The 54718-nt window shown below is 67.6% G+C and carries 54 protein-coding genes and 2 tRNA genes (2 of these 56 only partly in view); 40 read left to right on the top strand and 16 right to left on the bottom strand.

The features are described from left to right. Window positions 1-942: the 5' portion of a cyclopropane fatty acyl phospholipid synthase gene (gene cfa / locus MKP05_RS10230; RefSeq protein WP_240568192.1), read on the bottom strand. Its footprint begins 213 nt before the window's first position; only the first 942 of its 1155 coding nucleotides appear in the window; its start codon is at window positions 940-942; the stop codon falls past the left edge of the window. A 173-nt stretch (window positions 943-1115) separates the two neighbouring features. On the opposite strand from cfa, the gene MKP05_RS10235 reads away from it, so the two are divergent. Next, complete coding sequence (locus MKP05_RS10235; protein ID WP_240568193.1) at window positions 1116-1436, top strand: MTH1187 family thiamine-binding protein; 321 nt, start codon at window positions 1116-1118, stop codon at window positions 1434-1436. Between the two features lie 117 nt (window positions 1437-1553). Here the strand turns inward: MKP05_RS10235 and MKP05_RS10240 are convergent, their stop codons facing one another. Next, the gene (locus tag MKP05_RS10240) at window positions 1554-2447 is read right to left on the bottom strand and encodes a LysR family transcriptional regulator ArgP (RefSeq protein WP_240568194.1); all 894 of its coding nucleotides are present in this window, start codon (window positions 2445-2447) and stop codon (window positions 1554-1556) included. 94 nt (window positions 2448-2541) lie between these two features. Here MKP05_RS10240 and MKP05_RS10245 point away from each other — a divergent pair, with 94 nt between their 5' ends. The 5 genes from MKP05_RS10245 to MKP05_RS10265 all read left to right on the top strand — a co-directional run bounded on the left by MKP05_RS10245 (window position 2542) and on the right by MKP05_RS10265 (window position 7626). Next, the gene (locus tag MKP05_RS10245) at window positions 2542-3150 is read left to right on the top strand and encodes a LysE family transporter (RefSeq protein ID WP_181422054.1); all 609 of its coding nucleotides are present in this window, start codon (window positions 2542-2544) and stop codon (window positions 3148-3150) included. 243 nt (window positions 3151-3393) lie between these two features. Further along, window positions 3394-4494, top strand: a complete 1101-nt coding sequence (gene hppD, locus MKP05_RS10250) for a 4-hydroxyphenylpyruvate dioxygenase (protein ID WP_110283882.1) — start codon at window positions 3394-3396, stop codon at window positions 4492-4494. A 175-nt stretch (window positions 4495-4669) separates the two neighbouring features. Further along, complete coding sequence (locus tag MKP05_RS10255) at window positions 4670-6130, top strand: sodium-dependent transporter (RefSeq protein WP_240568195.1); 1461 nt, start codon at window positions 4670-4672, stop codon at window positions 6128-6130. Between the two features lie 131 nt (window positions 6131-6261). Further along, window positions 6262-7092 carry a uroporphyrinogen-III C-methyltransferase gene (gene cobA / locus MKP05_RS10260; protein WP_240568196.1) on the top strand — a complete coding sequence of 277 codons (831 nt, stop codon included), beginning with the start codon at window positions 6262-6264 and terminating at the stop codon, window positions 7090-7092. Between the two features lie 60 nt (window positions 7093-7152). After that, entirely contained in the window at window positions 7153-7626 is a 474-nt protein-coding gene (locus MKP05_RS10265) for a septal ring lytic transglycosylase RlpA family protein (protein WP_439108978.1), read from the top strand. A gap of 36 nt (window positions 7627-7662) precedes the next feature. Here MKP05_RS10265 and MKP05_RS10270 read toward each other — a convergent pair whose 3' ends face one another. The 4 genes from MKP05_RS10270 to MKP05_RS10285 are packed head-to-tail and all read right to left on the bottom strand — an operon-like array spanning window position 7663 to window position 11394. Further along, window positions 7663-8754, bottom strand: a complete 1092-nt coding sequence (locus MKP05_RS10270) for an ABC transporter substrate-binding protein (protein ID WP_240568197.1) — start codon at window positions 8752-8754, stop codon at window positions 7663-7665. Further along, window positions 8751-10124 carry a sensor histidine kinase gene (locus MKP05_RS10275; protein ID WP_240568198.1) on the bottom strand — a complete coding sequence of 458 codons (1374 nt, stop codon included), beginning with the start codon at window positions 10122-10124 and terminating at the stop codon, window positions 8751-8753. Before MKP05_RS10275 ends, MKP05_RS10270 begins: the two co-directional genes overlap by 4 nt. Beyond that, on the bottom strand, window positions 10121-10783 hold the full coding sequence (locus MKP05_RS10280) for a response regulator (protein ID WP_240568199.1): 663 nt from the start codon (window positions 10781-10783) through the stop codon (window positions 10121-10123). Before MKP05_RS10280 ends, MKP05_RS10275 begins: the two co-directional genes overlap by 4 nt. Further along, window positions 10780-11394: a helix-turn-helix domain-containing protein gene (locus MKP05_RS10285; RefSeq protein ID WP_240568200.1), complete on the bottom strand. Its 615-nt coding sequence runs from the start codon at window positions 11392-11394 to the stop codon at window positions 10780-10782. The genes MKP05_RS10280 and MKP05_RS10285 overlap by 4 nt, the downstream gene beginning before the upstream one ends. Before the next feature lie 205 nt (window positions 11395-11599). Between MKP05_RS10285 and MKP05_RS10290 the strand changes: the two genes are divergently transcribed. From MKP05_RS10290 to MKP05_RS10385, 20 genes are all read left to right on the top strand, one after another. Then, the gene (locus tag MKP05_RS10290) at window positions 11600-12586 is read left to right on the top strand and encodes a Bug family tripartite tricarboxylate transporter substrate binding protein (protein WP_240568201.1); all 987 of its coding nucleotides are present in this window, start codon (window positions 11600-11602) and stop codon (window positions 12584-12586) included. Further along, a complete protein-coding gene (locus MKP05_RS10295; protein ID WP_240568202.1) occupies window positions 12586-13038 on the top strand; it encodes a tripartite tricarboxylate transporter TctB family protein in 453 nt (150 codons plus the stop codon). The genes MKP05_RS10290 and MKP05_RS10295 overlap by 1 nt, the downstream gene beginning before the upstream one ends. Further along, complete coding sequence (locus MKP05_RS10300) at window positions 13038-14564, top strand: tripartite tricarboxylate transporter permease (RefSeq protein ID WP_240568203.1); 1527 nt, start codon at window positions 13038-13040, stop codon at window positions 14562-14564. The genes MKP05_RS10295 and MKP05_RS10300 overlap by 1 nt, the downstream gene beginning before the upstream one ends. Window positions 14565-14891: 327 nt before the next feature. Next, the gene (locus MKP05_RS10305) at window positions 14892-16172 is read left to right on the top strand and encodes an ATP citrate lyase citrate-binding domain-containing protein (RefSeq protein ID WP_240568204.1); all 1281 of its coding nucleotides are present in this window, start codon (window positions 14892-14894) and stop codon (window positions 16170-16172) included. A 13-nt stretch (window positions 16173-16185) separates the two neighbouring features. Then, window positions 16186-18897 (top strand): hypothetical protein, encoded by a 2712-nt coding sequence (locus MKP05_RS10310; RefSeq protein WP_240568205.1) that lies wholly within the window; start codon window positions 16186-16188, stop codon window positions 18895-18897. 370 nt (window positions 18898-19267) lie between these two features. Further along, window positions 19268-20566 (top strand): urea ABC transporter substrate-binding protein, encoded by a 1299-nt coding sequence (gene urtA, locus MKP05_RS10315; protein WP_439108980.1) that lies wholly within the window; start codon window positions 19268-19270, stop codon window positions 20564-20566. A gap of 346 nt (window positions 20567-20912) precedes the next feature. Further along, the gene (gene urtB / locus MKP05_RS10320) at window positions 20913-22514 is read left to right on the top strand and encodes an urea ABC transporter permease subunit UrtB (RefSeq protein ID WP_240568207.1); all 1602 of its coding nucleotides are present in this window, start codon (window positions 20913-20915) and stop codon (window positions 22512-22514) included. Between the two features lie 6 nt (window positions 22515-22520). Continuing rightward, a complete protein-coding gene (urtC, locus tag MKP05_RS10325) occupies window positions 22521-23669 on the top strand; it encodes an urea ABC transporter permease subunit UrtC (protein WP_240568208.1) in 1149 nt (382 codons plus the stop codon). Continuing rightward, on the top strand, window positions 23666-24511 hold the full coding sequence (gene urtD, locus MKP05_RS10330; protein ID WP_240568209.1) for an urea ABC transporter ATP-binding protein UrtD: 846 nt from the start codon (window positions 23666-23668) through the stop codon (window positions 24509-24511). The genes urtC and urtD overlap by 4 nt, the downstream gene beginning before the upstream one ends. Then, window positions 24511-25209 (top strand): urea ABC transporter ATP-binding subunit UrtE, encoded by a 699-nt coding sequence (gene urtE / locus MKP05_RS10335; protein WP_110283896.1) that lies wholly within the window; start codon window positions 24511-24513, stop codon window positions 25207-25209. Before urtD ends, urtE begins: the two co-directional genes overlap by 1 nt. Then, window positions 25206-26093 carry an urease accessory protein UreD gene (locus tag MKP05_RS10340; protein ID WP_240568210.1) on the top strand — a complete coding sequence of 296 codons (888 nt, stop codon included), beginning with the start codon at window positions 25206-25208 and terminating at the stop codon, window positions 26091-26093. Before urtE ends, MKP05_RS10340 begins: the two co-directional genes overlap by 4 nt. A 326-nt stretch (window positions 26094-26419) precedes the next feature. After that, complete coding sequence (locus MKP05_RS10345; protein WP_110283898.1) at window positions 26420-26722, top strand: urease subunit gamma; 303 nt, start codon at window positions 26420-26422, stop codon at window positions 26720-26722. 31 nt (window positions 26723-26753) lie between these two features. Beyond that, a complete protein-coding gene (locus MKP05_RS10350; protein ID WP_240568211.1) occupies window positions 26754-27086 on the top strand; it encodes an urease subunit beta in 333 nt (110 codons plus the stop codon). After that, complete coding sequence (ureC, locus tag MKP05_RS10355; protein ID WP_240568212.1) at window positions 27083-28786, top strand: urease subunit alpha; 1704 nt, start codon at window positions 27083-27085, stop codon at window positions 28784-28786. The genes MKP05_RS10350 and ureC overlap by 4 nt, the downstream gene beginning before the upstream one ends. A 65-nt stretch (window positions 28787-28851) precedes the next feature. Then, window positions 28852-29373 (top strand): urease accessory protein UreE, encoded by a 522-nt coding sequence (gene ureE, locus MKP05_RS10360; RefSeq protein ID WP_110283901.1) that lies wholly within the window; start codon window positions 28852-28854, stop codon window positions 29371-29373. Continuing rightward, window positions 29363-30067 carry an urease accessory protein UreF gene (locus MKP05_RS10365; protein WP_110284036.1) on the top strand — a complete coding sequence of 235 codons (705 nt, stop codon included), beginning with the start codon at window positions 29363-29365 and terminating at the stop codon, window positions 30065-30067. The genes ureE and MKP05_RS10365 overlap by 11 nt, the downstream gene beginning before the upstream one ends. 522 nt (window positions 30068-30589) lie before the next feature. Further along, a complete protein-coding gene (ureG, locus tag MKP05_RS10370; RefSeq protein ID WP_110283902.1) occupies window positions 30590-31228 on the top strand; it encodes an urease accessory protein UreG in 639 nt (212 codons plus the stop codon). 44 nt (window positions 31229-31272) lie between these two features. Beyond that, window positions 31273-31506, top strand: coding sequence for a hypothetical protein (locus MKP05_RS10375; RefSeq protein WP_240568213.1), 234 nt, complete (start codon window positions 31273-31275; stop codon window positions 31504-31506). Between the two features lie 180 nt (window positions 31507-31686). Beyond that, on the top strand, window positions 31687-33111 hold the full coding sequence (locus MKP05_RS10380) for a phospholipase D-like domain-containing protein (RefSeq protein WP_240568214.1): 1425 nt from the start codon (window positions 31687-31689) through the stop codon (window positions 33109-33111). Between the two features lie 69 nt (window positions 33112-33180). Continuing rightward, window positions 33181-33408: a lipopolysaccharide assembly protein LapA domain-containing protein gene (locus MKP05_RS10385; RefSeq protein ID WP_240568215.1), complete on the top strand. Its 228-nt coding sequence runs from the start codon at window positions 33181-33183 to the stop codon at window positions 33406-33408. 9 nt (window positions 33409-33417) lie between these two features. Here MKP05_RS10385 and MKP05_RS10390 read toward each other — a convergent pair whose 3' ends face one another. After that, on the bottom strand, window positions 33418-34353 hold the full coding sequence (locus MKP05_RS10390; RefSeq protein ID WP_240568216.1) for a YihY/virulence factor BrkB family protein: 936 nt from the start codon (window positions 34351-34353) through the stop codon (window positions 33418-33420). Between the two features lie 202 nt (window positions 34354-34555). Here MKP05_RS10390 and MKP05_RS10395 point away from each other — a divergent pair, with 202 nt between their 5' ends. From MKP05_RS10395 to dcd, 6 genes are all read left to right on the top strand, one after another. Next, window positions 34556-35230, top strand: a complete 675-nt coding sequence (locus MKP05_RS10395) for a spermidine synthase (protein ID WP_240568217.1) — start codon at window positions 34556-34558, stop codon at window positions 35228-35230. Window position 35231: 1 nt separating this feature from the next. Then, window positions 35232-35837: a hypothetical protein gene (locus MKP05_RS10400; RefSeq protein WP_240568218.1), complete on the top strand. Its 606-nt coding sequence runs from the start codon at window positions 35232-35234 to the stop codon at window positions 35835-35837. 54 nt (window positions 35838-35891) lie between these two features. Continuing rightward, window positions 35892-36653 (top strand): RNA pseudouridine synthase, encoded by a 762-nt coding sequence (locus MKP05_RS10405; RefSeq protein ID WP_240568219.1) that lies wholly within the window; start codon window positions 35892-35894, stop codon window positions 36651-36653. A 122-nt stretch (window positions 36654-36775) separates the two neighbouring features. Beyond that, the gene (locus MKP05_RS10410; protein ID WP_240568220.1) at window positions 36776-37774 is read left to right on the top strand and encodes a coiled-coil domain-containing protein; all 999 of its coding nucleotides are present in this window, start codon (window positions 36776-36778) and stop codon (window positions 37772-37774) included. Window positions 37775-37907: 133 nt separating this feature from the next. Then, window positions 37908-38729, top strand: coding sequence for an iron-sulfur cluster carrier protein ApbC (gene apbC, locus MKP05_RS10415; protein WP_338072352.1), 822 nt, complete (start codon window positions 37908-37910; stop codon window positions 38727-38729). A gap of 349 nt (window positions 38730-39078) precedes the next feature. Next, window positions 39079-39645, top strand: a complete 567-nt coding sequence (gene dcd, locus MKP05_RS10420) for a dCTP deaminase (RefSeq protein ID WP_240568221.1) — start codon at window positions 39079-39081, stop codon at window positions 39643-39645. A gap of 27 nt (window positions 39646-39672) precedes the next feature. Here dcd and purN read toward each other — a convergent pair whose 3' ends face one another. Next, on the bottom strand, window positions 39673-40413 hold the full coding sequence (gene purN / locus MKP05_RS10425; protein ID WP_240568222.1) for a phosphoribosylglycinamide formyltransferase: 741 nt from the start codon (window positions 40411-40413) through the stop codon (window positions 39673-39675). After that, window positions 40410-41474 (bottom strand): phosphoribosylformylglycinamidine cyclo-ligase, encoded by a 1065-nt coding sequence (gene purM / locus MKP05_RS10430; RefSeq protein ID WP_240568223.1) that lies wholly within the window; start codon window positions 41472-41474, stop codon window positions 40410-40412. The genes purN and purM overlap by 4 nt, the downstream gene beginning before the upstream one ends. 178 nt (window positions 41475-41652) lie before the next feature. Here purM and MKP05_RS10435 point away from each other — a divergent pair, with 178 nt between their 5' ends. Both MKP05_RS10435 and hda read left to right on the top strand, forming a co-directional pair. After that, entirely contained in the window at window positions 41653-42732 is a 1080-nt protein-coding gene (locus MKP05_RS10435; protein WP_240568224.1) for an AI-2E family transporter, read from the top strand. Then, window positions 42729-43430, top strand: a complete 702-nt coding sequence (gene hda / locus MKP05_RS10440; RefSeq protein ID WP_240568225.1) for a DnaA regulatory inactivator Hda — start codon at window positions 42729-42731, stop codon at window positions 43428-43430. Before MKP05_RS10435 ends, hda begins: the two co-directional genes overlap by 4 nt. Before the next feature lie 52 nt (window positions 43431-43482). Here hda and ehuB read toward each other — a convergent pair whose 3' ends face one another. The 4 genes from ehuB to MKP05_RS10460 all read right to left on the bottom strand — a co-directional run bounded on the left by ehuB (window position 43483) and on the right by MKP05_RS10460 (window position 46642). Continuing rightward, window positions 43483-44358: an ectoine/hydroxyectoine ABC transporter substrate-binding protein EhuB gene (ehuB, locus tag MKP05_RS10445; protein WP_240568226.1), complete on the bottom strand. Its 876-nt coding sequence runs from the start codon at window positions 44356-44358 to the stop codon at window positions 43483-43485. Window positions 44359-44461: 103 nt separating this feature from the next. Continuing rightward, a complete protein-coding gene (locus tag MKP05_RS10450; protein WP_240568227.1) occupies window positions 44462-44998 on the bottom strand; it encodes a carboxypeptidase-like regulatory domain-containing protein in 537 nt (178 codons plus the stop codon). A gap of 140 nt (window positions 44999-45138) precedes the next feature. Beyond that, window positions 45139-45507 carry a phasin family protein gene (locus tag MKP05_RS10455; protein ID WP_110283917.1) on the bottom strand — a complete coding sequence of 123 codons (369 nt, stop codon included), beginning with the start codon at window positions 45505-45507 and terminating at the stop codon, window positions 45139-45141. 136 nt (window positions 45508-45643) lie between these two features. Then, window positions 45644-46642, bottom strand: a complete 999-nt coding sequence (locus tag MKP05_RS10460; protein ID WP_240568228.1) for an alpha/beta hydrolase — start codon at window positions 46640-46642, stop codon at window positions 45644-45646. A 176-nt stretch (window positions 46643-46818) separates the two neighbouring features. On the opposite strand from MKP05_RS10460, the gene MKP05_RS10465 reads away from it, so the two are divergent. The 3 genes from MKP05_RS10465 (at window position 46819) to MKP05_RS10475 (ending at window position 49959) form a co-directional block, all read left to right on the top strand. Continuing rightward, window positions 46819-48198 carry a class II fumarate hydratase gene (locus MKP05_RS10465; RefSeq protein ID WP_240568229.1) on the top strand — a complete coding sequence of 460 codons (1380 nt, stop codon included), beginning with the start codon at window positions 46819-46821 and terminating at the stop codon, window positions 48196-48198. A gap of 153 nt (window positions 48199-48351) precedes the next feature. Then, the gene (locus MKP05_RS10470; RefSeq protein WP_240568230.1) at window positions 48352-49107 is read left to right on the top strand and encodes a helix-turn-helix domain-containing protein; all 756 of its coding nucleotides are present in this window, start codon (window positions 48352-48354) and stop codon (window positions 49105-49107) included. A 168-nt stretch (window positions 49108-49275) separates the two neighbouring features. Next, window positions 49276-49959: a helix-turn-helix domain-containing protein gene (locus tag MKP05_RS10475; RefSeq protein ID WP_240568231.1), complete on the top strand. Its 684-nt coding sequence runs from the start codon at window positions 49276-49278 to the stop codon at window positions 49957-49959. 22 nt (window positions 49960-49981) lie between these two features. On the opposite strand, the gene glpD is transcribed toward MKP05_RS10475, so the two are convergent. Both glpD and MKP05_RS10485 read right to left on the bottom strand, forming a co-directional pair. Beyond that, the gene (gene glpD, locus MKP05_RS10480) at window positions 49982-51484 is read right to left on the bottom strand and encodes a glycerol-3-phosphate dehydrogenase (protein ID WP_240568232.1); all 1503 of its coding nucleotides are present in this window, start codon (window positions 51482-51484) and stop codon (window positions 49982-49984) included. Between the two features lie 142 nt (window positions 51485-51626). Next, window positions 51627-52385, bottom strand: coding sequence for a DeoR/GlpR family transcriptional regulator (locus MKP05_RS10485; RefSeq protein WP_110283924.1), 759 nt, complete (start codon window positions 52383-52385; stop codon window positions 51627-51629). 152 nt (window positions 52386-52537) lie between these two features. Here MKP05_RS10485 and glpK point away from each other — a divergent pair, with 152 nt between their 5' ends. From glpK to MKP05_RS10500, 3 genes are all read left to right on the top strand, one after another. Then, window positions 52538-54025 (top strand): glycerol kinase GlpK, encoded by a 1488-nt coding sequence (gene glpK, locus MKP05_RS10490; protein WP_240568233.1) that lies wholly within the window; start codon window positions 52538-52540, stop codon window positions 54023-54025. A gap of 88 nt (window positions 54026-54113) precedes the next feature. After that, window positions 54114-54190, top strand: a tRNA-Val gene (locus MKP05_RS10495). A 35-nt stretch (window positions 54191-54225) separates the two neighbouring features. Continuing rightward, window positions 54226-54302, top strand: a tRNA-Val gene (locus MKP05_RS10500). 41 nt (window positions 54303-54343) lie between these two features. On the opposite strand, the gene MKP05_RS10505 is transcribed toward MKP05_RS10500, so the two are convergent. Further along, on the bottom strand, window positions 54344-54718 hold the 3' portion of the coding sequence (locus MKP05_RS10505; RefSeq protein ID WP_110283926.1) for a free L-methionine (R)-S-oxide reductase MsrC. It continues 84 nt past the right edge of the window; the window shows 375 of its 459 coding nt (coding positions 85-459); its start codon lies beyond the right edge, outside the window; the stop codon is at window positions 54344-54346.

The following is a 54718-nucleotide window of genomic DNA, read 5'->3' on the forward strand; positions in this document are numbered from 1 at the left end:
GTTCTGCCAGTCCTCCATCATCAGGTGCACCGGTTCACTGGCCTTGGCGATATGCATGGCCGAGGGGAGCACCCCGTTGGGGAAGATGTACTTGTTGAACCAGGGATCGGCGCTCACCTTGGAGCGGTTGGAGCCGATGGTGTGGAGCAGGAAGAGGCCGTCCTCGGCCAGCAGCCGTGCCACGGTGCGGAAGTAGGTGGCGTAGTTGCGGTGGCCGACGTGCTCGAACATGCCGATGGAGACGATGCGGTCGTAGTGGCCCTCCAACTCGCGGTAGTCCTGGAGCCGGATCTCCACCGGCAGCCCGGCGCAGCGCTGGCGTGCCAGTTGCGCCTGCTCCCGGGAGATGGTGATGCCGGTGACCTCGACCCCGTGGTGGCGTGCGGCGTGCTCGGCGAAGCTGCCCCAGCCGCAGCCGATGTCGAGCACCCGCATGCCCGGGGCGAGTTCGAGCTTGCGGCAGGCCAGTTCCAGCTTGGCGAGTTGCGCCTGGTGCAGGTTGGCCGCGTCCTTCCAGTAGCCGCAGGAGTAGCACATGGTGGGGTCCAGCATGCGCTCGAACAGGTCGTTGCCCATGTCGTAGTGGGCCTCGGCGACGATATAGGCGCGGGCCTTGCTCTGCAGGTTGAAGAAACCCGACTGCAGGCGGTACATCAGCCGCTCGGAAGGCGTGCGAGCGTGTCCGCCGAGCCCGTGGCGCAGCAGCCGGCAGACCATCTCGTCGATCCTGTCGCACTCCCACCAGCCGTCCATGTACGCCTCTCCCAGGCCCAGCGTGCCCTGGTGCAGCACGCGGGAAAAGAAGTCGGGATGGAAGATGCGGATGTCGTGGGGTGCCTCGCCGTTGAGGGTCACGCCGGAGCCGTCGAGCAATTTCTCGACGACATGCCGGGCACGGGTGTCGGGCAGGGCTAGGGGGCCGATGCGGGGATCACTGGTCATGGAGTCCTCCTGGTCCAGCAGGATCGAGGGTCATCGCAGGGCTGGCGGCAATGCTCGTGTCGTGCATCATCGGGTCTGTCCGATTAGCCTTGAGCATAGACCAGCCTGAAAATGCCGGGAAATCCGTACGATCCAACGCTGGATCGTTTCCGTGACGAGGAGGAATCGCCAGGATGCATGTCATCATCGATCTCTGCGTGGTGCCACTGGGGGTGGGTGTTTCGGTGTCACCACAGATCGCCGCCTGCCAGCGGGTGATCCAGGCCTCGGGCCTCGAGCACCGCATGCATGCCTATGGCACCAACATCGAGGGGCCCTGGGACGAGGTCATGGCGGTGGTCAAGCGCTGTCACGAGGTGGTGCACGAGATGGGCGCGCCGCGCATCACCACCACCCTCAAGCTCGGCACCCGCATCGATCGCGAGCAGCACATGGACGACAAGGTCGAGAGCGTGGAGACCCTGCTGCGCGATGACCCGGCGAACGATTCCTGACGCCCAGGCGGTCGGGAGTTGGTCGCCGACGTTGGCGGAGCCTGCGGGGGCTACCCCATAGGGGCGGTCTCGGCGCCTTTTTCTCCGAACGTGCTGCCATCGTCGCGATAGTCGCGGTCATCCGTCGTCGAGGGGAGCCAGCCACTGGCGGGCCGTGGCCAGCAGGTGAGAGGTCAGGGCGTCCAGGGTCCGGCCGCCGTGGCGCCAGTGGTGCCAGTAGAGGGGAACCTCGACGTGGCGGCCGGGATCCAGGTCGACGAGTCGTCCCTCCTCCAGCTCCCGGGTGACCTGCTGTTCGGGAATCAGTCCGTAGCCCATGCCCGCCAGGGCCAAGCGTACGAAGCCTTCGGAAGAGGGGCAGAGGTGGTGGGGGAAGGCCTCCCGGAAGCCGTGCAGGGCCAGGTAGCGGTGCTGCAGGCGGTCGTCGGGACCATAGACGATGACGGGGGCGGTCCTGAACGCCTCGGGGCTCGGCCCACGGGGGAAGTGGCGGGCCAGGTAGGCGGGGCTCGCCAGGGCCCGGTAGCGCATGCTGCCCAGCGGATGCACGCGGGCCCCCTGCACTGGCTGGGGCGTGGCGCAGATACAGCCGGCCACCTCGCCATCACGCATCCGTTTCAGGGCCACGTCCTGATCCTCCACCAGCAATTCCATCAGTATGGGCGGCCTGGCGCAGAACTCACTGACGGCCGGCGCCCACCAGGTGGCCAGGCTGTCGGCGTTGATGGCGAGGCGCAGCCGCTGCTTGCTCTCGCCCAGGGCCGGGACCTGTTCGAGCAGGTCGTGCTCGAGCCACTGGACCTGTCGGGCATGCTCGAGCAGGCGCCGCCCGAGCGCGGTGGGGGCCAGGCGGGGCGCACGCACCAGCACCGGTTGGCCCAGCCGTGCCTCCAGCAGCTTGATGCGTTGTGACACGGCGGACTGCGTCAGGCCCAGGTGCCGGGCGCCGCGTTCGAACCCCTGCTGGTCCACCACGGCGGCCAGGGCGGCGAGCAGCTTGTAGTCGAGCATCGATAATGTTTATCCCATAGTCATTGAATTAATTTCCCTGATAAAAGAGTCAAGCCCAGAATGGCCCTCCATGACAAGCGGAGGGAGAGGGAGAGTGCTGACGTCCATCGTCTACGGCTGGTTGGTGAGTGGTGGCCTGATCATCGCCATCGGGGCCCAGAATGCCTTCGTCCTGGGGCAGGGGTTGCGCCGGGAACACGGCTGGCTGGTGGCCGGGGTGTGCGCCGGCTGCGATGGCCTGCTGATCGCCCTGGGGATCCTCGGGGCGGGGGCGCTGCTGGCCGAACAGGCGGGGCTGATGCTGCTGGCCCGCTGGGGTGGCGCCCTGTTCCTGGCCTGGCAGGCCTGGCTGGCACTGTGCCGGGTTCGTCGCCCAAGGGGCCTGGTCGCCGATGGAGGTGCGCCGGGGTCGCCCGGGCGGGCGCTGCTGGCGACCCTGGCGGTGACCCTTCTCAATCCCCAGGTCTATCTCGAGACCCTCGTCGTGCTGGGCTCCCTCGGGGCCATGCAGCCGAGCCCGGGAGGCTTCCTGTTCGGCGCGAGCCTGGCTTCGCTGGGCTGGTTCTTCGGTCTGGTGGCGGCCGCCGGCTGGCTGGCGCCCCGCCTGGTAAGCCGGCGGGCCTGGCAGGTCGTCGATGGCGTGACCGCGCTGGTCATGGCCGGGGTCGCCGGGCGGCTGGCCAGTGGGGGCATGATCGGCTGAGGGCACGGGAGTACAACGGCTGTAAATCTTTCGTTACGCCGTGTCAGGGATTCTCGCCACCCGTCGGGCGGGAACAGCCGGGGCGAGCGACATGTAACGAAAATTTGACGGTCGCACCCCGGCGAGAGGCTGAAACGGGGGCAGGAAGCGGGCCATGGAGCGTTCCGGGCCGGGGAGGAGGGCACTAGGCTGGGGGCACATCGAGGCGACAGGCCCTGCAATACAACATTCCCGGAGGAGATCATGAACGCACCCGCCCAGACCCGGAGCACCATCAGCAAGACGAACCCCATCGGCACCAACGGCTTCGAGTTCGTCGAGTACACCGCGCCGACCGCCGAGGGCATCGAGGCGCTGCGCGCGCTGTTCACTCGGATGGGCTTCACCGAGACTCGCAAGCATCGTTCCAAGCAGGTCACGCTATTCCAGCAGGAAGGCGTCAACTTCGTGCTCAACGCCGAGCCGGGCAGCCACGCCGCCGAGTTCGGTCGCGTGCACGGTCCGAGTGCCTGTGCCATGGCCTGGAAGGTGGCCGATGCCCGTCAGGCCTTCGACTACGCCGTGGCACACGGCGCCGAGCCGGTGGAGAACCCGGTGGGCCCCGGCGAGGTGGGCATCCCCGCCGTGAAGGGTATCGGCGGCTCGCTGCTCTACTTCGTCGATCCCAAGGTCGACGACGAGGGGCGCACCATCTACGACATCGACTTCGAGCCGATTCCCGGCCGCGGTGCCAACGACCACAGCGTGGGCCTCAAGGTGCTCGATCACCTGACCCACAACGTCGACCGTGGCCAGATGGACGCCTGGGCCGACTTCTACACCCGGATCGCCAACTTCCGCGAGATTCGCTACTTCGACATCAAGGGCAAGAAGACCGGGCTGCACTCCCGGGCCATGACCGCGCCCTGCGGCAAGATGCACATCCCGATCAACGAGTCCGCCGACGACAACTCCCAGATCGCCGAATTCCTGCGCCAGTACAACGGCGAGGGGATCCAGCACCTGGCCATGGCCACCGACGACATCTACGCCACCGTGCGGGCGCTTCGGGCCAATGGCGTCACCTTCCTGACCACCCCGGACACCTACTACGAGAAGGTCGACCAGCGAGTGCCGAACCACGAGGAGAACGTCGAGGAGCTGCGCGAGCTGAGCCTGCTGATCGATGGCGGCCCCGACCAGGGGGTGCTGCTGCAGATCTTCACCGAGACGGTGATCGGCCCGATCTTCTTCGAGATCATCCAGCGCAAGGGCAACGACGGCTTCGGCGAGGGCAACTTCAAGGCGCTGTTCGAATCCATCGAGGAGGACCAGATTCGACGCGGCGTGCTCAAGGACGATTGATCCCGTGGCCCCGCCCCTGCGCCCCTTCCGGGCGGGGCTTGCGGCTTGGGCTCATGAGCAGGATCAACCCCTGTTCATCTGCCATCTCACAATAAAATCCGTCACAATGAGTGGTCCATGCCGATCATTCATCGAGTCGGGTGACAACAATACCCTCTGCTTCCCCTGGTGAGACATGACAAGATCCCAACAACCTCGTGCCCAGTGGCTCGGCCGCTGGGGCTTCATGCTGGCGGCTACCGGCTCCGCCGTCGGCTTGGGCAACATCTGGAAGTTTCCCTACATCACCGGCGAGTTCGGCGGTGGTGCCTTCGTGCTGGTCTACCTGGGCTGTATCCTGGCGGTCGGGGTACCGGTGATGATGACCGAGATCGCCTTCGGGCGGCGCGGCCGCGGCAGCCCCATCGACGCCATACGCCGCGTGGCCGCCGACTCCGGCGGAGCCTCCGCCTGGTCGCTGCTGGGCTGGATGGCCATGCTCTGCGGCTTCATGATCCTCTCCTTCTACGTGGTGGTGGCCGGCTGGTCCTTCGCCTACCTGTGGAAGATGCTCGGCGGCGGCCTCGCCGGTTCCAGCGTCGACGAGATGGCGGCGCTCTTCGGCGCCAACAACGAGAGCCCCCTCAATCTGGGCTTCTGGAGCACCCTGGTCACCGTGGCCACCATGGCCATCGTCGGCAAGGGCGTCCAGGCCGGCATCGAGAAGAGTGTCAGCTGGATGATGCCCGGCATGGTGGTCATGCTGGCCGTGCTGATCGGCTATGGGGTCTTCTCCGGTGGCTTCGGTGAGGCGGTGCGCTTCCTGTTCTCCTTCGACGCCGGCAGCCTCTCCAGCGAAGGCATGCTGGCCGCCCTGGGCCATGCCTTCTTCACCCTGTCGCTGGCCTCCGGGGCCATCCTCACCTATGGCAGCTACCTGCCGGGGCGTGCCTCCATCGCCCGTACCACCCTGAGCGTGGCCGTGGCCGACACCCTGGTGGCGCTGATGGCGGGCCTGGCGATCTTCCCGGTGATCTTCGCCAACGGCATGAGCCCGGGCAGCGGACCGGGGCTGATCTTCATGAGCCTGCCGCTGGCCTTCCAGGCCATGCCGCTGGGTACCCTGTTCGGCATCCTGTTCTTCGTGATGCTCTCCATGGCCGCACTGACCTCGTCGATTTCCATGGTCGAGGCCACCGTCTCCTGGCTGTGCGACAACAAGGGCGTCTCGCGCCGTGCGGCGGCCTGGGGCACCGGTATCGTGCTGTGGCTGGTGAGCACCCTGGCGATGCTGTCGTTCAACCTGGGGGCCGACTGGACCCTGGCCGGCAAGCACTTCTTCGGCTGGCTGGACTACCTCACCTCGCGCTGGATGATGCCGCTCGGCGGCCTGGGCATGGTGCTGCTCGCCGGCTTCGTGCTGAAGAGCGAGGCCTTCCGCGACGAGCTGGGGCTGTCGCCGCGCTGGCATGCCCTCTGGTTGTTCATGGTGCGCTACGTCAGCCCGCTGGGCATCCTGGTGATCTTCGTCGACGCGCTGGGCATCGCCCGCATCGAGTTCGGCGCCCACTGGCCCTGGCTGCTGGCCGTGCTGGTGGCGGTGACCCTGGTCGGCGAGCTGACGAGCCCCCGCCTGCGTCGGGCCCTGGGCGGCTGATCTCCCGCGCGCCATGATGCTCCCGTCTCGCCCCCGCCCGTGCGGGGGCGAGACGTTTGCGGGTGGCACCGTGGCCCCCAATTCATTACTTTATGGCATATGTGGCCGATTGAATCAGGAGTGAAGGGTATATGAGCGTCGATCATGATCCGCGAGACGACCAGCACGATCCCGCCGGGTCTCCCTCCCGGGGCCGGGTCAGCCTGGTGGGGGCGGGCCCCGGTGACCCGGAGCTGCTGACCCTCAAGGCGCTCAAGCGGCTGCAGGCGGCCGAGGTGATCCTCCACGACCGGCTGGTCAGCGAGGAGGTCCTGGCCCTGGCCAACCCCGCCGCGCGGCGTCTCTATGTCGGCAAGGCGCGCTCGGACCACAGCTTGCCCCAGGAGGGGATCAACCAGGCGCTCCTCGACTGGGCGCGCTCGGGCAAGCGGGTGGTGCGCCTGAAGGGCGGCGATCCCTTCATCTTCGGGCGAGGCGGCGAGGAACTCGAGGCCCTGGTGGCCGAGGGCGTCGAGGTGGAGGTGGTGCCCGGCATTACCGCGGCCTCGGGCTGTGCCGCCTATGCCGGCATCCCGCTGACCCACCGCGACCATGCCCAGTCGGTGCGCTTCGTTACCGGCCATCTCAAGAACGGCAGCACGAACCTGGATTGGCCGGCCCTGGCCAGCCCCGGCCAGACCCTGGTCTTCTACATGGGGCTGCACGGCCTGGCGGAGATCCGTCGCCAGCTGGTCGCCCATGGCCTGTCGCCCGAGACCCCCCTGGCGCTGATCGAGCAGGGCACCACGGCTCGCCAGCGAGTGCATCGCGGCACCCTGGGGTGGATGCCGGACTCCCTGGGCGACATCCTGCGACCGCCGACGCTGATCATCGTCGGCGGCGTGGTGGCGCTCCACGACCGCCTGGCCTGGTTCGATGGCCAGCTGGCAGAGAGCCGCGGCTGGGATACCGGCAAACGGTAACCGCCTTGCATGACGGGCCGGGCATGCGACAATATCCGCCCGATTTGCCGAGCCTTCGCCATGTCATCCCGTCACCGCATCGTCATTGCCGATATCGTCACCGCCGAGGCCCGTGATCCCGGGAGCGCACGCCGACCGCCCCCCGCCTTCCGCCTGACGATGCTGCTGCTGGCGGTCGTGCTGTTGGTCGGCTGTGCCGGTCGCGGTGGCCACCAGGCCGGCGTCGAGGCGCCGGCCGGCTGGACCGGCGAGCAGGGGCAGGCCTCCTACTACGCCGACCGCTACCATGGCCGGCGCACCGCCAGCGGCGAGCACTACGACCGGGAGGCGTTGACCGCCGCGCACCGCACCCTGCCGTTCGGCACCCGGGTGCGGGTGACCCACCTGGGCAATGGTCGCGAGACCGTGGTGCGCATCAACGACCGCGGTCCCTTCGTCGGGGGGCGGGTCATCGATCTGTCGCGCCGTGCCGCCGAGGAACTCGGCATGGTGCGTAGCGGCACGGCAGCGGTACGGCTCAGCCCGGCACGGTGACGCCACCGACGCTGTCCACCCGCGCCCGCGGGGCGGTCAGGGGTGAGGCCGGGGCCGGCCCGACCAGCGTTGATATTCCCGCGTCCAGCGGGCCAGCAGCGCCTCGCGCTTGAGGTCGTCGAGCGTGGCCAGCAGGCCCGGCCCCAGGCGGATCGGGCGCAGGGCGTCGCCGAGGCGGGTGCGCAACTCGCGTGCCGTGCCGGGGCCTTCCAGCGCCGGATGCACCGCGCCCAGCGATGTCTGTTCGCTGATCACCCCTTGCCCCGTCTCGCTGAGCAGATAGTCGAGAAAGCGTCGTGCCGCTTCGGGATGCGGCGCCTCGCGGGGAATGAAGGCCAGGCGCTGGGTGACCAGGGCGTAGTCGCGCGGGATCACCATCTCCAGTTGCGGATGAGCGGCGACGAAATCACTGGCGTAGCTGCCCAGCAGGTTGTAGCCGATCAGATAGCGTCCCTCCGCCAGGCCCTCGAGCATCTCCCCCGTGGTGCCGACCAGTTCCGCATCGACGCCGCCCAGGGCGGCGACCAGGTCCCAGTAGCGCGGCGACAGACGCACCTCTTCGATGGCGTAGGTGTAGCCGGCACCGCTGCGTGCCGGGTCGTAGGTCACCACGCGCCCGCGTAGCGCCTGGTGCCGGGTTTCCAGCAGATTCAGCAGGTCGGCGTGGCTGGTGATGGCCCCGAAGCGTTCGGCCAGCTCGCGGCGGTAGACGATGACGATCGGCTCGAAGGTGAGGCCGAACAGCTCCCGGCGCCAGCGTGCCCAGTCCGGCCAGGCCTCGGCGCTTGCTGTCCTCAGCGGCTGGGCATGGCCGTCGTTGGCCAGCCGGTACTGCCAGGGCATGGCCGAGGAGATCACCAGGTCGGCCTTGTCCTCGTCGTCATCGAGGAAGCGACGATGCAGCTCGAGGGTGGTGAAGTTGCGGTAGTGCAGCTCGAAGTGCGGATGGCGCCGGTGGAAGTCTTCCAGCACCGGCTTGACGTATGGCAGGTCCAGCGCGCCATGGACGATCAGCGAGAGCGGCGGCTCGCCATCGCTTGGCGCGGCGGGGAAGTGCAGCCTCTCGTCGGCCAGCCCCGGCAGGCTGAGCCATGCCAGGCACAGCAGCAGGCACAGTGACTTGGTCATTGGTGGTCCCTCAGGAAGCGCAGCGTCACGCGCAGGCCCTTGCCGTCCCGGGCATCGTTCAGGACCAGGCGTGCCCGGTGAGTGCGGGCGATGCCGTCCACGATGGCCAGGCCCAGCCCCGAGCCTTCGACACCGTCGCGGCCACGGTAGAAGGGGCGCAACACCATCAAGCGTTGCTCCGCGGGAATGCCCGGGCCGTCGTCTTCCACCTCCAGGGTGGCGGGGGCATCCAGGACCCGCACCGTGATGCGTCTGGCGCCGTAGCGTCGGGCATTGTCGATCAGGTTGCTCAGCGCTTCCTCGAGCTGCCAGTCGATGCCGTCGATCATGACCGGCCCGGCGGTGGTCTCGACGCCGATATCGATGCCGTCGCGATGGCACACGCTCAGGGCGCTGCGCGTCGCCGTGCGGGCGATCTCGTTGAGGTCCAGGCGTTGCAGCTCGGGGGTCGCCTCGGGGTTGTTGAGGCGGGTCAGCGACAGCAGCTGCACCGCCAGGCGAGCGGTGCTGGCGCTGGTGGACTGCATGGCCCGCAAGGCGTCGTGCCAGGCACGGGGATCGTCCTGGCGCAGGGCCAGCTCGGCGCGGGCGGAGAGGCCGGCCAGGGGCGTGCGCAACTGGTGGGAGGCATCGCCGATGAAGCGTTCCTGGTTGGCCCGCACCCGACGCATGCGCGCCAGCAGCTCGTTGAGCGTCTCGCGCAGTTCGGCGAGTTCGCGTGGCAAGGGCAGTTCCAGCGGCGCCAGGGTGCGTGGATCGCGCGCCCGAATGGCGCGGCGCAGCCGGGTCAGCGGCGCCAGGGCGGAGCGCACCGCCAGCAGTACCACGATCACCGCCAGCCCCGCCATGGCGGCGATGTAGGCCAGGTTGCCGCGAAACAGGGCGAGTGTCAGTGCCTGGCGTCCCTCGCGGGTATGGGCCACCCGTACCTCGAAGCGTTCGCGCAGGCTCCAGTCTTCCAGGCGGGTGCGGCGAATGCCCTGGCGCAGGGCCAGGTCACGCCAACCGACATTGCGATAGTACAGGGTGTCGACTGCCTCGCTGTCGCCGCGCGGGTCGCCGGGCAGTCGGGCGTTGCCGGTGATGAAGTGGCCATCGCCGTCGAACAAGGCGTAGAACACCCGCTCCTCGGCGCTGGTGGCGAGCATCTCCAGGGCCGCCGGCGGAAGGTCGAGCCACAGCCGTTCGTTCTGCCACTGGACCTGTTCGGCGATGGCCAGCGTGGCGGCCTCCAGCAGGCGATCGAAGGCGCGATCGGCGGTCCGTCGGGCGTCCAGGTAGGCCAGCACCAGCATCAGGGTGCCCAGCACCAGCAGCGGCAGCAACAGCCAGGCCAGCAGGCGGCGGTAGAGGCTGCCCTGGTCGCTCATGGCGCCTCCAGCAGATAACCCAGCCCACGCACGGTGCGCACCTCCACCCGGCTGCCGGCGAGCCGGCGGCGCAGGCGATGGATGTAGACCTCGATGGCATTGTCGCCCATGGCGTCACCGGCGAAGGCTTCCTCGGCGAGTCGCGCCTTGTCCACCGGTTCACCGGCATGGCGCATCAGGCAGCTCAGCAGACGCTGTTCGCGTGGCGGCAGGCTGAGCGGCGTGCCGTCCAGCGTGAAGCGCTGGGTCAGGGCGTCGAAGGCCAGTTCACCCACTTGCAGGCTGTGCCCGCGGGCCTGGCGACGCAGCAGGGCGCGCACCCGGGCCTCGAGCTCGTCCAGGGCGAAGGGCTTGGCCAGGTAGTCGTCGGCGCCCAGGTCGAGCCCGCGCACGCGGTCTTCGATGGCGCCGCGGGCGGTGAGGATCAGTACCGGGGTCTCGCTGTCCTGATGACGCAGGGTGGCGAGGATCTCCAGGCCGCTGCAGCCGGGCAGGTTGAGATCCAGCAGGATCAGGTCATGGCCGTGGTTGGGGGCGGCAAGGCACTGCCGTGCGGCGATGCCGTCGGCGATGGCGGTGACCCGATGGCCCTCTTGCCGCAGGGCATCGCCGAGCGTCTCCGCGAGCAGGGTGTCGTCCTCGATCAGCAGGAGTTTCATTGCGTGCCTCGTGCGGCGTCATCGGCCGGCCGTCGCGCGAGTTCGGTCACGGCGGCATCGAGATGGTGCATGGCCTCGTCCCGGGGCAGGCGCCCGGCAGGACCGGAGAGGCTCAGCCAGAGCGGCAAGCCGTCGGACCCGGCCTCCAGTGACCGGCATAGCATGAAGCCGCCGGGGAGTTCCAGCGCGGGCTCATCGTCGTTGGCCACCGCCCAGCGCATGCCGGGCCGCAGGTCGTGACGCAGGCTCGCCTCGGGCAGCGTGACCAGGCGGCATTCGGCATGGCCCATGCCGACCTCGAGCAGGGCGGCGGTCTCGCCGCTTTGCTCGGCCAGGGTATCCAGTACCGGCTGTATCCAGGCGGCCAGCTGGCGGCTGGGCAGGTGGCGCCGTGACAGGCGCATCGGCGTGTGGCCGAGCCGATAACGCCCGTCCTGGCCGCGCTGCACATAGTCATAACGCTCGAGCGAGGCCAGCAGTCGCAACAGGGTGCTCTTGTAGAAGCCAGTGACCTGCGCCAGGTCGGCCAGCGTGAAGTGGTCCTGGGGAGAGTCGAAGGCCTCGAGCACCGTCAGCGCTCGTTCCACGGCCTCGACGCGGTCCTGTGCCATGTGATGACGATGTCTCCTTGGTGGGTGAAGGGATGTTCAACTTTGGTCGCAATAGGGAGCTTTGGCGTTGACGTACCCCGACGGGATGCCTAACTTTCCATCGTGAGGAACGTAGTTCTGCCTTACAGAACTGTAAGGTAGGCGATCACCTCCGACAAGTCAACCAAGGATCCGTCCCGGATCGCCCAACGAGGGGAATACAACAATGTCCACCAGAACGCCACTCAAGCTATTCGCCATCGCCGCCGTGACCCTGAGCGCGGGAAGCGCCACGGCCTTCGAGCCCCAGGGCAAGGTGGAGTGCATCGCGCCGTCTGATCCCGGTGGCGGCTGGGACTTCACCTGCCGCAGCGTCGGCAATGTGCTCCAGGATCTCGACCTGGTATCGGGTAACGTTCAGACCATCAACATGGCCGGCGCCGGTGGTGGCGTGGCCTATGGCCATACCATCAGCAAGCGTGCCGGCGACGATCATCTGCTGGTGGCGGCTTCCACGGCCACGACGACCCGCCTGGCCCAGGGCCAGTTCCCTGACATGACCGCCGACATGGTCAACTGGATCGGGGCGCTGGGCGCCGACTACGGGATCATCGCCGTGTCGGCCGATTCCGAGTACGAGGATCTGAATGATGTGATGGACGCCCTCAAGGAAGACCCGCGCAGCGTCAAGTTCGCCGGCGGCAGCGCCAAGGGCGGCTGGGATCATCTCAAGGTGTTGATCGCGGCACAGGAAGCCGGGATCGAGAACCTGCCACGCATCGCTTACCTGTCGTACAACAACGGTGGCGAGGCCCTGACCCAGGTGATCGGCGGTCACGTCGAGGCGTTTACCGGCGATATCACCGAGGCGCAGGGCTTCATGGAGTCCGGTGATCTCAAGGTGCTCGCGGTGCTCTCCGAGGAGCGTCTGCCCGGCGAGTTCGCGGATATCCCGACCGCCAGGGAGCAGGGTATCGATGCCCTGGGGCCCAACTGGCGCGGCTTCTATATGCCGGCGGACATCTCCGACGAGGCCAAGCAGTACTGGGTCGATGCCATGGACACCATCTATGAAAGCGAGGAGTGGCAGGGCGTCATGAAACAGAACGGTCTGATGCCTTTCCACATGAGCGCCGGCGAATTCGAGACCTTCGTCAAGGAGCAGATCGAAGATATCGAACAGCTCTCCAAGGATATCGGGCTGATTCAATAATGACTTACAACGACCGCATCTTCGGGATATTGATGATCGTCCTGGCCGTCGCGTACGGCTGGGGCACCACCCAGTTTCCCGAACCGTTTGGTGGGACCGAAGCCGTCGGACCCGAGACCTTTCCACGCCTGCTGGCCGTCGTGCTGGGGCTTTCCAGCCTGTATATGGTCGTGCGGCCGGACCCGGATAACGCCTGGCCATGGAGTCGTACCGGCATCGAGCTGATCGTCGCCGTGGTGGTACTGGTGCTCTATTCGATGTTACTGCAGCCGCTGGGCTTCATCATCAGCACGACTCTGGCCGTGGGCACCCTGTGCTGGCGCATGGGATCGCGTCCGGTCAAGGCCTACGTCACCGGGGCGATTTCCGGGGTAGTCGTGTACCTGGTGTTCAACTTCGCCCTCGACCTTGCCTTGCCGCTGGGCTTGCTCTCGTTCCTGGAGGTGAGCTGATGGAGACTCTTGGCTTCTTGATGGATGGGTTCGGCGTCGCCCTGGCGCCGCACAACCTGATGTTTGCGCTGATCGGGGCCTTTCTCGGCACCCTGATCGGGGCGCTGCCGGGCCTGGGGCCGGCCAACGGGGTGGCGATCCTGATCCCGCTGGCCTTCACCCTGGGACTGGCCCCGGAAACCGCCATGATCATGCTGACCTCGGTCTATGCCGGGGCCATGTATGGCGGGCGCATTTCCTCGATACTGCTCAATATCCCCGGTGACGAACCGGCGATGATGACCTGTCTCGATGGCTATCCCATGGCCCAGCAGGGCAAGGCCTCCGAGGCGCTGGCCATCTCCGCCGTGGCCTCCTTCATGGGCAGCTTGATTGCCACCATCGGGCTGATCCTGTTGGCGCCGCTACTGGCCGATTTCGCCCTGACCTTCGGGCCTGCCGAGTACTTCGCGCTGTTCCTGCTGGCCTTTGCCACCCTGGGGGGCATCACTGGCAAGAATCCCATGAAGACGGTGGTGGCGGCGGCCATCGGCCTGATGATCGCCACGGTCGGCATCGATTCCACCGGCGTGCAGCGCTTTACCTTCGGTACCCTGGAGCTTTACGAGGGCGTGGACTTCATCATCGCCATCGTCGGTCTATTTGCCATTTCCGAACTGCTGTTCTTCATCGAGGAGAAGGCAGGTGGTGGCAAGGAAGAGATGAAGGTCAACAAGCTCACGCTGAAATGGAAGGATATCCGCGAGATCCTGCCTACCAGCTTTCGCGGTGGGTTGCTGGGGTTCGTCGCCGGGGTGCTGCCGGGTGCCGGTGCCTCTCTGGGTAGTTTCATCAGCTATACCCTGGAAAAGCGTGTGCTGGGCAAGAAAGGCTATTTCGGAAAGGGCGATCCGCGTGGTGTGGCCGCCCCCGAGGCCGGCAATAACGGCGCCTCCAGCGGCGCCCTGGTGCCCATGCTGACGCTGGGTGTGCCGGGTAGCGGCACCACGGCGGTGCTATTGGCACTGTTGATCTCGCTGAACATCACCCCTGGGCCGCTGATGTTCACCCAGAACGCCGACGTCGTCTGGGGCGTGATTGCCGCACTGTTGATCGGTAACTTCCTGCTGCTGATCCTGAACATTCCGCTGGTGGGGATCTTCGTCAAGCTGCTGTCGGTACCGCCGATGTACCTGTTGCCGATCGTCACCATGATCGCCTTCGTGGGCATCTACTCGATCAGCAACACCACCTTCGATCTCTACTTCATGGTGGCGTTCGGCGTCGCCGGCTACTTCCTGCGCAAGCTGGAGATCCCGATGGTGCCGGTCATCCTCGGTCTGTTGCTGGGACCGGAGATGGAGAAAAACCTGCGCCACGCCATGGATATCTCCGATGGTGACTGGACCATCCTGTGGGACAGCGGCCTGGCCATCGGCCTGTGGGTGTTCGCCGGGCTGGGGTTGATCCTGCCCTATATCGTCGGGCCCATCCTGCGTCAGCGAATGAAAGCCACACCCGACTCGGGCAGTCCCGAGAGCGACTGAGAGTTCTCCCTTACAGTGACTTGTCGATTCCGGCAAGCATACAGAGCTCAGCCAACGATTCGGGGTGTCAATTTGAGACACCCCTTTTTTTCCATCATCCATGGCTCGCTGTGTTCGACGGGAGGGTCTCGAGTTGGAAACTCGGTGGAATTCAGCAGGCTTACATAACCATAACGACAGCTGAATGATCCTCTCTTAACAGCGGCCTTGTCATTAGCCGTAGACCGAAGTGGAAGACGTCAGGAAAGCAAGTGGAACTAGCGGTTTTGTCTTTGTCGTTTGCTTGAATCTTTCACCGGAAAACAGAGATTAATTGGAGAAAATAATATGCAGCTCACCGGAATGCTCTACGGGGAAAAACTCCTCAATCATGTCGGGTTTCCGACCTCCGAAGTTCTTGGACCCGATGCGACTGAGGATCAGATTCAGGATTTGATCACTCGCCACGGTCTGATCTTCATAAAGCCACTGTTCCGCGGTGGCGTTGGCAAGAAGGGCAAGGCGGGGCTTATCGGCAAGGCGAGCGATCTTCGCACCGCCCTGGCCGAAAAGGAGCGGCTCTATTTTGCCGAGCACCGCCACGGCAATGCCTATGCCAAGGCGAACGGGGTGACATTCGAGGCCGGTGTGCCGGCCGAACACGAGGTCTATTTTGCCATCTCTGACGATAGCCGCTTCCGGGCGCCGACCATGACGCTGACCCACCGTGGCGGCGTCGATATCGAGGAGTTGGACACCTCCGAGATCTCCACCGTGCCTTTCGAGGCGCTGACGGGCCTCAAGGCCTTCGTGGTGGCCAATGCGCTGAGCGACATCGGTGCGCCCAAGGAGATCATCTCGCCACTGGTCCAGCACCTGCCCAAGCTCTGGGAGTTGATGCATCACTATGGCATGACCACGCTGGAACTGAACCCCATCCGCATGCGCCCCGGGCGTGACGGCCGGCTGATGCCGATCGCCTGCGATTTCAAGTGTGGCTTTGATCGCGACGATCCCCGGGTGAGTCGATTGGGGCTGCCCGAACAGATATTCGCCGCCGATGTATCGGCTTTCGAGCAGGAAGTGAACCGGCTTCGTACCCACCAGGGCCAGTCGGATGTCTTTGTGATCAACGACAAGGGCACCATTCTGGCGCCAACCTTCGGCGGCGGCGCCAATAGCCTGGTGACCGAGGTGCTGGGCGACGCCGCGATCATCTCTTCGGATTTCGGTGGCAATCCGCCCTACGAAAAGATGAAGTCGGTCGCCGCGATCTGCTACCGCCATTTCCTTGCCCAGACCAATGTGCTGTTCATCATCGGGGGGAAGTCGAACAACACGGATATCCTCGAAACCTTCCGGGGCATGGGCGACGCGCTGCGCGAGCATTTCGCTGAGTACGGGCCGACTCCCCTCTATGTCGTCGTCGGGCGTGGCGGGCCGAACCTGGTACGCGGCATGGGCAACCTCGGCGACACGCTGGACAGCCTTGGTGTGCCCTACCGCTTCTTCGGCTTCGACAGTGCAATCTCGGAAGTGGTGAACTACGCCAAGAATCTCGATCTGTGGATGCGTGACGGAGGCCGTGACGAGATCGCCCGGCATCTGGGCATCAAGACACCGGCTTAAGGGGAGAAGAACCATGTATCTTCAGGGTATTGCGGATTTTCCATACTATCTCGGCATTCGCTCACTGGCCGATGTGGCGAGGCGCGAGGATCGCGTCTGTGTTCTCAACATCATGGGCGGGGAGTCACGCACGGTCACCCCGGTGAGTCATGCCTACTCGGGGGGCAACGTGGTCTTCGGTACCTCGCCGGGGCGTGCCGGACAGACGCTCAAGACTCCCGTGGGCGACATTCCGGTGTTCAACAACGTGCGCGAGGGCCTGGATGCGGGGCACACCTTCAATGTGGGTGTCATCTACCTCCCGCCCCCCAGCGTGCGCGATGGGGTGGCGGAGCTCATTCGTGTCAACGATGCTCTGGAAAAGATCGTCATCATTACCGAAAAGATTGCCGTACACGATGCGCGAGAGATCCGCGCGATGGGGCAGGCCAATGGCGTCGATATCATCGGCGGCAATTGCCTCGGTGTGGCCGACAGCTGGAATCATGTCCGCATCGGCGGGGCGCTCGGTGGCGACAGTCCCGAGGAGTCCCTGCGCAAGGGCTCGGTCGCGATCTTCTCGAATTCGGGGGGCTTCACCACCACCATCGCGCAGTACCTCGCGACCGAAGGCTGGGGCACCACAACGCTCGTCTCGAGCGGAAAGGACGTCTATATCCATTACAACGCACGTGACTTCTCCCATGCGCTGGTGAACGACGACCGCTCGAAAGCCGCAGTGCTCTATGTCGAACCGGGTGGCTATCACGAGCACGGCGTCGATTTCGGCAAGCCGACGGTTGCCTGTGTCGTCGGCCGCTGGAAGTCGAAGCTCACCCGTGCCGTCGGCCATGCCGGTGCGATGGCCGGCTCGGGCGACCGGGCGGAAGACAAGGAGGGCTGGTTGATGGAAGCCTTCGGGGTTGACGGCCTCTACACGCCCGACAACCCGGTGGTCTCGGCCAAGGGCGCGGTGGTGACCAATATCGCCGACATCCCCATGGCACTGACCGCGGTGATGAAGCTGAACGGCGTTTCGCCCGATTTCGCCTCGACGGGCAGCCTCGCGCTCAAGCCCTGGATCGCCAACGACCAGGGCCTGGCGCTGCCACCCGAACTTGCCATGCCCCCGGTGACGCCGAGAGAGCCCTATGCGACCCAGCTCGCCGTGCTCAAGCGCCAGGTTGGCGCGGTGATCGCCCGCCAGACCATGAAGGACAAATCCGGTGCTTCGGTGATGGACCCCACCACCCAGGTTACCAGCGTGCACGGCTTTTCGGTGCTCGACCTTGCGCTCGATCCGCTGGAGGCCAACTTCGCACTGCCACTCGTCCACGAGATCGCCGGCGAGAACGACCGTGCCATGCTCGACGTGGCCGTGGCGGCGGAGGTGAACCTGGTCGGTGACCCGATTCTCGTGGCTGCCGACGCCGCGCGGGACGCGGGCAATGCGCCCAACGCTATCATGGCAGCCGCCGCCGCGATCGTCGGACCGAAGCGGGTCGAGCGCGCGTTGGCCTGCACCAGTGCGCTGATCGACCTCTTTGCGCATTCCGACCTGCGGGACGGCCGTAGCGAGGAGTTCGACACCTCGGCGATCACCATGGACGCTGCCACCCGCGCGCTCTTTCTCGCCTCCGAGGCCGAGGCCGACGACCCCCGCCCCGAGGCGATGCTCGCCGCCGTCAAGGCGCGCGGTGGCAAGTCGGTCTTCCTCGAATACCTCACCACCCTGAACGGCCGCCTCTCCCGGGATGCCATTCTCGCCGCGATCAGTCTGACCATCGCCTGGGGTCCCCTCATGCGTAAACGCATCTCGCGCCTGACCGCGGAGACGTTGCCCTGGTATTTACGCCTCTACGGCGTGATGGTCGGCGCGACGATCCCGGGTTCCCACCACCAGCCCGGTTCGCTGTGTGGCATTCCGCGCGACGAGCGCTTTGGCCAGTGGACCATGACGGACCTCTGCTTCCTCGCCATGACCGGCAAGAAGCCGACCCGCGACGAGGCGTTGCCACTCCAGATCCTCGTCGGCCTGCTGATCTCCAACGGCCCAGGCTCGATCTCGGCACAAGGCGCCAAGGGGGCAGTCGCGGCTGACGGACCGCAGACCCCTGAACGCGTGCAGATCAACAAGGCCATGGTCGGGTTTCTCACCCACACCGGCTACAGCCACGGCGGCAACGGCTTCGAGGGGATGGCTTTCCTGCTCGACCAGTTCAAGGACAAGGGGCTCAGCGATCCCACCGACCCGAGCCACGGCATCGACCTCAAGGCCATGGCCACCGACTTCGCCCGCGCCTACAAGCGTGAGAAGGCCGAGGCCAAGGAGATCGGGACCGAGGTCCGCGCCTTGCCCGGCGTCCACCACCCGATCTTCAAGGGCAAGCCGGTCAACTACGATCCACGCGAGCGCTTCATCGCGGAGTTCATGGCGAAGCGCGGCGACTACAACATCTTCCATGCCTTCTACCGCGAACTGGTGCAGGCGCTGTATGACGTGGGCGCCAGCCGCTACGTCTTCTGCGTCAACGTCGACGCGGTGATCGCGGCGCTGCTGCTCGCGCTCCTGTGGAAGGATTACAAGTCTGGCGAGCTGACCGAGCGGGACCTCGAGACGGCAGCCTTCAGCGTCTTCCTCTACGGCCGCATGATCGGCTCCGCGGCCGAGATCGATGACCACCTGAACCGGGGGCGCAACATGGACACGCGCACTCCCGCTTCGGCGTGCTTCCATGTTGTCTGATCGATCCTGGCTGACGCTGGGAGGGCCAACGCGGGCACCACGCCGTTAGTTTGCGGGTAGTCACCAGGAACGAACGAGATAAGCCACAGAAGGGGCGCCGATGCGATCGGCGCCCCGTGTTCTTTTTGTGGGCACCAACTCGGTGCATTGCACCATGGCCCCGTGCCCCGGTGGAGCGTAAGCAGGCCGCTCCTGCACCATGACGATGCATCCTGGGGCGATGACGATATCTGGATGACCGGTGCAACATGATGATTGTGAAGGGATAACTCCGATTCTGGTCGGGCTGGCACGAGCCTTGCGATGGACTGGGCGTCCCATAACAAGTCCCATACGCAAGGAGTTCACCATGACCCCACGTCGTCCCGCCATGCGTCCCCACTGGCTGGCCGCCTCGCTGCTGAGCCTGGCCGTCGCCACCCCCGCCCTGGCCCAGGAGGAGCCCATCAAGGTGGGCATCCTGCACTCCCTCTCCGGCACCATGGCGATCAGCGAGACGGTGCTCAAGGACACCGTGGAGATGCTGATCGAGCAGCAGAACGCCGAGGGGGGCCTGCTGGGTCGCGAGCTGGAGGCGGTGGTGGTCGACCCCGCCTCCGACTGGCCGCTGTTCGCCGAGAAGGCCCGCGAGCTGCTCGCCCAGGAGGAGGTCGACGTCATCTTCGGCAACTGGACCTCGGTGTCGCGCAAGTCGGTGCTGCCGGTGGTCGAGGAACTCAACGGCCTGCTCTTCTACCCGGTGCAGTACGAGGGCGAGGAGTCTTCCGAGAACGTCTTCTATACCGGTGCCGCCCCCAACCAGCAGGCGATTCCCGCCGTCGATTACCTGATGAACAACGTCGGGGTGGAGCGTTGGGTGCTGGCCGGCACCGACTACGTCTATCCGCGTACCACCAACAAGATCCTCGAGGCCTACCTGAAGTCGCACGGGGTCGGTGGCGACGACATCATGGTCAACTACACCCCCTTCGGGCACTCGGACTGGCAGAACATCGTCTCCGAGATCAAGGCCTTCGGCAGCCAGGGCAAGAAGACCGCGGTGGTCTCCACCATCAATGGCGACGCCAACGTGCCCTTCTACCGGGAGCTCGGCAACCAGGGCATCGATGCCGCCGACATCCCGGTGGTGGCCTTCTCGGTGGGCGAGCAGGAGCTCACCGGCATCGACACCGCGCCCCTGGTGGGCCACCTGGCGGCCTGGAACTACTTCATGAGCGTCGATACCGACGCCAACTACGACTTCATCGACGCCTGGATCGAGCACACCGGCGACGAGATGGCGGTCACCAACGATCCCATGGAGGCCCACTACATCGGCTTCAACATGTGGACCGAGGCGGTGCGCAAGGCCGGCACCACCGAGGTCGACGCGGTCAAGGACGCCATCATCGGCGTGGCGGTGCCCAACCTCTCCGGCGGCTATGCGGCGATGATGCCCAACCATCACATCACCAAGCCGGTGCTGATCGGCGAGATCCAGGACAACGGCCAGTTCTCCATCGTCTGGGAGACGCCCTCCACCGTGGCCGGCGACGCCTGGTCCGACTACCTGGAAGGCTCCAGGGACCTGATCAGCGACTGGCGCAAGCCCATGGAGTGCGGCAACTACAACGTGGTGCGCGGCAGCTGCGGCGGCAGCCAGGCCGAGGAAGAAGCGCCCGAAGAATAAGCCCCGCCGACGTCCCCTCGGGCCGGGCGCTCGCCAGGGCCATCGCTATTGCCCAAAGCGAGGGGCGCCGGGGACAAGCCGAAGAGGAGGTCCTACGCCAGGGGTGAGGAGGATTCCTCCGAACGGGCTGGCCATGGATGGCCAGCACCGGCCCTGCAAGCGGAGCAGGACGCGAGAGCGCAGCAGGGCGTCGGTAGCGCCCAGGGATGGGTTCACAGCGCCTCCTCGCAGGCTTGTCGACGGAACAGCCCCGAGCGCGATACCACTGACATCGATAGCCCTGAGGTATGCGCGGACTTGGTTGACCCGAGATACGCCATCTCTTCATTTCCTACAGGACACGCCCATGAGGATGCTCCCACGCTTCCTGTCGGGCCTGCTGTGCCTCTGCCTGCTGCTCGGCCTGCCGCTGGCCGCCCAGGCGCAGGACGATCCCGGCCAGGCCCTGCTGGACCCCCTCGATACCGCCTCCTACGCCGACAAGGGCGAGGCGATCGAGGCCATCATTGCCAGCGGCGACGCGCGCAGCCGCCGTTGGCTCGAGGCGCTGCTCGGCGGCAAGCTGCAGCGTCACAAGGACACCGGCCAGTTCGTCGTGGTCGTCGAGAACCGCGGCCGCAGCTGGCCGGTGGTCGATGCGTTGAGCTTCGAGGACGCCGGCGAGATGTCGCGACGCGAGCTGGACCGTATCGGTATCAACAACGCCCTGCGCGGCCAGTTGCAGGGGGCGCTGGCGGTGCTTGACCTGCACGCCGACGAGGTTCGTGACCGACGCGAGGCGGCTCGCGAGCTGCTCGGCGACGTCGATGCCACCCTGGCCGAGCCGCTCCGTGCGGTCATCGACGGCGAGGAGGACGCCGAGGTGCGTCGCCTGCTCGAGCAGGCGCTGGCCATCCACCGCCTGGAAGAGGGCGATGCCGCGGCGGTGGACGCCCTGGCCGGCAGCCTGAATTCCCGGGTGCGCTCGGCGCTGAATGTCGCCAGCCGCAGCGAGGATCCCGAACTCGCCGCCGCCGCGACCTCGGCCCTGGCCGGTATCGAGCAGAAGATGAAGCTCAACCGCGGCCTGGAGACCCTCTACTTCGGCCTCTCGCTGGGCTCGGTGCTGGTGCTGGCGGCCATCGGCCTGGCCATCACCTTCGGCGTCATGGGCGTGATCAACATGGCCCACGGCGAGCTGATCATGCTCGGGGCCTACACCACCTGGGCCATGCAGCAGCTGCTGCCCGGCCAGCCCGGCCTGGCGCTGCTGCTGGCGATTCCGGCCGGCTTCCTGGTGGCGGCGCTGGCCGGGGTGGCCATCGAGCGCGGGGTCATCCAGTTCCTCAAGGGACGCCCCCTGGAGACCCTGCTGGCCACCTTCGGCGTCAGCCTGATCCTGCAACAGCTGGTACGTACCGTAATCTCGCCGCAGAACCGCACCGTGGTCTCGCCGGAGTGGATGAGCGGTTCGATCATGCTCAACGAAGGGCTCTCGTTGACCCTCAACCGTCTCTACGTACTGGGCTTCGCCCTGGTGGTGTTCGCCGGCCTGATGCTGGTGATGCGCCGTACCCGCCTGGGGCTGGAGGTGCGGGCGGTGACCCAGAACCGCGCCATGGCGCGCTCCATGGGCATCCGCGCCACCCGGGTCGACATCCTCACCTTCGCCCTGGGCGCCGGGGTGGCGGGACTGGCCGGCGTGGCGCTCTCACAGCTCACCAACGTGGGCCCCAACCTGGGTCAGAACTACATCATCGACTCCTTCATGGTGGTGGTGTTCGGCGGCGTGGGAAATCTCTGGGGCACCCTGGTGGCGGGCCTGTCGCTGGGGGTCATCAACCAGGTGCTCGAACCCTGGGCCGGTGCAGTGCTGGCCAAGATCGTCGTGCTCGTCTTCATCATCCTGTTCATCCAGAAGCGCCCCCGCGGACTCTTTCCGCAGAAGGGCCGGGCGGCGGAGGGGTAAAACGTCATGTGGTTGACCAGACCTTTCAACGAACGCTCGACCCGGCTGTTCCTGGGCATCCTGCTGGCCGCCCTGGCGCTGGTGACGGTGCTCAACCTGGCCGTACCGGCGGGCCATCCGCTGCACGTCTCCACCTATACGGTGACCCTGCTCGGCAAGTACCTGAGCTATGCGTTGCTGGCGGTGGCGGTGGACCTGGTGTGGGGCTACCTGGGCATCCTCAGCCTGGGGCACGGCGCCTTCTTCGCCCTGGGCGGCTATGCCATGGGCATGTACCTGATGCGTCAGATCGGCGACCGTGGCACCTATGGCGACCCGGTGCTGCCGGACTTCATGGTGTTCCTGGACTGGGACAGCCTGCCCTGGTACTGGCTGGGCTTCGACATGCCCGGGTTCGCCTTCCTGATGGTGCTGCTGGCGCCGGGCCTGCTGGCCCTGGTATTCGGCTTCCTGGCGTTCCGCTCGCGGGTCACCGGGGTCTATCTGTCGATCATCACCCAGGCCATGACCTTCGCCCTGATGCTGGCCTTCTTCCGCAACGAGATGGGCTTCGGCGGCAACAACGGCCTCACCGACTTCCGCGAGCTGCTGGGCTTCGACCTGAGAAGCGACGCCACCCGGCTGGGCCTGTTCCTCGCCACCGGCATCGCCCTGGCGCTGGGCTATGTGCTGTGCCGCGCCATCGTCGCCAGCAAGCTGGGCCGGGTCAGCGTGGCCTGCCGCGACGCCGAGGCGCGCACCCGCTTCCTGGGCTACCGGGTCGAGCGCTTCCAGCTGTTCGTCTTCGTGGTCTCGGCGATGCTCGCCGGCCTCGCCGGCGCCCTCTACGTGCCCCAGGTGGGTATCATCAACCCCAGCGAGTTCTCGCCGATCTTCTCCATCGAGGTGGTGCTGTGGGTGGCCCTGGGCGGTCGCGCGACCCTCTACGGGGCGGTGATCGGCGCACTGCTGGTCAATTACGCCAAGACGGTGTTCACCGGGGTGATGCCCGATGCCTGGCTGTTCGCCCTGGGCGGCATGTTCGTGTTGGTCACCGTCTTCCTGCCCAAGGGCATCGCCGGCCTGTTGACCTATCGTTTCCAGAACCAGCGCCTGACGCATCGGCGCGAAGGTGAGGGCGCCACCACGACTACCGGCAGGGGGGTCTCCGCATGAGCTTTATCAAGTCCCTGGCCGACAGGGAGCGCGTCTTCGATTTCCTGGTCCCGGCGCAGTCCCCGGTGGACGTGCGCCACGGCCCCATCCTCTACCTGGAGGACGTCAGCGTCAGCTTCGACGGCTTCAAGGCCATCGATGATCTCAGCCTGACCATCGACGACGGCGAGCTGCGCTGCATCATCGGCCCCAACGGCGCCGGCAAGACCACCATGATGGACATCATCACCGGCAAGACCCGGCCCGACAGCGGCTCGGTGTGGTTCGGCAGCCGCCACGACCTGCTGACCCTGAACGAGCCGGAGATCGCCAGCCTCGGCATCGGCCGCAAGTTCCAGAAGCCCACGGTCTTCGAGGCGCTGACGGTGTTCGAGAACCTGGAGCTGGCCATGGCCGCCGACAAGCGCATCCTGCCCACGCTGACCGCGCGCCTGACCGGCGAGGGTCGCGACCGCATCGAGGAGGTGCTCGACACCATCGGCCTGGTCGAGCTGCGCCACGCCTCGGCGGGCATCCTCTCCCACGGCCAGAAGCAGTGGCTGGAGATCGGCATGCTGCTGATGCAGCGGCCGCGCCTGCTGCTGGTGGACGAGCCGGTGGCCGGCATGACCGAGCAGGAGATGGAGCGCACCGCCGAGTTGCTCACCGGCCTGGCCGGCAAGGGCAAGCAGTCGGTGGTCGTCGTCGAGCACGACATGGGCTTCGTGCGCTCCATCGCCCGCACCGTGACGGTGCTCCACCAGGGGAGCGTGCTGGCCGAGGGCAGCATGGACCGGGTCTCCAGCGACCCGAAGGTGATCGAGGTCTATCTCGGCGCCGAGGTCGAAGAGGAGGTGGCCTGATGCTCCGTATCGACAAGCTCAACCAGTACTATGGCGAGAGCCATACCCTCTGGGACCTGGACCTCGAGGTGCCGGCGGGGCAGTGCACCTGCGTGATGGGTCGCAACGGGGTGGGCAAGACCACCCTGATGAAGGCGATCATGGGCGAGGTGGCCGCGGCCGCCGGCAGCGTCCGCTATGCTGATGAGGTGGAGCTGACCCGAAAGCGGGTGGAGGAGCGCTCGCGGCTGGGCATCGGCTATGTGCCCCAGGGCCGGCAGATATTTCCGCTGCTCACCGTCGAGGAGAACCTGCGCACAGGGCTAGCCGCGCGGCGCGACGGCGGGCGCACCATTCCGGCGCGCATCTTTGAGCTGTTTCCGGTGCTCGAGGAGATGAAGCATCGTCGCGGCGGCGACCTCTCCGGCGGCCAGCAGCAGCAACTGGCCATCGGCCGGGCGCTGGTGATCGAGCCCCGGTTGCTGATCCTCGACGAGCCGGGGGAGGGCATCCAGCCCAATATCGTCACCCAGATCGGCGAGGTGATTCGCCGGCTGATCCGTGAGGACGGCCTGACGGTGCTGCTGGTGGAGCAGAAACTGCCCTTCGCCCGCAAGTATGCCGACCGCTTCGTGATCATGGACCGCGGCCGACCGGTGGCCGGGGGCGAGATCGGCGAGCTCTCCGATGCCTTGATCAAGGAGCACCTCACGGTATGACAGCCTTCGTGACCCTTGCCCCCGACGCTTCACCCTCCGGCCATCGCTTCGATGCCGGCCGTCGCTGGGCGGCATCGCTTGAGCTCGCCTTCGACAAGCGCAGCGGGGCGACCCGCATGACCCAGTCCCGCCATCGCGGGCCGTTGCGGGTCCAGCGTCCCTTTTACCCCGAGGGCCGGGAAGGCGCCTGCCATGTCTACCTGCTTCACCCGCCGGGTGGCCTGGTCAGCGGCGATACCCTGACGATCACCGCCAGGGTGGGCAGCGGCGCCCGGACGCTGCTCACCACGCCGGCCGCCAACAAGCTCTACCGTGCTGACAGCCACGGCGTGGCCTGGGCCCAGCAGACCCGTCTCGAGGTGGCCGATGGCGGCATTCTCGAATGGCTGCCCCAGGAGACCATCGCCTTCGACGGCTCGAGGGGCGAGCAGTGCACCACCATCGCGCTCGAGGGCCAGGCACGCTGCCTGGGCTGGGAGGTCCTGGCCCTGGGCCGCCCGGCGAGCGAGTTGCCCTATGTTTCCGGGCGCATCGACCAGCGCTTTCGCCTGGTGCGAGACGGCCGGCCGCTGTGGCTGGAGCGCCAGCCGCTGGACCCGCGTCACCCGCGCTTTGCCGGGCGCTGGGGGCAGGGCGGCGCCAGCGTCCAGGCGACCCTCTGGGCGGTGGGCCTCGAGGACGAGGCCGGCGCCGTGGAGGCGTTGCGCGCCGCACTGCCCGCGAGGTCACGCTGGGCGGTGACGGTGCGTCACGGCGTCTTGCTGCTGCGCTACCTGGGCAACGATCGCAACGAGGCCTGGGCGCTGTGCGAGGCGGCCTGGAAGGTATTGAGGCCGTGGCTGACCGGCCGCGAGGCCTGTGTGCCGCGGATCTGGAGGACATGAGAAGGCTTTTGCGAAGGCTTTTGGGGTCAGACCCCGGCGGAGGCGTTTCCGCAAGCAATCAGCAGAAAACGGGCTTTGGTGTAATGGCTGGGGTCTGACCCCAAAAGCCCTCGGCGCTGGCGGTCCCTATGGGGTCAGACCCCGGCGGGGGCCGGTGCGGCGGGAAAGGTGCACTACGACAGGCATGGCGACTTGGCCGGGGTCTGACCCCATAGGGGCCATGCCGTCGACATAGGCAGCGAACGGGAAGCCGACACCGAGAAAAGCGTGGGGAGGCACCCCAAAAGCCGCCAGGCGCCGTTCTTACACCTTGAGGAGATACACCCATGGAACTGACCCCCAGAGACAAGGACAAGCTGCTGCTGTTCTCGGCGGCGCAGCTGGCCGAGCGACGCCGGGCGCGCGGCCTCAAGCTCAACTACCCCGAGGCGGTGGCGCTGATCAGCTTCGAGATCATGGAAGGCGCCCGCGACGGCCGCAGCGTCGCCGAGCTGATGAGCGTCGGCCGCGAGATCCTGACCCGCGACGACGTCATGGAGGGCGTGGCCGAGATGGTCGACGAGGTGCAGGTGGAGGCCACCTTCCCGGACGGCACCAAGCTCGTGACCATCCACGACCCGATTGTTTGAGCTCACCCCTAACGCGACGAAGGAGCACTCCATGATTCCCGGTGAGTATCAGTTACAGGACGGCGAGATCGAGCTCTGCACGGGGCGGCAGCGGATCACCGTCGAGGTGGCCAACACCGGCGACCGGCCGATCCAGGTCGGTTCCCACTACCATTTCGCCGAAACCAACCCCGCCCTGCGCTTCGATCGCGACAAGGCCCGTGGCTGCCGCCTCGACGTGGCCGCCGGCACGGCGATCCGCTTCGAGCCGGGCCAGTCGCGCGAGGTCACGCTGATTCCCTTCGTCGGCCGCCGCCACATCTACGGCTTTCGCGGCGAGGTGATGGGAGCGCTCGACGGGACAGCGAAAGGAGACACGCCATGAAGATCAGCCGTCAGGCCTATGCCGACATGTACGGTCCCACGGTGGGCGACCGGGTGCGCCTGGGCGACACCGAGCTGTGGGTCGAGGTGGAGCGCGACGCCGCCCACTACGGCGACGAGGTGAAGTTCGGCGGCGGCAAGGTGATCCGCGACGGCATGGGCCAGAGCCAGCGTCACGATGACAGCGTGATGGACACCGTGATCACCAATGCGCTGATCCTCGACTGGTGGGGCATCGTCAAGGCCGACGTGGGGATCCAGGCCGGGCGCATCGCCGCCATCGGCAAGGCCGGCAATCCCGACACCCAGCCGGATGTCGAGATCGTCATCGGCCCGGGTACCGAGATCATCGCCGGCGAGGGCAAGATCCTCACCGCCGGCGCCCTGGACGCCCACATCCACTTCGTCTGTCCGCAACTGGTGGAAGAGGCGCTGATGAGCGGCATCACCACCATGCTCGGCGGCGGCACCGGGCCGGCCACCGGTACCAATGCCACCACCTGCACTCCCGGCCCCTGGCACATCGGCAAGATGCTCCAGGCGGTGGACGACCTGCCGATGAACATCGGCCTGCTCGGCAAGGGCAATGCCAGCCTGCCGGACGCGCTGGAAGCGCAGCTCGAGGCTGGCGCCATGGGGCTCAAGCTGCACGAGGACTGGGGGACCACGCCGGCGGCCATCGACAACTGCCTGAGCGTGGCCGAGAAGTACGACGTGCAGATCGCCATCCACACCGACACCCTGAACGAGTCGGGCTTCGTCGAGGATACCCTGGCGGCCTTCAAGGAGCGTGGGATCCATACCTACCACACCGAGGGCGCCGGGGGCGGGCACGCGCCGGACATCATCACCGCCTGCTCCAAGCCCTACGTGCTGCCGTCGTCCACCAACCCGACCCGGCCCTATACGGTCAACACCATCGACGAGCACCTCGACATGCTGATGGTGTGCCACCACCTCGACCCCAACATCCCCGAGGACGTGGCCTTCGCCGACTCGCGTATCCGCCGCGAGACCATCGCCGCCGAGGACATCCTCCACGACCTGGGGGTGATCTCGATGATCGCCTCCGACTCCCAGGCCATGGGGCGGGTCGGCGAGGTGGTGTGCCGCACCTGGCAGACCGCCCACAAGATGAAGGTGCAGCGCGGCTTGTTGCCCGAGGACGAATCGCTCGGTGCCGACAACTTCCGTGCCAGGCGCTATATCGCCAAGTACACCATCAACCCCGCGATCACCCATGGCATCGCCCACGAGGTGGGCTCGGTGGAGGCCGGCAAGCTGGCCGACCTGGTGCTGTGGGACCCGGCCTTCTTCGGCGTCAAGCCGGCGCTGATCCTCAAGGGTGGGATGATCGCCGCCGCCCCCATGGGCGACCCCAACGCCTCGATCCCCACGCCCCAGCCGGTGCACTACCGCTACATGTTCGGCGCCTTCGGCCGCGCCGCGAGCCAGACCCGGCTGACCTTCGTCAGCCAGGCGGCGCTGGACGCCGGCGTCAAGGAGCGGCTGGGCCTGGCGAGCGAGCTCTCGGCGTGCAAGGACGTGCGCGGCGTGCGCAAGGCCGACATGAAGCTCAACGACGCCTGCCCGCACCTGACCGTCGACCCGCAGACCTACGAGGTGCACGCCGACGGCGAGCTGCTGACCTGCGAGCCGGCCACCGAGCTGCCGCTGGCGCAGCGCTATCATTTGTTCTGAGCTACGAGCTACGAGCTACGAGCGGCTCGAGGCCCGTGGCTCGAAGCCCGAGACTGAGGTAGACGATGCTGAAACTGACCGAACGCCTGGGCCCCATCGCGGCGAGCCAGGCTACCGACACCCTGACGCTGCCCTATGAGCTGCGCATCCGCGGGCGACTCAAGGCGACGAGCGACAGTGGCCGTGAGCTGGGCCTCTTCCTCGACCGCGGCCCGGTGCTGCGCGACGGCGAGGGCTTGCGTGCCGAGGACGGCGCGGTGGTGCGCATCCACGCCGCCGTCGAGCCGGTGGTCACCGCGCGCATCGCCGCGGGGCTGCCGCTGGCCCGGCTCGCCTACCACCTGGGCAACCGCCATGTGCAACTGGCGCTGGGTGAGGACGAGCCCCCTTCACGAGGGCAGGGCTGGGTGCGCTTCCCTCCGGACCATGTGCTGGAGGAGCTGGCCGAGCTGCTGGGGGCGACGCTCGAGCATCACGAGGCACCCTTCGACCCCGAGCCGGGTGCCTATACCCAGGGAGGGCACTCGCATGGTCATTCGCACCCGCATGGCCACGCCCATGATCACGACCATGACCATGCATACTGAGTGGCCTGGCGAAGCGGGGCAGACGCAGGATGATCTGGCGTTGCTGGGGCTGCTGCAACTGGTCAGCCCGGCCCTGCCCATCGGCGCCTTTGCCTTCTCCCAGGGCCTGGAGAGCGCCTTCGAACTCGGTTGGGTCAGCGACGAGGCGAGCCTCGGCGAGTGGCTCGCCGGCGTACTCGAGGACGGCCTGACCCGCTGCGAACTGCCGCTGCTGGCGCGACTGCAGGGGGCCTGGGCCGCGGGAGACGCCGAGCGAATCGCCGAGTGGGACGCCTGGCTCGCCGCCAACCGCGAGACGGCGGAGCTTGCCGCCGAGGACGCACGGCTCGGGGCATCGCTGGCACGTCTTCTCGGCAGCCTCGAGTTGCTGCCGAGCGAGCCGCCGCTGCCGCCGGGGGCCGGCTATGTGACGGTCTTCGCCTGGACGGCGCAGGTGCGCCGCGTGCCGGTGCGCCAGGCGCTGCTCGGTTTCGCCTGGGCCTGGCTCGAGAACCAGCTCGCCGTGGCCTGCAAGGCGCTGCCGCTCGGTCATACCGCCGCCCAGCGCCTGGTGGAGCGGTTGCGCCCGGCGCTGGTGACGGCGGTGGACGCGGCGCTGACGCTGGAGGATGACGACCTGGGCCCGGCATTGCCCGGCCTGGCGCTGGCCAGTGCCCTGCACGAGACCCAGTATTCGCGGCTGTTTCGGAGCTAGAGGGAAGAGGGAAGAAGTGGAGCCTTGGGGGGGCAGACCCTGAGGCATCCCCAGAAATATTTAAGCATTATCAATGCGTTGAGAATGGATGGGTGGCAGGCTGCCAGCGCTGCAGGGGTCAGACCCCGGCGGCGTCGAATCCGCTCGCAAGACGCACCATGACGGGCTTCGCGACTTGGCTGGGGTCTGACCCCATAGGGGCAGCCTCGGCGCCTTTTTCGGCGAACAAGCTGTCAACGTCGAGAAAAACGTGGGGTTCGTCAGGGTCTGACCCTGAGGAATTCCCAGGAGTCTTACTGAAAAATCAGTATGTTGAGGATGTTCTGGCGGTGGACTGCCAGCGCTGGGAGGCCCTAGGGGGTCAGACCCCGGCGGCGTCGAATCCGCTCGCAAGACGCACCATGACGGGCTTCGCGACTTGGCTGGGGTCTGACCCCGTAGGGGCGGGCCTCGGCGTCTGGTAGATCGCGACTGGGATGACCCTGAGAGAATGAAAGTGATTGATAGCACAGGAGCAACGACATGACACATTGCCTGCGCGTAGGCGTCGGCGGCCCGGTGGGCTCCGGCAAGACGGCGCTGCTCAAGCAGCTCTGCCTGGCGCTGCGCGACCACTACGATATCGCCGTGGTCACCAACGACATCTACACCCGCGAGGACGCCGACTTCCTGCTCAAGCACGAGGCGCTGCCGGCGGACCGCATCCTCGGTGTCGAGACCGGCGGCTGCCCGCACACGGCCATCCGCGAGGATGCCTCCATGAACCTCGCCGCCATCGATGACTTACAGGCGCGCCACCCGGATCTCGAGCTGGTGCTGGTGGAGTCCGGCGGCGACAACCTCTCGGCCACCTTCAGCCCCGAGCTCTCGGATCTCACCCTCTACGTGATCGATGTCTCCGCCGGCGACAAGATCCCGCGCAAGGGCGGCCCCGGCATCACCAAGTCCGACTTGCTGATCATCAACAAGATCGATATCGCCGAGCAGGTCCACGCCTCGCTCGAGGTGATGGAGCGCGACTCGCGGAAGATGCGCGGCGAGCGGCCCTTCGTCTTCACCAACCTCTACGACGGCGTCGGCCTCGAGGAGATCATCCGCTTCATCCTCGACCGCGGCATGCTCCCGGAGCGTCGCCCCCGGCTCGCCACCACCAGCGCCTGATCCCGTCAACCACCGATTCAAGGATTACCCAGGAGATTGCCCTCATGACACGTCATCTTTTCATCGTTTTCCGCGCGGCACTGGTTGCCGTTGCCGCCCTGCTGCTCGGCGCCGGCCTGGCCGTGGCGCATTCCGGGCACGAGGCCCCGGCGGTGCACAGTCATACCGGGAGTCCGGCACTGCTGGCGGTGATCGCCATGTCACTGCTGGGCGTCGCGGCCCTGGTCGCCTTGACCCGCTTCATCGTGCGCCGCCTGAGGCTGCGCCGGCAACCGTGATCGTCTCCAGCGGTACAGCTGCAGCGCCCGGCCTCGGCCGGGCGTGCTGCGTCATCGCATCCGGCAGGATATGCTGCAGCTGTCGGCGCCGCGGGGGCGTCGTCGCCGGGGATGCCGGGAAAGGAGTCCAGGATGCGATCGTTCGGTGGCCGCCGTGGCGCGCGGTGGAGGAGAGGAGGCATGTGGCCATGGCTGGTCGTGGCGCTGCTGGGGGCCTGGGTCGCCATGGGTGCCTGGCAGCGTTTCAAGCCGCTGCCGGAAGGGATCGGACACGCCTGGCCGCAGCGCCCCGCCGCGGGAGTGCGCTTTCTCGCCGACGAGACCTGGGTCGACGCCGCGGGTGAGCGTCGGGTCCACGGCGAGATATTCGACGAGGTGCTTGCGCTCATCGGCCAGGCCAGGCGGCTGGTGGTGCTCGACATGTTCCTGTTCAACGATTTCGCCGGCGCGGCGGAGAGCGACGGCTTCCGCCCGCTCTCGGCGGAATTGACCGAGGCGCTGATCGAGCAGCGGCGGCGTCACCCCGGGCTCATGGCGGTGCTGATCACCGACCCGCTCAATACCCTCTACGGGGGGCTCGACCTCGACCACCTACACGCCCTGCGCGAGGCCGGGGTGACGGTGGTGCTGACCGACCTGAACCGGTTGCGTGCCTCCAACCCGCTCTGGTCCGGCCTCTGGCACCTGGGGCCGCGCTGGCTGGGCAACGGCAGCGAGGGGGGCTGGCTGCCCAATGCCCTGGGACCCGGGCGGGTACCGCTGCGCAGCTACCTGGCGCTGCTCAACTTCAACGCCAACCACCGCAAGAGCCTGGTGGTCGACCAGGGGGACGGCTGGGCGGGGCTGGTCACCTCGGCCAATCCCCACGATGCCAGCAGCCTGCACGGCAACGTGGCATTGCGCTTCGAGGGCGCGGCCGCACTCGACCTGCTCGATGCCGAGCGCCCGGTGGCCGGCTGGTCGGGCGTGGCGCTGCCCGCCCCCCGGCCACCCGTGGCCACCGCCGCGGCCGGTACGGCGCACCTCCAGGTCCTCACCGAGGGGACGATTCGCGATGCCCTGCTGGCCGCCCTGGCGCGGGCCGAATCCGGCGACAGGCTCGATATCGCGGTCTTCTACCTCGCCCACCGCGGCGTGATCGAGGCCCTGCTGGCGGCCCACTCGCGCGGTGCCGACATCCGGGTACTACTCGACCCCAACCGCGATGCCTTCGGCCTCGAGAAGGGCGGCATTCCCAACCGGCCGGTGGCGCGGGAGCTCCATGAAGCCGGCATCGCGGTGCGCTGGTGTGCCACCCGCGGCGAGCAGTGCCACAGCAAGCTGCTGCTGCGACGGCCGGCGGGGGAGGGCGAGGCCGAGATGATCCTCGGTTCGGCCAACTTCACCCGGCGCAACCTCGACGACCTCAACCTGGAGACCAGCGTGCGCCTGGTCGGGCCGGTCGAGACGCCGGCGCTGCGCGAGGCCGGCGACTTCTTCGAACGGCGCTGGCACTCGACGCCGCAGCGGGTCACCAGCGAGCCCTTCGCGGCCCACGACGAAGCGACTACCTGGCAGCGTCTGCGCTATCGGGTGATGGAGGCCACCGGCCTCTCGACCTTCTGAGTCCGCGACTTGACAGGGCTGGGCGCCCCGGCCAGCTTGGAAGGGGCCGATTCGACAGGGAGAGACGGCATGGACAAGCTGCTGCTGGCGGTGAAGATCGCGATCACGGTGCTGGTGCTCATCCTCTTCGTGCAGAACATCGCCGTGGTGGAGGTGCGCTTTCTGACCTGGAGCCTCACGCTGCCCCTGGCGCTGGTGCTGGTGGTGATCTACCTGCTCGGCATGGTGAGCGGCCGGAGCCTGATGGGGCTGATGCGCCGCCTGCGCGCCGACCGCGGCCGGGGGCCGCGGCACTGAGTCTCAGGCTCAGTCCACGTGGGTCACCGCCTGGCGCCTGGGGTCGATATGCCAGGGCAGGCCGAGGCGGGCGTTGCGCTCCAGCTCGGCGATCACCTGGGCCCCCAGCAGCAGGATGATGGCGCCGACCTCCAGGCTCAGCAGCACCACGATCAGGGTGGCCAGCGAGCCGTAGACCGCGTTGACGAGTGACAGGTTGGCGAAGTAGAACACCAGCAGCAGGCGCACCCCCTCCCACAGCAGGGCGGCGACGAAGCCCCCTACCACCGCCCGCCTCAGCGCGATCTTCACCACCGGCAGCACCTTGTAGATGGCGCTGAACAGCAGGAAGACCCCGAGGAAGCTGGTCAGGTTGAGCATCGGCTCCGAGAGCCCCGCCATCGGGAGCTCGCGGTCGAACAGCGCCAGCCAGAGGGCATTCAGGGAACTCGCCAGGGTCACCAGCAGGGTCAGGGCCAGCAGCCCCGCGCCGAGTACCAGCATGAAGGCATAGGGCATCAGCACCGAGACCCAGACGCTGCGGCCGGCATGGTGGGTGTCGGGGGCATGGAAGATGATCGCCAGGGCGTCTTCCAGCATGCGAAAGGCGAAGGAGCTGAACAGCAGCAGCACCGGGAAGCCGAGAATGCCGATGACGTCGCGGGAGTCGAGCAGGGCGCGCACCGCCTCGATCAGCACCTCGGCATGGGCGGGGGCCAGGTGGCGCGCCTGGATCGCCAGCACCTCGAGCAGGTGCTGCTCGTCCACCACCCGGGCCAGCAGCACCACCAGCAGGGCGAACAGCGGCACGACGGAGAGCAGGATGTTGTAGCCCACGCCGCCGGCGAGCAGGATGCCGCGGTTGCGCAGGAAGGCACAGAGCACCCGCCATAGGAAACCGACCACCCGCGGCAACAGGGTGAAGGCGAGGTGATGCGAGCGGAGAGGGGGCGGGGAGTCCGTCATGTGCCATGTCGTCCATGAGGCTGTCAGGGCATCATACGCCGGTAGCGACGATCGCCGTCAATCATGCCCGCGCCGAACCCGTGCATGGCATGTCGTCGGCCGGGACAGCATAATGAGCGCCACCGGCAGTCGTTCGGACCTTCGCCGGTGCGTGGCTCGACCGGTCAGCCGGACATCATTTTTCTTCCGTCGACGAGGCATCATGGCCAAATTCGAAGTGATCGGTACGGCGAGCATCCCCGGTCGGGGCGGCGAGCTGCGGCTGCTGCAGCGCAATGACGAGTTCTCCATCCGCATCGCCGGCAAGAGCGGCGAACTGATGAACACCCGCCTGCATGGTTCCGAGGATGCCCTGGCCAAGCTGGCCTGTGCGCGCCTCGCCGACCGCTCCGGCGTGCGGGTGCTGATCGGCGGGCTGGGCATGGGGTTCACCCTGGCCGCGGCGCTGGCGACCCTGGGCGACGACGCCGAGGCGGTGGTCGCCGAGCTGGTGCCCGGGGTGGTGGAGTGGAACCGTGGCCCGCTCGGCGCCGCCGCCGGCCATCCGCTCGACGATCCCCGCACCCGCGTCAGCCTGGGCGACGTGGGCGAGCTGCTGCGTCGGGAGCCCGGCGGCTTCGATGCCATCATGCTCGACGTCGACAACGGCCCCGAGGGGCTGACGCGCGAGGAGAACGACTGGCTCTACTCGCCCCGGGGGCTGGCCGCCGCCCAGGAGGCGCTGCGCCCGGACGGCGTGCTGGCGATCTGGTCGGCGGGCCAGGACCCGGCCTTCACCGAGCGCCTGCGGCGAGTCGGCCTGCTGGTCGAGGAGGTCATGGTACGTGCCCATCGCCCCGGCAAGGGGGCGAAGCACCGGATCTGGCTGGCCTGCTGAGATGCGACCGGGCGCCGCCGGTTTCCGGGCCCTGCCGCTGCTGCTCGCCGCGCTGCTGCTGAGCGGCTGCGCGGGGCGTATCGTGCCGCCCTCGGCCCCCGTCGATCCGGTCGATATCTACCTGCTCGACCATGGCCGCCATGCCAGCCTGGTGCTGCCGCGGCAGGGGGGCGGGGTGGTGCGCTACAGCTACGGGGAGTGGGGCTGGTATGTCGAGGGCAGGCGGCACCTGCCGGCCGCGGTCTCCGCGATGCTGTGGCCGACGGCCAGCGGGCTGGGGCGCGGTGTCCACGAGGAGATCGACTCGCCCCACGACCTCCATCGGCTGGCGCCGGAGGGCCTGGTGGGCGTCTATCCCCTCCAGGCGGAGGCGGCGCGGGTAGCGGCACTCCGGCGCCGGCTCGATGCCCACTTCCAGGCGGAGGGCGTGACACCGACCTACAGCGCCGAGTTCGACCTCGAGTTCGTGCCCTATCCGCGCGCCTACTGGCTGAGCCACCAGTCCAATCTCGTCGTCGCCCAGTGGCTGCGGCGGCTGGGCGTCGAGGTCAAGGGGGTGCCCTGGCTCTCCAACTGGCGCATCGAGGCGCCGCCCGAGGCCCCCTGACGGTACCCGAAAGCGGGTACAATCCACCTCCCTGCAGCCCACCCGAGACCCGCCATGACCATGTCCGATACCCCATCCGCCGCCGGTAACGCCCCCGGCGCCGAGGAGCGCCTCTCCAAGCGCCTGGCGCGGCTGCTGCCCTGCTCGCGTCGCGAGGCTGAGCAGTACATCGCCGGTGCCTGGGTGCTGGTCGACGGCCGGGTCGTCGAGGAGCCGCAGTTCAAGGTCGGCGACCAGCGTGTCGAACTGGCCCCCGGGGCCAGGGCGGAGGCGATTCCCCCGGCCACCCTGCTGTGCCACTGCCCGCCCGACCACGACGCGGCCGATGGCGCTGCCCTGGCCAGGTCGCGGATCACCCCCGCCACGCACTGGGGGGAGGACCCCAGCGGGCGGCGTCCGCTCAAGGCGCATTTCCGCGGCCTGGCCGCGATGCTGCCGCTGATGCCGGGGGAGGGTGGGCTGCAGGTCTTCACCCAGGACCGCGGGGTGGCCAGGCGGCTCGACGAGCAGGTCGCCCGGCTGGAGCAGGAGTGGCTGGTCGAGGTGCGTGGCACCCTGCACGAGGAGCAGATGGAGGCGCTGCGGCGTGGCTCGGCGGTCCCGGGGCGACGACTGGCACCGGCCCGGGTGAGCTGGCAGAGCGAGACCCGGTTGCGCTTCGCCCTGAAGGGCATGGTCCCGGGCCAGCTCGAGGCGATGTGCACCGGGGTGGGGCTGACCGTACTCTCGGTCAAGCGGCTGCGCATCGGCGGGGTCTCCCTGGGGCGGGTGCCGATGGGCGAGTGGCGCTACCTGAAGCCCGGCGAACGCTTCTGAGGGGCGGGCCACTCGCTTTCCCCTCCTGCGATCGCTATGTATGCTGAGCGTGTTGCACCCATTGCCGCGCGGCCCAGCCGGTCGGTACCGATTCGCAGCCTGAATCCGAGAGGAGACGTCGCATGCCGGAAACCTCGCAGACTTCATTTTTCAAGGACAATCGTGCCAGGGGGCTGGCCGCGGTGGCGGTCGTGGCCGTCATCTGGGCACTGTTCGCCCAGTCCAGCGCCAGCTCCCACAAGGAGGAGCGTGAAGCCCTGGAATCCCGGCTCTCCGCCCTGGAGAGCGAGAACGAGACACTGAGTGGCCGGCTCGCCGAACGCGAGGAGACCGAGGCGGACATCGAAAGCCTCGAGGCGCGCCTGGCGGAGCTCCGCGACGAGCAGGAGGGCGCCGAGGCCGAACTCGAGCGGGCGCAGCTCGAGGTCGCCGCGGCCAAGGCCGAGCTCGAGGAGATGCAGGCCTCGCGTGAGACGGTGACGGCCGATGTCGAGGGGGCCGAGGCCCGCCTGAGCGAAGGCCAGGAGGCACTGGCGGCACTGCAGCAGGAGTACGACGAGACCGACCTGGCCCGGCAGGAGGCCGACCAGGCTCGCCAGGAAGCGGAAGCCGCCCGCCAGGAAGCCGAGCAGGCGCGCCAGGAGGCGGAGGCGGCCCGGCAGGAGGCCGAGGAGGGTCGTCAGGAAGCCGAGCAGGCCCGCGAGCAGGCCGCCGCCGACCTCGAGGCGCTGCAGGGCGAGATCCAGGAGGCCGAGGCGCGTCTCGAGTCACTGGGTGACGAGATCGCCGAGCGTGAATCGCAGCGCGATGCCCTGGCCGACGAGCTCGGCCGGCTCGAGCAGCAGCGCGAGACCCTCGAGGGGCAGCTCGAGGCCGTCCGCCAGGAGCAGGGCGAGGCCGAGGAGGCCCTGCAGCAGACCCGCAGCGAGCGCGATGATCTGCTGGTGGCCATCGAGATCGGCCGCGAGGAGGTCGAGGCCATCGAGGCGGAGATCGAGCGCCGCGAGACGCAGCTCGAGCGGCTGGAATCGCAGCTCAACGCCTGGCGCACCGAGCTGGCCGAACTGGAGGCCAACCTGCAGGCCGGCCAGGCCCTGGAGGCCGAGCAGGAGCAGGAGTGACACCAGCGTCGAGCCGAGGAGTGCGGACGGCGAGCCTGGCTCGCCGTTCGTGTTTTCGGACCCCATTGCGTGGCCCGGGACCCTGGCGGGTATACTGGGCGTCTAGCCGCCATCGGCGGCCCAGCCCAACAGCATTGAGGAGCGAGTCGTGATCGAAGGGGTCAAGCATATCGTCGCCGTGGCATCCGGCAAGGGCGGCGTAGGCAAGTCCACCGTCACCGTCAACCTGGCGCTGGCCATGGCCGCCGAGGGCTATCGCGTGGGCATCCTCGATGCCGACATCCACGGGCCCAGCCAGGCCCAGATGCTGGGCGTGGGCGAGGGCGTGCGTCCCCAGTCCGCCGGCGAGAATCGTTTCCGGCCGCTTCAGGCCCATGGGCTCCAGGCCATGTCCATGGCCTTCATGGTCGACACCCGCGAGCCCATGGTGTGGCGCGGCCCGATGGTGGCCGGCGCCTTCCAGCAGCTGCTGACCCAGACCGCCTGGGACGACCTGGACTACCTCTTCATCGACATGCCGCCGGGCACCGGGGACATCCAGCTGACCCTGGCCCAGAAGGTGCCGGTGAGCGGCGCGGTGATCGTCACCACGCCCCAGGACATCGCCCTGCTCGACGCCCGCAAGGGCATCGAGATGTTCCGCAAGGTGAACGTGCCGGTGCTGGGCGTGGTGGAGAACATGAGCTTGCATATCTGCTCGAAGTGTGGTCACGGCGAGCCGATCTTCGGCGAGGGCGGGGGCGAGCGCATCGCCGCCGAGTACGAGACCCGGGTGCTGGGACAGCTGCCACTTACCCTGTCGATCCGCGAGCAGGTGGACGGGGGGCGACCCACGGTGGTGGCCGAGCCGGACGGCGAGGTGACGGCCAGCTTCCGCGACATGGCGCGCCAGGTGGCCGAGCAGCTCCAGAGGCAGTCGCCCGACGGGCCGACCATCTCCTTCAGCGACGATTGACTCCCAAAGCGAGAGGCGCCGGGGACAGGTCGAAGAGGGGGTCCTATTCCAGGGGTGAGGCGGAATCAGAAGAACGTCCAGTGAATGTTCTTCCCGCCGAACGGGTTGGCCATGGATGGCCAACCCCGGCCCTGCAAGCGAAGCAGGATGCGAGAGCGCAGCAGGGAATAGGTAGCGCCCAGGGAAGGGTTCACAGCGCCCCCTCGCAGACCTGTCGCCGGAACAGCCTCGAGCGTTACCGCCATCTGCGATAGCCTTGGGCGATTGACAGGTCGGATGACGCCTGCACCCAGGGCCGCTATCATGGCGGCCCCGATTTCTCCTTTTGTTACCCCACCAGGACGTTCCGATGAGCATCAAATCCGACAAGTGGATCCGCCGCATGGCCGAGCGGGAAGGCATGATCGAGCCCTTCGAGGCCGACCAGGTGCGCTATGTGAACGATCGTCGGGTGATCTCCTACGGGACCTCCAGCTACGGCTACGACGTGCGCTGTGCCGACGACTTCAAGGTCTTCACCAACATCCATTCGGCGGTGGTGGACCCCAAGGCCTTCGACGAGAAGAGCTTCGTCGACATCAAGGGCGACGTCTGCGTCATCCCGCCCAACTCCTTCGCCCTGGCGCGCACCGTCGAGTACTTCCGCATCCCGCGCAGCGTGCTCACCATCTGCCTGGGCAAGTCGACCTATGCCCGCTGCGGGATCATCGTCAACGTCACGCCGCTCGAGCCGGAGTGGGAAGGCCACGTGACCCTGGAGTTCTCCAATACCACCAACCTGCCGGCCAGGATCTACGCCAACGAGGGGGTGGCGCAGATGTTGTTCCTGGAGTCCGACGAGGAGTGCGCGATCTCCTACAAGGACCGCGGCGGCAAGTACATGGGGCAGCGGGGGGTCACGCTCCCCCGCACCTGACCCCGGGCTGCGCCCGGAGCTTCCAGCTTACACCTCTTGATCCTCGTCGAGCTCCTCGGCGGCGTCGGCGTGGGACATGCGCAGGCCCTGGGGCGGCAGCGGCTGGCCATCGAAGGTGACGCCCTCGGCGCCGAGCTGCAGGCGCCCCTCCAGGAACCACTTCACGGCGATGGGGTAGATCAGGTGCTCGCGGGCGTGGACCTTCTGCTTGAGGCTCGCTTTCGTCTCGTCGTCGGCGACGGCCACGGCGGCCTGCAGCGCCACCGGGCCGCCGTCGAGCTCCTCGGTGACGAAGTGCACGCTGCAGCCGTGCTCGGTCACGCCATCGGCCAGCGCCCGGGCATGGGTGTTCAGCCCCTGGTAGGCGGGCAGCAGCGAGGGGTGGATATTGAGCATGCGCCCCAGGAAGCGCTGCACGAAGCGCGGCGAGAGGATGCGCATGAAGCCCGCCAGGACGATCAGGTCGGGCTCGTGGCGCTCGATCACCTTGATCAGGGCGCCGTCATAGGCATCCCGGCTCTCGTACTCGCGGTGCGGCAGCACCACGGCGTCGATGCCGGCGTCCCGGGCGCGCTGGAGGCCGTAGGCGTCGGGCTCGTTGGAGATCACCGCGACGATCTCGCCGCCCAGCTCGTCGTGGGTCTGGGCGTCGATCAGCGCCTGGAGGTTGCTGCCGTTGCCGGAGATCAGCACCACCACCCGGCGGGCGTCGGTGGGTTCCGGGGTGAACTCCTTCAGGGTATCGCTCTGGTAACCGGGTTCGCTCATGCCTCGATGTTCTCCAGTTGCACCGGCTCCTCGTCGCCCTGGCGCGGGGTGATCTCGCCGATGCGGTACACGGTCTCGCCCTGGGCCTGCAGGTGGGCACGGGCCTGGTCGGCCTGGTCGGCGGGGACCACGGCCACCATGCCGATGCCGCAGTTGAGCACGCGATGCATCTCGTGCGCGTCGACGTTGCCCTGCTGCCGCAGCCAGTCGAACACCGCCGGGCGGCTCCAGCTCGAGACGTCGAGGCGCGCGGCGAGGCCGTCCGGCAGCACCCGGGGGATGTTCTCCAGCAGCCCGCCGCCGGTGATGTGGGATAGCGCGTGCACGGCGACGCCGCTCTCCCGGATCAGCGACAGCAGCGGCTTGACGTAGATACGGGTGGGTGCCAGCAGGGCAGCGCCCAGCGGCTGGCCGTCGATGGCGGTATCCAGGTCGGCACCGCTGACCTCGAGGATCTTGCGGATCAGCGAGTAGCCGTTGGAGTGCGGGCCCGAGGAGGCGATGCCGAGCAGGACATCGCCCGCGGCGACCTTGCTGCCGTCGAGGATCTCGGACTTCTCCACCACGCCGACGCAGAAGCCGGCCAGGTCGTAGTCGCTGCCCTCGTACATGCCGGGCATCTCGGCGGTCTCGCCGCCCACCAGGGCGCAGCCGGCCTGGGCGCACCCCTCGCCGATGCCGGTGACCACGTCGGCGGCGATGTCCACGTCGAGCCTGCCCGTGGCATAGTAGTCGAGGAAGAACAGCGGCTCGGCGCCGGCCACCACCAGGTCGTTGACGCACATCGCCACCAGGTCGATGCCGATGGTGTCGTGGCGGCCCAGGTCCATGGCCAGGCGCAACTTGGTGCCCACCCCGTCGGTGCCGGAGACCAGTACCGGCTCACGGTAGCCGGCAGGCAGCTGGCAGAGCGCACCGAAGCCGCCCAGCCCGCCCATCACCTCGGGGCGGGTGGTGCGCCTGGCCACGCCCTTGATGCGATCGACCAGGGCATTGCCGGCGTCGATGTCGACACCGGCATCCTTGTAGCTCAGCGAGGGGCGGGAAGTGGAATCGGTCATGACCTGTCCTGTGTAAGATGGCTGTCGGGGCGTCGTCGGCGTGGCGCGCCGGTGGCAGCTGCCGGCCGACGCGCAGTGGGCAAGATCGGGGCGTGAATTGTAGCATCATGATGCAGGGCTGGCAGCCGTCGGCTGGCCTGCATTGCCAGGGTCAGGCATCCGTCACAGGGAGGCAGCGATGCGCAGAGAATGGTGGGTGGTGGCCGGCGTGGCCGCGGTGGGACTCTGGTTCTTCATCAGCATCGAGCCGGTACTGATGCCGTTCTTCGTCAGCATGGTCCTGGCCTACCTGGGCGACCCCCTGGCCGACCGCCTGGAGGAGTCCGGGCTATCGCGACGCCTGGCCGTCTCCGTGGTGTTCCTGCTGCTGACCCTGATCGTCGTGCTGACCCTGTTGCTGGTGGTCCCGGTGCTGGGCCGCCAGCTGGGCCAGGTGATCGAGTCGGTGCCGGCGATGCTCAATTGGGTGCAGAGCACCGTGGTGCCGCGTGTCCAGTCGCTGACCGGCCTGGACCTGAGTACCGATATCGACCAGATGCGACAGGCGGTCGTCGACAACTGGAAGGAGACCGGCACCTTCGCCGCCAGCCTGCTGGCCCAGGTCTCGCGGTCGGGACTGGCGTTGGCGGCCTGGATCGGCAACCTGGCGCTGATCCCGGTGGTCACCTTCTATCTGCTTCTCGACTGGGACATCATCGTCGAGAAGCTGCGAGGCGCCCTGCCGCGCCGTTGGGAGCCTGCCGCGGTGCGTCTCGCCGGCCAGTGCGACGAGGTGCTGTCGGCCTTCCTGCGCGGCCAGCTGATCGTGATGCTCTGCCTGGGGGTGATCTATGCGGTGGGGCTGACCCTGCTGGGCGTGCGTTTCGGGATGCTGATCGGCATGCTGGCCGGCCTGGCCAGTATCGTGCCCTATCTCGGCGTGATCGTCGGCATCGCCGTGGCCGGCATCGTGGCCTTCTTCCAGTTCGGCGACTGGCTGAGCCTGCTCGGGGTCGCCGCCGTCTTCGCTTTCGGCCAGGCCGTCGAGAGCGTGGTGCTGCAGCCCAAGCTGCTCGGCGACAAGATCGGGCTGCATCCGGTGGCGGTGATCTTCGCCGTGCTGGCGGGGGGCAACCTGTTCGGTTTCACCGGGGTCCTGCTGGCGCTGCCGGCGGCGGCAGTGATCATGGTACTCTTGCGGGAACTCAACGAGCGCTACAAGAACAGTACCTTGTACGACGACAGAACGCACCGCACCGACGACGAGGAGTCGACATGAGCCGAGCACCCGCGCAGCTGCCGTTGGGCGTGGGGCTGCGTGACGATGCCACCTTCGCCAATTTCCTTTCCGGCGCCAACGCCTCCCTGGTCGACCATCTCGTCCATCAGCTCGACGACGGGGGTGAACCCTTTCTCTACCTCTGGGGCAAGCCCGGCGTGGGGCGCAGCCACCTGCTGCAGGCGGCCTGCCATGCGGCGTCCGACCGGGACCGGCGGGCCCTCTACCTGCCGCTGGAGGAGCTGGGGCATTTCCCGCCGCTGATGCTCGAGGAGGTCGAGCGCCTGGACCTGGTGGCCATCGACGACCTGGAGCGGGTGGTCGGTCGCAAGCGCTGGGAGGAGGCGCTGTTCCACGCCTTCAACCGGCTGCGGGATGCCGGCAAGCGGCTGGTGATCGCCGGCGAGGCCGCCCCCCGACAGCTGCCGGTGCGGCTCCCCGACCTGGCCTCGCGGCTGACCTGGGGCATGACCTTCCAGGTCCAGGGGCTGGATGACGAGCAGCGGCTGGCGGCGCTGACGCTGCGCGCCCGGGGCCGCGGCATGCAGTTGCCCGACGAGGTCGCCCGCTACATCCTGCACCGCGGGCCCCGGCGGCTGGGCGAGCTGTTCGAGGCACTGGAAACCCTCGACAGCGCCTCGCTGTCGGCCCAGCGCAAGCTGACCATTCCCTTCGTCAAGCAGGCGCTTGGCTGGTAGGCATTGTCTGATACCTGCCTGCGCTCGTCGAGGCCTCAGACGATGCCTTTGCTCACTCCTCCCGGCTGCACAGCCACTCGGTGTCGAAGCGGAAGGCGTTGAGGATATCGTCCTGGGTGAAGCCGTAGCCCGCCAAGGTATCCTCCCATTCCTGGGTATTGCGGTAGTCGAGCAGCACCTCGTCGAAGGCGTCGCGCAGCGTCTCCGCGTCCGGCGGGAAGGTGAAGGCCCCCCAGCTGCGCACGATCTCGCCGTCGATGACCGGGTCCTCGAAGTTCTGCACCACCTCGACCTTGGAGTCCTGGGCATCCAGCTGGCTCACGGTGAGTCCCGTGCCGGCATAGGCGTCGACCTTGCCGCCGAGCAGGGTATCGATCGCCGCCTCGTTCTCGCCGATCTGGATCACCTGGTCGTCCGGCACCCCGAGCGCTTGCATGATACCGACCTGGGTCGCCCCCTCCAGCACCGCCACGCGGATGTCGTCGCGCTCGGCGAAATCGGCATAGCCGGCGATCTCCAGCGGATTGGCCGCTCGCACCAGCAGGCCCTCGCCGTAGGAGGTGTTGGGGGCGGAGAACAGCACGCGCTCGCAGCGTGATGGACGGATGGCCATCTCGGCGGCGGCCATGTCGAAGCGACCTTCCTCGAGGCCGGGAATCAGGTCGCCGAAGGAGGTCTCGATCCATTCGATCGACTCGATGCCCAGCTCGTCCATCAGGCGCAGGGCGACCTCGGGGCCCGCCCCGCGGGGCTCCCCGTGCTCGTCGATATAGCCGTAGGGCACCTCATTGGCCACGGCGATGCGGATACTGCCGCGTTCGCGAATCTCTTCCAGGGTTGCGGCACTGGTATCGGCACCAGCCAGGCCGAACAGTAGCGCCGTGATGGCCAGTCGCATCGGCCAGCCGGTTCTGCTGTCGTTGCGCATGGGCGAACGTCCCTCCGTGGGTGATGGCCCCGAGTTTCGCCGCGGGCCTGAGAGCCTTAGGCATCAACATAGGAGACGGGGACGGCTCACGCCAGGCGGGGCCTCAGCGGCTGAGGTTGATCTCCAGGCGCTGGCCGCCACCCAGCGACACCTGGCGGATGATGATCCGGCGTTCGCCGCTGGCAGGGTCGACCACGCTGCCGGAGACGTAGAACTCCCCGGCGGGAAGTCCGTCGAGGCGAAAGTGACCGTTGCCGTCGGTGCGGGTGGTATGGGTGTACTCCCGGGCCCGGGGGTCGGCGGGTTCCACGGCGCGTCCGGCCAGGGCCTGCTCGGCAGCTTCGGCGGAGTAGGTGGTCACCGGCGCCACCGAGACGATCTCGCCGGCGCCGGGGGTGCCGTTGAGGCTCAGGCGACCGCTGATGACGCCGCTGCCGGTCCTCTGCAGGGCGGCGTACTCCGCTTCGGGAAACGCCACCTGCCGGGCCACCCGGCCCGGGGCCGGACGCGCCACCCCGGGCTCGCGCTCGGTGCCGATGTCGATCACCTCGATGCGCTCGGTCGGCGCCGGCGCGGGGGGCATGATTTCGCACCCGGTCAGCAACACGGCGAGCAGCATGACAAGAATCCAGCGTTTCATGATCTCTCTCCCGGTATGGTCATTCCGGGCCCGGCAGGTGGCCCAGAGCAGGGAGAGCTTAACGCAAAAAGGCCGCCGATCGATGATCGGCGGCCCTTCGGGAGCGCTGGCCGGCGCGGGGCCGGCTCGGCTCTGTCGTCTTACTTGGCGACCTTGGTGGCGGTCTCTTGAACCTGCTTGACGCTCTCTTCGGTCAGCTTCTGGCTCTTCTGCACGAAGTCCTGCTGCAGGGAGGCGACCTTCTCGGCGTCGCCCTTGAGGCGCTCGGTCAGGTCCTTAGCGACCTTCTGCTGGCCTTCCATGTAGGTGCGCAGGCCTTCGGCATCCTTGACGTTCATCAGGCTGCGCAGCTGCGCCAGGCCGGTGTCGGTGTAGGCCTTGCCGGCGTCGAGCTGGGCGTTGACCAGCTTCTCGGTGTAGTCGACCGAGAGCGACGCGTAGGCGCGGGCCGGACCGAAGAACATGGACTCGAACTGCTCGGTGAACTGCTTGGTATCGAAGTTTTGCATCGTGAAACCCTCCGGGGCTCTATGAAGTATCGGGAAGCCACACGGCGGTGTCGCGTTTCCCTTCCTGTTGCAGCGCACAATAGCAGAGTGTTTTGTGCACTGCAACATCCTTTTGCGCGCCGCGGCGACCAGTGGATCAGTCCTGACAGAGCCGCTCGCGGGCGCCGTCGTGATCGAGCTCGTGGCCGGAAGGTAGCGCCGCCCGCGGGTCCAGGAGCCAGGCGGCGATGTCCGCGTGGGTCATCGCATCGCCGCTGTAGCGGGTCAGCATGTGGAAGCCCGCGGGGTAGAGCACCAGCCGGTGGGCCGGCCGGTCGGGCAGGCGTTCGAGCAGCCGGCAGATCGGTTCCGGGGGAATGACCTCGTCCTGCTCGCCGTAGAGCAGCAGGGTCGGTGGTGGCAGGCGTGCACCGGCCCGGCTGGCGGCATCCATCAGCCGGATCAGGCCATGGAGGGTGTCGATGCGGGCACGCCGCTGGATCAGGGGATCGTCGAGCATGGCGCGTATCACCTCCGGATCGTCGGTGGGGCGGATGCCCAGGCGGCGCGTGACACGGGAGGAGAGACTCAGGCCCGGGAAGAGGCGCACGGCAAGCCGCAGGCCGAGCCGCTGGTACCAGGGCATGGTCTCGAGGCCCCACACCGCCGGCGCGATCAATACGGCGCCGTCCGCCTCGGCAGGCGAGTCGCCGGTGAGGGCGAGCATGGCCACGGCCCCACCCATGCTCTTGCCGATCAGGTAGAGGGGGGGCGCGGGGTAGCGCTGGCGCAGCAGGCGGAGCACCAGGCGCGCGTCGTCGACCAGGCGCTGCTCGCCATGCCAGAGGCCGCGTCCGCTGGTGGTGCCGAAGCCGCGCTGGTCGATGGCATGCACGGCGATGCCCCGGCCGCGCAGCGACAGGGCCAGGGGTTCGAGGCTGCCGGCATGGTCGTTGAATCCGTGCAATGCCAGTACCACCGCCTCGGGGTCACCCGGCGGTAGCCAGCGGCGCATCGGCAGCTGGTAACCGTCCTCGGCGACCACCCGGCCGTCGCGCAGTTCGGCGGTGGCGCCGGGCGGGGGATCGGGCGGTGCGGGCGCGGTGGCGGCACAGCCGGCCAGCCAGACGACCAGGAGTAGCGGCAGTCGCCGCACGGCCCTTGTCCAGCGAGAGTGGCTGCCTGTCATGCCCGGTTCCGTCCTGGGATTCATCACCTCGACGACCATAGCGGAGCCCGGAGGGCTTGGCGAGAGCCGTCTTGCAAGCGGCGCCCGGCGGCACCATGGTGAGAAGGCGTTTCCCTGCAGCGTCCTTCGACGAGGAGAAGGCCATGAGCGACCATCGCATCGAGCGTGACAGCATGGGCGAGCTCGAGGTGCCCGCAGAGGCCCTCTACGGTGCCCAGACCCAACGTGCAGTGAACAACTTCCCGGTCTCCGGCCAGCCCATGCCGGCGGCCTTCATCCATGCCATCGCGCGGATCAAGCTGGCCGCGGCCAGGGTCAACCGGGAGCTCGGGCTGCTCGACGCCGAACGGGCCGCGGCGATCGCCGCCGCCGCCGAGGCGGTGATCGCCGGCGAGCACGACGACCAGTTCCCGGTGGATGTCTTCCAGACGGGCTCGGGCACCTCGAGCAACATGAACGTCAACGAGGTGATCGCCCACCTGGCCAGTCGCGACGGCCTGGCGGTGGGGCCCAACGACCACGTCAACATGGGCCAGTCGAGCAACGACGTCATCCCCACCGCCATCCACCTCTCGGCGGCGCTGGAGGTGCAGTCGCGGCTGCGGCCGGCGCTGGTGCATTTGCGCCAGACCATCGAGGTCCGCGCCGCCGAGCTCGACCACGTGGTCAAGACCGGGCGGACGCACCTGATGGATGCCATGCCGCTGCGCATGAGCCAGGAGCTGGGGGGCTGGTCGAGTCAGGTAGGGCAGGCCATCGAGCGCTTCGACAGCGCCATGGTTCGCCTCTGCCGGCTGGCCCAGGGCGGTACGGCGGTGGGCTCCGGCATCAACGCCCACACCGAGTTCGCGGACCGCATGGCCCGGGACCTGAGCGAGCAGACCGGTTTGGCGTTCGCCCCCAATGACAGCTTCTTCGCCGGCCTGGCCTCCCAGGATGCCGCCGTGGAGCTGTCGGGCCAGCTCCGCGGGCTCGCCTGCGTGGTGATGAAGATCGCCAACGACCTGCGCTGGATGAACTCCGGCCCCCTGGCGGGGCTCGGCGAGATCGAGCTCGAGGCCCTGCAGCCTGGCAGTTCGATCATGCCGGGCAAGGTCAATCCGGTGATTCCCGAATCCGCCGCCCAGGCGGCGGCCCAGGTGATCGGCCTCGATACCGCGGTGACGGTGGCCGGCCAGAGCGGCAATTTCCAGCTCAACGTCATGCTGCCGCTGGTCGCCAACAACCTGCTCACCGCCATTGGCCTGATGGCCAATACCGTGTGGCTGCTGGCCGATCGCGCCATCGCCACCTTCAAGGTGCGCGAGGAGAACCTGCGGCAGCCGCTGTCGCGCAATCCCATCCTGGTGACGGCGCTCAACCCGGTGATCGGCTACGATGCCGCGGCGGCCATCGCCAAGAAGGCCTACCAGGCGGGTCGCCCGATCCTCGAGGTGGCCGAGGAGGAGACCGATCTCGCCCGCGAGGAGCTCGAGCGGCTGCTCGACCCCGCGGCCCTGACCCGGGGCGGGATTCCGGGGTAGGGGGCCCTTGCCTGGCCGAACCGGCTGGCCGCCGCGACCTCGGTACCAGCGGTGGGCGATATTCGAGAGAGCGTGCTGCATATCGAACGGCCGGCGCTTTCCCCGGGTCTCATGCTCAGAAGTATCTCCGAGCGAGGTTGGGAAGGGGGAGCCATGACGAGTCGCAGCAAGGTATTGCGCTTTTCCGGCCAGCACACCGTCGACTGCTCGTCATGCCGGTCGAGTCCCCTCTGTTTCACCGGACGATTGCCGGTCGACGAGATCGCCGAGCTCGGCGACATCATTCGTCCGCTGGCGACGCTGAACAAGGGCGACCCCCTGATCCTGCAGGGCTCGCCCTTCACCAGTCTCTTCATGGTGCGCTCCGGCAGTCTCAAGCAGGTCACCACGACCGGCAGCGACGAATATCTGGTCACGGCGTTCTTCCTTTCGGGCGAGTTGATCGGCCTCGATGCCATCGGCGAAGGCCGCTACCCGGGCAGTGTCGTGTCACTGGAGACCGCCACGGTATGCGAATTGCCGTTCGCGGAGTTCCTGGAGCTGGGTACCCGCGTGCCCGAGTTGCGCCGGCGGTTTCTGCGTAACCTGAGCCTGGAAGTGGGCAGCGAACGGCTGGGGATGCGCCTGCTGCTGCGCCGGACCGCCGAGGTGCGGCTGGCGTACTTCCTCGTCGCCATGTCCGAGCGTTTCAGGCGCCGTGGCTATTCGCCCTATCGCTTCCGCTTGGCGATGCCGCGCGGGGATATCGCCAACTACCTGGGGCTGACGGTGGAAACCGTCGGTCGTACCCTGGTGCGCTATCGTGACCAGGGGCTGCTCGTCACTCGTGGCCCAGAGGTCCATATCCTCGACATGCCGCGGTTGGAGCGCCTGGCCGAGGCCAGCGGGCGGCGCAGGCGCGAGGCCTGACCGAGGGAACGCCCGGCGAGGCGTGACAGTTGTCAAGTTTCGGGTCGAATGGTGCAGAGTGGATGCATTATTTCAGGCATGGTGTCGGGGCTCGGCGAGCGGGGGAGGAGTTGCCTCGTGCCGCCGGCCCGAGCCAACGACCCTTCTGGAGCTGACGTATTCACCGACATGAGCTGCTTGCACCTGCCCCTGGGCCTGCCCCTGGAAGAGATCCCCGAACTCCACGATGCCGAGACGTTCACTCTGCTGAGAAAGGATGAAGTGCTCTTCGAGCAGGGAACACCGTTCGCCGGTCTGTTCCTGGTGCGCTCGGGGAGCCTCAAGCAGGTCTCGACGATCCACGGAGGCGACCCCCTGGTCATGGCCTATGCGATGCCGGGAGACCTGGTGGGGCTGGATGCCATTGGCCAGAACGTCTACCCGGGCACCGCCCTGGCGCTGGAGACCCTGACGGTGAGTGTGCTATCGCAGGAGCGGGTCAGCGAACTCGGCGCCCAGGTGCCCGAACTGCGGCAGCAGTTGTGCCGCAACCTGAGCCAGGAGGTGCACGACGAGCGGCTGATGCTCAGGTCGTTGCTGCACAGGACCGCCGTAGGGCGACTGGCGTATTTCTTCGTCGCCATGTCGATGCGCTTCCGGCGCCGCGGCTACTCGCCCACCCAGTTTCGCCTGGCGCTGTCGCGCAGCGACATCGCCAGCTACCTGGGACTGACGGTGGAGACCATCAGCCGTACCCTGGCGCACTTCCACAAGCAGGAACTGCTCAAGGCCAGCGGGCGTGACTTCCATATTCTCGACCTCGACGAACTCATCCGCCTGGCCGAGTCGAGCGGGCGGCGGGGTGGGAGGTAGCAGCGGACTCCCGGCGAGACAATCACGCGGCCAGTCCTTGACGGTGCATGGCGATGTGGCGCGCCAGTCGTTCCACCTGCTTCGGTGTCAGGCGCAGGCCGAGCTTGGTGCGGCGCCATAGGATGTCCTCGGCGCTGCGTGCCCATTCGTGATCGATCAGGTAGTCCACCTCGGCGCTCGTCAGTCCGGCGCCGAACGTCTCACCCAGCTCGCTCTCGGCGCGGACGCCTTCGAGGAAGCGCAAGCAGAGGCTGCCGTAGCTGCGGGCGAAGCGCCGTGCCCTGGTCGCGCCGAGGAAGGGGTAGTCGGCCAGCAGGCGAGCGGTGAAGGCGTCCTGGTCGCCGATGTCGCCACCGGGCAGGGGCGCCGTGGCGGTCCAGGGCGGCTCCATGCCGGGGAGACTGGACTGCAGGGTGCGCAGGGCCGCTTCGGCGAGCTTGCGGTAGGTGGTGATCTTGCCGCCGAACACCGACAGCAGGGGGGCGCCGTCGTTGTCCAGGTCGAGGGTGTAGTCGCGGGTCATGGCCGACGGGTCCGCCGACTCGTCATCGCACAGCGGTCGCACGCCGGCGAAGGTGCGGATGACGTCGCTGCGGGTCAGCGGGGTGCTGAAGTGGTCGTTGACCACGGACAGCAGGTAGTCGATCTCCTCCTCGGTGGCCTCGACCCGGGAGGGGTCTCCCTCGTAGCGACGGTCGGTGGTGCCGATCAGGCTGAACGACTCCTCGTAGGGCAGCACGAAGACGATGCGCCGATCGCTGTGCTGCAGGATGTAGGCGCGGTCGTCGCGGTTGAGACGGGGAACGATCAGGTGACTGCCACGGATCATGCGGATGGCATAGCGCGAGCGTCGTCCCGCCTGGTGCCGCACCACGCTCTCCACCCAGGGGCCCGCGGCATTGACCAGTACCCGCGCCCGGCGCTCGAAGCGGGCGCCGCTCTCCACGTCCTCCAGGCGAATGACCCAGTGGCCCGCCTCCTGCCGGGTTCCGACGCAGCGGGTGCGTACCAGGATCTCGGCGCCATGCGCCCGCGCCTGGATGGCATTGAGTACCACCAGGCGCGCGTCATCCACCCAGCAGTCGGAGTACTCGAAACCGCGAGAGATGTCGGGGCTGAGCCCGTCGTCCTCGGCGAACCGCACGCTCCGTGAGCCGGCCAAACGCTGCCGCCGACCCAGGTGATCGTAGAGGAAGAGGCCCGTGCGCAGCATCCAGGCCGGCCGCAGGTGCGGGCGGTGAGGCAGGATGAAGCGCAGTGGCCAGATGATGTGGGGCGCCTTGGCCAGCAGCACCTCGCGCTCGCGCAGGGCCTCGCGAACCAGGCGGAACTCGCGATGCTCCAGATAGCGCAGGCCGCCATGGATCAGCTTGCTGCTGGCCGAGGAGGTGGCGCTGGCCAGGTCGGCCTGCTCGCACAGCGCCACTCGCAGGCCTCGCCCGGCGGCATCGACGGCAATGCCGGCACCGTTGATGCCGCCCCCGATGACGAAGAGATCGAGCATGTCGTTCGCCTTGCCACTCATGAATGTCTCCTGCCCGACCATCCCGGGCCGTTGTCGTCATGATTGATGTTAGAAAACGAAAATAGTTTAATCGAAAGCGAACATCAAGAGGCGAGGCGAACTTCTCCCGTCCTGGTGGGTGTCGAAGGTGGGACGAGCCGTATCAGGCGATATGCAGGGCCACGTCGTGCGCCTCGAGCAGGCGCAGGATGGCCTCCGGCGGGCGGCGGTCGGTGAACAGGGCGTCGATCTGGCCGAGATTTCCCTGGCGTACGACGGGGTTACGGTGGAACTTGGAGTGGTCGGCGGCGAGGAACACCTGGCGGGAGTTGCGAATGATCGCCTGGGCGACGCGCACCTCCTGATAGTCGAACTCGAGCAGCGAGCCGTCCTCGTCGATGCCGCTGATGCCGATGATGCCGAAGTCGACCTTGAACTGGTTGATGAAGTCGATGGTGGCTTCGCCGATGATGCCGCCGTCCCGGGCGCGCACCTGGCCGCCGGCGATGATCACGTTGAAGTCCTCCTGGTGCTGGAGGATGGCCGCCACCTTGAGGTTGTTGGTGATCACCTCCAGGCCCTGGTGCTCGAGCAGGGCCTCGGCCACCACTTCGTTGCTGGTGCCGATGTTGATGAACAGCGAGGAGTGGTCGGGAACATGGCGGGCCAGCAGGGCGGCGATGCGTTGCTTGGCGTCCAGGTTCAGGGTCTTGCGGGTGTTGTAGGCGGTGTTGACCGTGCTCGACTCGAGCCCGGCGCCGCCATGGACCCGGCGGATCAGGCCCTCGCCTGCCAGGGCATTGAGGTCGCGCCGGATGGTCTGGGGGGTGACCGTGAAATGATCGGTGAGCTGCTCGATGCTGGCATAGCCCTGGCGGCGGACCAGGTCGACGATGGCGTCCTGTCGTTGCTGCTGGTTCATGTCGGCTCCTTGTCAATCGCCCCATTGTAGGCCATCCCGGGGGGAGGGAGCAGGCCGCAGGAGGGTATCGTTAGACAAAAGTCGTAAAGCAATACGAACACACTACAGTACTCTTGGTGATCATAAACGAACATCCAACCACAGGAACCATCATGGCCGACTACCTGCTTGCCATCGACCAGGGCACCACCAGCTCCCGCGCCATCCTCTTCGATCGCGAAGGGCGCAACCGGGCCATGGCCCAACGCGAGTTCGCCCAGCACTTTCCCGCCGACGGCTGGGTCGAGCATGACCCCGAGGCTATCTGGGAAACGGTGCTCGCCACCTGTCGCGAGGTGATCGACCGCGCCGGTGTCCGGGTCGAGGAGATCGCCGGCATCGGCATCACCAACCAGCGCGAGACCACGCTGCTGTGGGACAGGGCGACCGGCGAGCCGCTGCACAATGCCATCGTCTGGCAGGACAGGCGCACGGCGGATACCTGCCAGCGGCTGCGCGAGGCGGGGCATACCGCGGCGGTGCAGGCGAGCACGGGGCTGCTGATCGACCCCTACTTCTCGGCCACCAAGCTGGCCTGGCTGCTGGAGAACGTCGAGGGGGCCCGGGCGCGGGCCGAGCGCGGCGAGCTGGCCTTCGGCACGGTCGACAGTTTCCTGATCTGGCGACTCACCGGCGGGCGGATGCATGCCACCGATGCCACCAATGCCTCGCGCACGGCGCTGTTCAACATCCACGAGCAGCGCTGGGACCCGGCGCTGCTCGAGCTCTTCGGCATCCCCGAGAGCCTGCTGCCCGAGGTGAAGGACTCCAGCGACGACTTCGGCACCGTCGAGGCGAAGTGGCTGGGCGGCGAGCTGCCCATCGCCGGGGTGGCCGGCGACCAGCAGGCGGCGCTGTTCGGCCAGGCCTGCTTCGAGCCGGGCATGGGCAAGAGCACCTACGGCACCGGCTGCTTCATGATCGTCAACACCGGCGAAGCCGCCGAGACCTCCCGCAACCGCCTGCTGACCACCATTGGCTATCGCCTCCATGGCAAGCCGACCTATGCCATGGAGGGCAGCATCTTCGTGGCCGGTGCCACGGTGCAGTGGCTGCGCGACGGCCTGCAGCTGTTCGCCGATGCCGCCGAGACCGAGGCCCTGGCACGACAGACCCGCAGTGGCCATAGTGTCTATCTGGTCCCGGCCTTCACCGGGCTGGGGGCGCCCCACTGGGACCCGAAGGCGCGGGGGGCGATCCTCGGCCTGACCCGGGACACCGGCATCGCCGAGATCGTCGCCGCCGGCCTGCAGGCGGTCTGCTACCAGACCCGCGACCTGCAGGTCTGCATGAGCGATGACATGGCGGCCACGCCGAGCATCCTGCGGGTGGATGGCGGCATGGTCAGCAACAACTGGGTGATGCAGTTCCTCGCCGACATGCTCGGCGTCCAGGTCGACCGCCCCTCGGTGCTCGAGACCACCGCCCTGGGGGCGGCCTATCTCGCCGGGCTGCGCCTCGGCTGGTACCGTGACCTGGACGAGATCGCCGGGCTCTGGCAGTGCGAGCGCAGTTTCGTGCCGCAGATGGAGGAGGGCGAACGCGAACGCCTCTACCAGGGCTGGCAGGAGGCGGTGGACAGGGTGAAAAGCGGTCGCTGAGGGCTTGCAAACGCCAGTGGTTTCGGTAATATACGCATCCGTTGCCGCGGCGCCGAGCGCGTTGCGCAGCCGACAGGATGGCCGATGCAGGACCATAGCTCAGTTGGTTAGAGCGCCACGTTGACATCGTGGAGGTCGGCGGTTCAAATCCGCCTGGTCCTACCATTCCCTGGCGGCTGCGATCCTGGCAACAGCGTGACAGGACCATAGCTCAGTTGGTTAGAGCGCCACGTTGACATCGTGGAGGTCGGCGGTTCAAATCCGCCTGGTCCTACCAGCTCCCGAGACGCCCCCGCAGCCCCGCTGCAGGGGCGTCTCTCATTCCAGATCCGTCTGTTCGACGAAGACGTCCACCAGGGCCTCGATGCCGGCCTGGTCGGCGGCCGTGAAGCGGTCGCGCAGCGGGCTGTCCAGGTCGAGCACGCCCCACAGGCGATCACCGGCCAGGATGGGCACCACCAGCTCGGCCTGCGAGTCGGCATCGCAGGCGATATGGTCGTCCACGGCATGCACATCCGCCACGCGCTGGGTCTGCCGGGTGCGCGCCGCGGCGCCGCAGACCCCCTTGTCGAAGGGGATCGGATGGCAGGCGGGCTTGCCCTGGAAGGGGCCCAGGCCGAGCAGTCCGGGCTCGCGCTGCAGGTAGAAACCGGCCCAGTTGAGGTCGGGGAGTTCCTGCATCAGGAAGGCGCA

Origin of the sequence: Halomonas flagellata (assembly GCF_022487945.1) — a bacterium.
Classification (GTDB): domain Bacteria; phylum Pseudomonadota; class Gammaproteobacteria; order Pseudomonadales; family Halomonadaceae; genus Halomonas; species Halomonas flagellata.

What these genes read in the sequence shown, in the direction of transcription:
- MKP05_RS10235 (WP_240568193.1), top strand. Translation starts at nt 1,116, where the DNA reads ATGCATGTCATCATCGATCTCTGCGTGGTGCCACTGGGGGTGGGTGTT.
- MKP05_RS10240 (WP_240568194.1), bottom strand. Translation starts at nt 2,447, where the DNA reads ATGCTCGACTACAAGCTGCTCGCCGCCCTGGCCGCCGTGGTGGACCAG.
- hppD (WP_110283882.1), top strand. Translation starts at nt 3,394, where the DNA reads ATGAACGCACCCGCCCAGACCCGGAGCACCATCAGCAAGACGAACCCC.
- MKP05_RS10255 (WP_240568195.1), top strand. Translation starts at nt 4,670, where the DNA reads ATGACAAGATCCCAACAACCTCGTGCCCAGTGGCTCGGCCGCTGGGGC.
- cobA (WP_240568196.1), top strand. Translation starts at nt 6,262, where the DNA reads ATGAGCGTCGATCATGATCCGCGAGACGACCAGCACGATCCCGCCGGG.
- MKP05_RS10265 (WP_439108978.1), top strand. Translation starts at nt 7,153, where the DNA reads ATGTCATCCCGTCACCGCATCGTCATTGCCGATATCGTCACCGCCGAG.
- MKP05_RS10270 (WP_240568197.1), bottom strand. Translation starts at nt 8,754, where the DNA reads ATGACCAAGTCACTGTGCCTGCTGCTGTGCCTGGCATGGCTCAGCCTG.
- MKP05_RS10275 (WP_240568198.1), bottom strand. Translation starts at nt 10,124, where the DNA reads ATGAGCGACCAGGGCAGCCTCTACCGCCGCCTGCTGGCCTGGCTGTTG.
- MKP05_RS10280 (WP_240568199.1), bottom strand. Translation starts at nt 10,783, where the DNA reads ATGAAACTCCTGCTGATCGAGGACGACACCCTGCTCGCGGAGACGCTC.
- MKP05_RS10285 (WP_240568200.1), bottom strand. Translation starts at nt 11,394, where the DNA reads ATGGCACAGGACCGCGTCGAGGCCGTGGAACGAGCGCTGACGGTGCTC.
- MKP05_RS10290 (WP_240568201.1), top strand. Translation starts at nt 11,600, where the DNA reads ATGTCCACCAGAACGCCACTCAAGCTATTCGCCATCGCCGCCGTGACC.
- MKP05_RS10295 (WP_240568202.1), top strand. Translation starts at nt 12,586, where the DNA reads ATGACTTACAACGACCGCATCTTCGGGATATTGATGATCGTCCTGGCC.
- MKP05_RS10300 (WP_240568203.1), top strand. Translation starts at nt 13,038, where the DNA reads ATGGAGACTCTTGGCTTCTTGATGGATGGGTTCGGCGTCGCCCTGGCG.
- MKP05_RS10305 (WP_240568204.1), top strand. Translation starts at nt 14,892, where the DNA reads ATGCAGCTCACCGGAATGCTCTACGGGGAAAAACTCCTCAATCATGTC.
- MKP05_RS10310 (WP_240568205.1), top strand. Translation starts at nt 16,186, where the DNA reads ATGTATCTTCAGGGTATTGCGGATTTTCCATACTATCTCGGCATTCGC.
- urtA (WP_439108980.1), top strand. Translation starts at nt 19,268, where the DNA reads ATGCGTCCCCACTGGCTGGCCGCCTCGCTGCTGAGCCTGGCCGTCGCC.
- urtB (WP_240568207.1), top strand. Translation starts at nt 20,913, where the DNA reads ATGAGGATGCTCCCACGCTTCCTGTCGGGCCTGCTGTGCCTCTGCCTG.
- urtC (WP_240568208.1), top strand. Translation starts at nt 22,521, where the DNA reads ATGTGGTTGACCAGACCTTTCAACGAACGCTCGACCCGGCTGTTCCTG.
- urtD (WP_240568209.1), top strand. Translation starts at nt 23,666, where the DNA reads ATGAGCTTTATCAAGTCCCTGGCCGACAGGGAGCGCGTCTTCGATTTC.
- urtE (WP_110283896.1), top strand. Translation starts at nt 24,511, where the DNA reads ATGCTCCGTATCGACAAGCTCAACCAGTACTATGGCGAGAGCCATACC.
- MKP05_RS10340 (WP_240568210.1), top strand. Translation starts at nt 25,206, where the DNA reads ATGACAGCCTTCGTGACCCTTGCCCCCGACGCTTCACCCTCCGGCCAT.
- MKP05_RS10345 (WP_110283898.1), top strand. Translation starts at nt 26,420, where the DNA reads ATGGAACTGACCCCCAGAGACAAGGACAAGCTGCTGCTGTTCTCGGCG.
- MKP05_RS10350 (WP_240568211.1), top strand. Translation starts at nt 26,754, where the DNA reads ATGATTCCCGGTGAGTATCAGTTACAGGACGGCGAGATCGAGCTCTGC.
- ureC (WP_240568212.1), top strand. Translation starts at nt 27,083, where the DNA reads ATGAAGATCAGCCGTCAGGCCTATGCCGACATGTACGGTCCCACGGTG.
- ureE (WP_110283901.1), top strand. Translation starts at nt 28,852, where the DNA reads ATGCTGAAACTGACCGAACGCCTGGGCCCCATCGCGGCGAGCCAGGCT.
- MKP05_RS10365 (WP_110284036.1), top strand. Translation starts at nt 29,363, where the DNA reads ATGCATACTGAGTGGCCTGGCGAAGCGGGGCAGACGCAGGATGATCTG.
- ureG (WP_110283902.1), top strand. Translation starts at nt 30,590, where the DNA reads ATGACACATTGCCTGCGCGTAGGCGTCGGCGGCCCGGTGGGCTCCGGC.
- MKP05_RS10375 (WP_240568213.1), top strand. Translation starts at nt 31,273, where the DNA reads ATGACACGTCATCTTTTCATCGTTTTCCGCGCGGCACTGGTTGCCGTT.
- MKP05_RS10380 (WP_240568214.1), top strand. Translation starts at nt 31,687, where the DNA reads ATGTGGCCATGGCTGGTCGTGGCGCTGCTGGGGGCCTGGGTCGCCATG.
- MKP05_RS10385 (WP_240568215.1), top strand. Translation starts at nt 33,181, where the DNA reads ATGGACAAGCTGCTGCTGGCGGTGAAGATCGCGATCACGGTGCTGGTG.
- MKP05_RS10390 (WP_240568216.1), bottom strand. Translation starts at nt 34,353, where the DNA reads ATGACGGACTCCCCGCCCCCTCTCCGCTCGCATCACCTCGCCTTCACC.
- MKP05_RS10395 (WP_240568217.1), top strand. Translation starts at nt 34,556, where the DNA reads ATGGCCAAATTCGAAGTGATCGGTACGGCGAGCATCCCCGGTCGGGGC.
- MKP05_RS10400 (WP_240568218.1), top strand. Translation starts at nt 35,232, where the DNA reads ATGCGACCGGGCGCCGCCGGTTTCCGGGCCCTGCCGCTGCTGCTCGCC.
- MKP05_RS10405 (WP_240568219.1), top strand. Translation starts at nt 35,892, where the DNA reads ATGACCATGTCCGATACCCCATCCGCCGCCGGTAACGCCCCCGGCGCC.
- MKP05_RS10410 (WP_240568220.1), top strand. Translation starts at nt 36,776, where the DNA reads ATGCCGGAAACCTCGCAGACTTCATTTTTCAAGGACAATCGTGCCAGG.
- dcd (WP_240568221.1), top strand. Translation starts at nt 39,079, where the DNA reads ATGAGCATCAAATCCGACAAGTGGATCCGCCGCATGGCCGAGCGGGAA.
- purN (WP_240568222.1), bottom strand. Translation starts at nt 40,413, where the DNA reads ATGAGCGAACCCGGTTACCAGAGCGATACCCTGAAGGAGTTCACCCCG.
- purM (WP_240568223.1), bottom strand. Translation starts at nt 41,474, where the DNA reads ATGACCGATTCCACTTCCCGCCCCTCGCTGAGCTACAAGGATGCCGGT.
- MKP05_RS10435 (WP_240568224.1), top strand. Translation starts at nt 41,653, where the DNA reads ATGCGCAGAGAATGGTGGGTGGTGGCCGGCGTGGCCGCGGTGGGACTC.
- hda (WP_240568225.1), top strand. Translation starts at nt 42,729, where the DNA reads ATGAGCCGAGCACCCGCGCAGCTGCCGTTGGGCGTGGGGCTGCGTGAC.
- ehuB (WP_240568226.1), bottom strand. Translation starts at nt 44,358, where the DNA reads ATGCGCAACGACAGCAGAACCGGCTGGCCGATGCGACTGGCCATCACG.
- MKP05_RS10450 (WP_240568227.1), bottom strand. Translation starts at nt 44,998, where the DNA reads ATGAAACGCTGGATTCTTGTCATGCTGCTCGCCGTGTTGCTGACCGGG.
- MKP05_RS10455 (WP_110283917.1), bottom strand. Translation starts at nt 45,507, where the DNA reads ATGCAAAACTTCGATACCAAGCAGTTCACCGAGCAGTTCGAGTCCATG.
- MKP05_RS10465 (WP_240568229.1), top strand. Translation starts at nt 46,819, where the DNA reads ATGAGCGACCATCGCATCGAGCGTGACAGCATGGGCGAGCTCGAGGTG.
- MKP05_RS10470 (WP_240568230.1), top strand. Translation starts at nt 48,352, where the DNA reads ATGACGAGTCGCAGCAAGGTATTGCGCTTTTCCGGCCAGCACACCGTC.
- MKP05_RS10475 (WP_240568231.1), top strand. Translation starts at nt 49,276, where the DNA reads ATGAGCTGCTTGCACCTGCCCCTGGGCCTGCCCCTGGAAGAGATCCCC.
- glpD (WP_240568232.1), bottom strand. Translation starts at nt 51,484, where the DNA reads ATGAGTGGCAAGGCGAACGACATGCTCGATCTCTTCGTCATCGGGGGC.
- MKP05_RS10485 (WP_110283924.1), bottom strand. Translation starts at nt 52,385, where the DNA reads ATGAACCAGCAGCAACGACAGGACGCCATCGTCGACCTGGTCCGCCGC.
- glpK (WP_240568233.1), top strand. Translation starts at nt 52,538, where the DNA reads ATGGCCGACTACCTGCTTGCCATCGACCAGGGCACCACCAGCTCCCGC.